The sequence below is a fragment of the Vagococcus vulneris genome, from assembly GCF_003950515.1.
In the GTDB taxonomy this organism is placed as follows: Bacteria; Bacillota; Bacilli; order Lactobacillales; family Vagococcaceae; genus Vagococcus; species Vagococcus vulneris.
The window spans coordinates 57,672-115,342 of sequence record NZ_NGJS01000004.1 but is presented as its reverse complement, the minus strand read 5'-3'; the positions used below and the strand labels follow the sequence as shown (position 1 = coordinate 115,342).

The 57,671-nt window shown below is 34.4% G+C and carries 58 protein-coding genes and 1 tRNA gene (2 of these 59 cut by a window edge); 17 read left to right on the top strand and 42 right to left on the bottom strand.

The genetic code is table 11. The features are described from left to right. The 9 genes from dltD to CBF37_RS04435 form a co-directional block, all read right to left on the bottom strand. Nucleotides 1-767, bottom strand: the 5' portion of a protein-coding gene (dltD, locus tag CBF37_RS04475) for a D-alanyl-lipoteichoic acid biosynthesis protein DltD (protein WP_125983525.1). It extends 499 nt beyond the left edge of the window; the window shows 767 of its 1,266 coding nt (coding positions 1-767); its start codon is at nt 765-767; the stop codon falls past the left edge of the window. Beyond that, nucleotides 764-1,000: a D-alanine--poly(phosphoribitol) ligase subunit DltC gene (dltC, locus tag CBF37_RS04470; protein ID WP_125983524.1), complete on the bottom strand. Its 237-nt coding sequence runs from the start codon at nt 998-1,000 to the stop codon at nt 764-766. The genes dltD and dltC overlap by 4 nt, the downstream gene beginning before the upstream one ends. 31 nt (nt 1,001-1,031) lie before the next feature. Further along, the gene (gene dltB, locus CBF37_RS04465) at nt 1,032-2,255 is read right to left on the bottom strand and encodes a D-alanyl-lipoteichoic acid biosynthesis protein DltB (RefSeq protein ID WP_125983559.1); all 1,224 of its coding nucleotides are present in this window, start codon (nt 2,253-2,255) and stop codon (nt 1,032-1,034) included. Next, nucleotides 2,255-3,769: a D-alanine--poly(phosphoribitol) ligase subunit DltA gene (gene dltA, locus CBF37_RS04460; protein WP_125983523.1), complete on the bottom strand. Its 1,515-nt coding sequence runs from the start codon at nt 3,767-3,769 to the stop codon at nt 2,255-2,257. The genes dltB and dltA overlap by 1 nt, the downstream gene beginning before the upstream one ends. Nucleotides 3,770-3,784: 15 nt before the next feature. Further along, complete coding sequence (locus CBF37_RS04455) at nt 3,785-3,916, bottom strand: teichoic acid D-Ala incorporation-associated protein DltX (RefSeq protein ID WP_125983558.1); 132 nt, start codon at nt 3,914-3,916, stop codon at nt 3,785-3,787. A gap of 377 nt (nt 3,917-4,293) precedes the next feature. Then, nucleotides 4,294-4,827, bottom strand: a complete 534-nt coding sequence (ntdP, locus tag CBF37_RS04450; RefSeq protein ID WP_125983522.1) for a nucleoside tri-diphosphate phosphatase — start codon at nt 4,825-4,827, stop codon at nt 4,294-4,296. A gap of 105 nt (nt 4,828-4,932) precedes the next feature. Further along, entirely contained in the window at nt 4,933-6,153 is a 1,221-nt protein-coding gene (mutY, locus tag CBF37_RS04445; protein WP_125983521.1) for an A/G-specific adenine glycosylase, read from the bottom strand. Further along, complete coding sequence (gene recX / locus CBF37_RS04440) at nt 6,150-6,950, bottom strand: recombination regulator RecX (RefSeq protein ID WP_125983520.1); 801 nt, start codon at nt 6,948-6,950, stop codon at nt 6,150-6,152. The genes mutY and recX overlap by 4 nt, the downstream gene beginning before the upstream one ends. Nucleotides 6,951-6,996: 46 nt before the next feature. Then, nucleotides 6,997-7,761, bottom strand: coding sequence for a hypothetical protein (locus tag CBF37_RS04435; RefSeq protein ID WP_125983519.1), 765 nt, complete (start codon nt 7,759-7,761; stop codon nt 6,997-6,999). 212 nt (nt 7,762-7,973) lie between these two features. On the opposite strand from CBF37_RS04435, the gene CBF37_RS04430 reads away from it, so the two are divergent. From CBF37_RS04430 to CBF37_RS04415, 4 genes are all read left to right on the top strand, one after another. Beyond that, nucleotides 7,974-8,477 carry a sigma-70 family RNA polymerase sigma factor gene (locus tag CBF37_RS04430; RefSeq protein ID WP_125983518.1) on the top strand — a complete coding sequence of 168 codons (504 nt, stop codon included), beginning with the start codon at nt 7,974-7,976 and terminating at the stop codon, nt 8,475-8,477. A gap of 86 nt (nt 8,478-8,563) precedes the next feature. Continuing rightward, entirely contained in the window at nt 8,564-8,773 is a 210-nt protein-coding gene (locus CBF37_RS04425) for a DUF1659 domain-containing protein (RefSeq protein WP_125983517.1), read from the top strand. Nucleotides 8,774-8,796: 23 nt separating this feature from the next. Continuing rightward, entirely contained in the window at nt 8,797-9,009 is a 213-nt protein-coding gene (locus tag CBF37_RS04420; protein ID WP_125983516.1) for a DUF2922 domain-containing protein, read from the top strand. A 165-nt stretch (nt 9,010-9,174) separates the two neighbouring features. Next, nucleotides 9,175-9,519, top strand: a complete 345-nt coding sequence (locus CBF37_RS04415) for a hypothetical protein (RefSeq protein ID WP_125983515.1) — start codon at nt 9,175-9,177, stop codon at nt 9,517-9,519. 478 nt (nt 9,520-9,997) lie between these two features. On the opposite strand, the gene tagD is transcribed toward CBF37_RS04415, so the two are convergent. From tagD to CBF37_RS04310, 21 genes are all read right to left on the bottom strand, one after another. After that, complete coding sequence (tagD, locus tag CBF37_RS04410; protein ID WP_125983514.1) at nt 9,998-10,405, bottom strand: glycerol-3-phosphate cytidylyltransferase; 408 nt, start codon at nt 10,403-10,405, stop codon at nt 9,998-10,000. Nucleotides 10,406-10,419: 14 nt separating this feature from the next. Beyond that, nucleotides 10,420-11,172, bottom strand: a complete 753-nt coding sequence (locus CBF37_RS04405) for an ATP-grasp fold amidoligase family protein (protein WP_125983513.1) — start codon at nt 11,170-11,172, stop codon at nt 10,420-10,422. 114 nt (nt 11,173-11,286) lie between these two features. Continuing rightward, complete coding sequence (locus CBF37_RS04400; protein WP_125983512.1) at nt 11,287-12,459, bottom strand: nucleotide sugar dehydrogenase; 1,173 nt, start codon at nt 12,457-12,459, stop codon at nt 11,287-11,289. A 10-nt stretch (nt 12,460-12,469) separates the two neighbouring features. Then, nucleotides 12,470-13,885: an oligosaccharide flippase family protein gene (locus CBF37_RS04395; RefSeq protein WP_125983511.1), complete on the bottom strand. Its 1,416-nt coding sequence runs from the start codon at nt 13,883-13,885 to the stop codon at nt 12,470-12,472. A 3-nt stretch (nt 13,886-13,888) separates the two neighbouring features. Next, nucleotides 13,889-14,860 carry a glycosyltransferase gene (locus CBF37_RS04390; RefSeq protein WP_125983510.1) on the bottom strand — a complete coding sequence of 324 codons (972 nt, stop codon included), beginning with the start codon at nt 14,858-14,860 and terminating at the stop codon, nt 13,889-13,891. Then, nucleotides 14,832-16,118, bottom strand: coding sequence for a hypothetical protein (locus CBF37_RS04385; protein ID WP_125983509.1), 1,287 nt, complete (start codon nt 16,116-16,118; stop codon nt 14,832-14,834). The genes CBF37_RS04390 and CBF37_RS04385 overlap by 29 nt, the downstream gene beginning before the upstream one ends. After that, on the bottom strand, nt 16,111-17,112 hold the full coding sequence (locus CBF37_RS04380) for a glycosyltransferase (RefSeq protein WP_125983508.1): 1,002 nt from the start codon (nt 17,110-17,112) through the stop codon (nt 16,111-16,113). Before CBF37_RS04380 ends, CBF37_RS04385 begins: the two co-directional genes overlap by 8 nt. A gap of 37 nt (nt 17,113-17,149) precedes the next feature. Next, complete coding sequence (locus CBF37_RS04375; RefSeq protein ID WP_125983507.1) at nt 17,150-18,286, bottom strand: glycosyltransferase family 4 protein; 1,137 nt, start codon at nt 18,284-18,286, stop codon at nt 17,150-17,152. Between the two features lie 38 nt (nt 18,287-18,324). Next, nucleotides 18,325-18,930: a sugar transferase gene (locus CBF37_RS04370; RefSeq protein WP_125983506.1), complete on the bottom strand. Its 606-nt coding sequence runs from the start codon at nt 18,928-18,930 to the stop codon at nt 18,325-18,327. A gap of 29 nt (nt 18,931-18,959) precedes the next feature. Beyond that, nucleotides 18,960-19,727, bottom strand: a complete 768-nt coding sequence (locus CBF37_RS04365) for a tyrosine-protein phosphatase (protein WP_125983505.1) — start codon at nt 19,725-19,727, stop codon at nt 18,960-18,962. 15 nt (nt 19,728-19,742) lie between these two features. Beyond that, a complete protein-coding gene (locus CBF37_RS04360) occupies nt 19,743-20,441 on the bottom strand; it encodes a CpsD/CapB family tyrosine-protein kinase (RefSeq protein ID WP_125983504.1) in 699 nt (232 codons plus the stop codon). 14 nt (nt 20,442-20,455) lie between these two features. Then, complete coding sequence (locus tag CBF37_RS04355) at nt 20,456-21,385, bottom strand: YveK family protein (protein ID WP_125983503.1); 930 nt, start codon at nt 21,383-21,385, stop codon at nt 20,456-20,458. 83 nt (nt 21,386-21,468) lie between these two features. Further along, nucleotides 21,469-22,572 carry a non-hydrolyzing UDP-N-acetylglucosamine 2-epimerase gene (gene wecB, locus CBF37_RS04350; protein ID WP_125983502.1) on the bottom strand — a complete coding sequence of 368 codons (1,104 nt, stop codon included), beginning with the start codon at nt 22,570-22,572 and terminating at the stop codon, nt 21,469-21,471. A 124-nt stretch (nt 22,573-22,696) separates the two neighbouring features. Continuing rightward, entirely contained in the window at nt 22,697-23,647 is a 951-nt protein-coding gene (locus CBF37_RS04345) for an NAD-dependent epimerase/dehydratase family protein (protein WP_125983501.1), read from the bottom strand. Then, nucleotides 23,640-27,221 (bottom strand): CDP-glycerol glycerophosphotransferase family protein, encoded by a 3,582-nt coding sequence (locus CBF37_RS04340; RefSeq protein ID WP_165866632.1) that lies wholly within the window; start codon nt 27,219-27,221, stop codon nt 23,640-23,642. The genes CBF37_RS04345 and CBF37_RS04340 overlap by 8 nt, the downstream gene beginning before the upstream one ends. 3 nt (nt 27,222-27,224) lie before the next feature. Further along, a complete protein-coding gene (locus CBF37_RS04335) occupies nt 27,225-28,403 on the bottom strand; it encodes a CDP-glycerol glycerophosphotransferase family protein (protein ID WP_125983499.1) in 1,179 nt (392 codons plus the stop codon). Between the two features lie 16 nt (nt 28,404-28,419). Continuing rightward, nucleotides 28,420-29,241 carry an ABC transporter permease gene (locus CBF37_RS04330; protein ID WP_125983498.1) on the bottom strand — a complete coding sequence of 274 codons (822 nt, stop codon included), beginning with the start codon at nt 29,239-29,241 and terminating at the stop codon, nt 28,420-28,422. 3 nt (nt 29,242-29,244) lie between these two features. After that, entirely contained in the window at nt 29,245-29,994 is a 750-nt protein-coding gene (locus tag CBF37_RS04325; protein ID WP_125983497.1) for a WecB/TagA/CpsF family glycosyltransferase, read from the bottom strand. Continuing rightward, complete coding sequence (locus tag CBF37_RS04320) at nt 29,994-31,124, bottom strand: CDP-glycerol glycerophosphotransferase family protein (protein ID WP_125983496.1); 1,131 nt, start codon at nt 31,122-31,124, stop codon at nt 29,994-29,996. Before CBF37_RS04320 ends, CBF37_RS04325 begins: the two co-directional genes overlap by 1 nt. A 9-nt stretch (nt 31,125-31,133) precedes the next feature. Further along, complete coding sequence (locus CBF37_RS04315) at nt 31,134-32,228, bottom strand: ABC transporter ATP-binding protein (protein ID WP_125983495.1); 1,095 nt, start codon at nt 32,226-32,228, stop codon at nt 31,134-31,136. A gap of 115 nt (nt 32,229-32,343) precedes the next feature. Beyond that, nucleotides 32,344-33,492: an LCP family protein gene (locus CBF37_RS04310; RefSeq protein ID WP_125983494.1), complete on the bottom strand. Its 1,149-nt coding sequence runs from the start codon at nt 33,490-33,492 to the stop codon at nt 32,344-32,346. Nucleotides 33,493-33,727: 235 nt separating this feature from the next. Between CBF37_RS04310 and CBF37_RS04305 the strand changes: the two genes are divergently transcribed. Further along, a complete protein-coding gene (locus CBF37_RS04305) occupies nt 33,728-34,870 on the top strand; it encodes a glycosyltransferase family 4 protein (RefSeq protein WP_125983493.1) in 1,143 nt (380 codons plus the stop codon). Here the strand turns inward: CBF37_RS04305 and CBF37_RS04300 are convergent. Then, the gene (locus CBF37_RS04300; RefSeq protein ID WP_125983492.1) at nt 34,867-35,844 is read right to left on the bottom strand and encodes a YihY/virulence factor BrkB family protein; all 978 of its coding nucleotides are present in this window, start codon (nt 35,842-35,844) and stop codon (nt 34,867-34,869) included. The genes CBF37_RS04305 and CBF37_RS04300 overlap by 4 nt on opposite strands. Nucleotides 35,845-35,857: 13 nt before the next feature. Then, entirely contained in the window at nt 35,858-36,607 is a 750-nt protein-coding gene (gene map, locus CBF37_RS04295) for a type I methionyl aminopeptidase (protein WP_125983491.1), read from the bottom strand. A 169-nt stretch (nt 36,608-36,776) separates the two neighbouring features. On the opposite strand from map, the gene CBF37_RS04290 reads away from it, so the two are divergent. After that, nucleotides 36,777-37,226, top strand: coding sequence for a flavodoxin (locus CBF37_RS04290; protein ID WP_125983490.1), 450 nt, complete (start codon nt 36,777-36,779; stop codon nt 37,224-37,226). A gap of 44 nt (nt 37,227-37,270) precedes the next feature. Here CBF37_RS04290 and CBF37_RS04285 read toward each other — a convergent pair whose 3' ends face one another. Beyond that, entirely contained in the window at nt 37,271-37,843 is a 573-nt protein-coding gene (locus CBF37_RS04285) for a TetR/AcrR family transcriptional regulator (RefSeq protein ID WP_125983489.1), read from the bottom strand. Nucleotides 37,844-38,079: 236 nt separating this feature from the next. Here CBF37_RS04285 and CBF37_RS04280 point away from each other — a divergent pair, with 236 nt between their 5' ends. Then, nucleotides 38,080-39,318 (top strand): aminopeptidase, encoded by a 1,239-nt coding sequence (locus CBF37_RS04280; RefSeq protein ID WP_125983488.1) that lies wholly within the window; start codon nt 38,080-38,082, stop codon nt 39,316-39,318. Between the two features lie 340 nt (nt 39,319-39,658). Next, nucleotides 39,659-42,205, top strand: a complete 2,547-nt coding sequence (gene mprF, locus CBF37_RS04275; RefSeq protein WP_125983487.1) for a bifunctional lysylphosphatidylglycerol flippase/synthetase MprF — start codon at nt 39,659-39,661, stop codon at nt 42,203-42,205. Between the two features lie 56 nt (nt 42,206-42,261). On the opposite strand, the gene CBF37_RS04270 is transcribed toward mprF, so the two are convergent. From CBF37_RS04270 to CBF37_RS04260, 3 genes are all read right to left on the bottom strand, one after another. Continuing rightward, nucleotides 42,262-42,333: transfer RNA gene (locus CBF37_RS04270), tRNA-Arg, on the bottom strand. A gap of 88 nt (nt 42,334-42,421) precedes the next feature. Further along, the gene (locus CBF37_RS04265; RefSeq protein WP_125983486.1) at nt 42,422-43,711 is read right to left on the bottom strand and encodes a DEAD/DEAH box helicase; all 1,290 of its coding nucleotides are present in this window, start codon (nt 43,709-43,711) and stop codon (nt 42,422-42,424) included. 23 nt (nt 43,712-43,734) lie between these two features. Beyond that, on the bottom strand, nt 43,735-44,748 hold the full coding sequence (locus CBF37_RS04260; RefSeq protein ID WP_125983485.1) for a Gfo/Idh/MocA family protein: 1,014 nt from the start codon (nt 44,746-44,748) through the stop codon (nt 43,735-43,737). Between the two features lie 441 nt (nt 44,749-45,189). Between CBF37_RS04260 and CBF37_RS04255 the strand changes: the two genes are divergently transcribed. Together CBF37_RS04255 and rnjA are read left to right on the top strand one after the other, a co-directional pair. Next, nucleotides 45,190-45,405: a DNA-dependent RNA polymerase subunit epsilon gene (locus tag CBF37_RS04255; protein ID WP_125983484.1), complete on the top strand. Its 216-nt coding sequence runs from the start codon at nt 45,190-45,192 to the stop codon at nt 45,403-45,405. 2 nt (nt 45,406-45,407) lie between these two features. Next, complete coding sequence (rnjA, locus tag CBF37_RS04250) at nt 45,408-47,078, top strand: ribonuclease J1 (protein ID WP_125983483.1); 1,671 nt, start codon at nt 45,408-45,410, stop codon at nt 47,076-47,078. A 44-nt stretch (nt 47,079-47,122) separates the two neighbouring features. Here the strand turns inward: rnjA and CBF37_RS04245 are convergent, their stop codons facing one another. The 4 genes from CBF37_RS04245 to lspA form a co-directional block, all read right to left on the bottom strand. Further along, nucleotides 47,123-47,344 (bottom strand): hypothetical protein, encoded by a 222-nt coding sequence (locus tag CBF37_RS04245; protein WP_125983482.1) that lies wholly within the window; start codon nt 47,342-47,344, stop codon nt 47,123-47,125. A 190-nt stretch (nt 47,345-47,534) separates the two neighbouring features. Further along, the gene (locus CBF37_RS04240) at nt 47,535-47,981 is read right to left on the bottom strand and encodes a Fur family transcriptional regulator (RefSeq protein ID WP_125983557.1); all 447 of its coding nucleotides are present in this window, start codon (nt 47,979-47,981) and stop codon (nt 47,535-47,537) included. Nucleotides 47,982-48,062: 81 nt separating this feature from the next. Next, nucleotides 48,063-48,983 carry a cysteine synthase A gene (cysK, locus tag CBF37_RS04235; protein ID WP_420824162.1) on the bottom strand — a complete coding sequence of 307 codons (921 nt, stop codon included), beginning with the start codon at nt 48,981-48,983 and terminating at the stop codon, nt 48,063-48,065. A gap of 24 nt (nt 48,984-49,007) precedes the next feature. Continuing rightward, on the bottom strand, nt 49,008-49,457 hold the full coding sequence (gene lspA, locus CBF37_RS04230; RefSeq protein ID WP_125983480.1) for a signal peptidase II: 450 nt from the start codon (nt 49,455-49,457) through the stop codon (nt 49,008-49,010). Between the two features lie 197 nt (nt 49,458-49,654). On the opposite strand from lspA, the gene CBF37_RS04225 reads away from it, so the two are divergent. Then, nucleotides 49,655-49,873, top strand: a complete 219-nt coding sequence (locus CBF37_RS04225; RefSeq protein ID WP_125983479.1) for a cold-shock protein — start codon at nt 49,655-49,657, stop codon at nt 49,871-49,873. A 63-nt stretch (nt 49,874-49,936) separates the two neighbouring features. Here CBF37_RS04225 and CBF37_RS04220 read toward each other — a convergent pair whose 3' ends face one another. Then, nucleotides 49,937-50,368, bottom strand: coding sequence for an EbsA family protein (locus CBF37_RS04220; RefSeq protein ID WP_125983478.1), 432 nt, complete (start codon nt 50,366-50,368; stop codon nt 49,937-49,939). An 82-nt stretch (nt 50,369-50,450) separates the two neighbouring features. Here CBF37_RS04220 and CBF37_RS04215 point away from each other — a divergent pair, with 82 nt between their 5' ends. The 6 genes from CBF37_RS04215 to ald all read left to right on the top strand — a co-directional run bounded on the left by CBF37_RS04215 (nt 50,451) and on the right by ald (nt 57,291). After that, entirely contained in the window at nt 50,451-50,849 is a 399-nt protein-coding gene (locus tag CBF37_RS04215) for a ribonuclease HI family protein (protein WP_125983477.1), read from the top strand. 79 nt (nt 50,850-50,928) lie between these two features. Then, nucleotides 50,929-52,371 (top strand): cardiolipin synthase, encoded by a 1,443-nt coding sequence (cls, locus tag CBF37_RS04210; protein ID WP_125983476.1) that lies wholly within the window; start codon nt 50,929-50,931, stop codon nt 52,369-52,371. A 124-nt stretch (nt 52,372-52,495) separates the two neighbouring features. After that, nucleotides 52,496-53,899, top strand: a complete 1,404-nt coding sequence (locus CBF37_RS04205) for a TrkH family potassium uptake protein (protein ID WP_125983475.1) — start codon at nt 52,496-52,498, stop codon at nt 53,897-53,899. Between the two features lie 132 nt (nt 53,900-54,031). Then, complete coding sequence (locus CBF37_RS04200) at nt 54,032-55,375, top strand: Mur ligase family protein (protein WP_125983474.1); 1,344 nt, start codon at nt 54,032-54,034, stop codon at nt 55,373-55,375. Next, on the top strand, nt 55,376-56,041 hold the full coding sequence (locus CBF37_RS04195; protein WP_125983473.1) for a type 1 glutamine amidotransferase: 666 nt from the start codon (nt 55,376-55,378) through the stop codon (nt 56,039-56,041). 134 nt (nt 56,042-56,175) lie between these two features. After that, the gene (gene ald, locus CBF37_RS04190; protein ID WP_125983472.1) at nt 56,176-57,291 is read left to right on the top strand and encodes an alanine dehydrogenase; all 1,116 of its coding nucleotides are present in this window, start codon (nt 56,176-56,178) and stop codon (nt 57,289-57,291) included. A 38-nt stretch (nt 57,292-57,329) separates the two neighbouring features. Here ald and manA read toward each other — a convergent pair whose 3' ends face one another. After that, on the bottom strand, nt 57,330-57,671 hold the end of the coding sequence (gene manA / locus CBF37_RS04185) for a mannose-6-phosphate isomerase, class I (RefSeq protein ID WP_125983471.1). It continues 624 nt past the right edge of the window; only the last 342 of its 966 coding nucleotides appear in the window; its start codon lies beyond the right edge, outside the window; the stop codon is at nt 57,330-57,332.

The window sequence follows — 57,671 nt, the reverse complement described above, 5'->3', positions numbered from 1 at the left end:
TCGTTAGCCAATTTATCCAACTTGTCATAATCGTATGTCATCGGCAACTTTTTCGCTTGATTACGAATTTTTTCATTGCGATCTTTCAAGACAAATTTACTAAATAACTTGTCTTCATTTTTAAGCATTCTAAAACGATAAGCTGCAGACTTTCTTTCCGCACGGGTTAATTCTTTTCCCTCTTCAATATGTTTTAAAATATTTTTTAATTCAGTATCTGATTTGACACTACTAAACTTCAACAAACGTTTAGCTAAGTATTTATCATTTTCATCAGGTTTATCCATCTCGTCTAACCACTGCATTGATTGCAATGGTGAATAAAACAATGAGAACATCCCTTGTCCAACACCATTTTTAACAAACCATTGTGGAGAAATGATAAACACAATCTTTTGATTTTTCATTTCTTTACTCATTGAATTCAGCATAAAGAAATGAGTCAATGATTGCGTCCCTGGTGCACCTAATAAAAAAGGTGTATACGGACGATCGTACTTCTCAGCCAAAACCGATGGATGAAACGCATCGATTCGGCTTAATTCTGATGATCCAAAGAACGGTAAATAGTCTCCTGTCGCCATCGCAGCATTTTTTACATTATCACCTTTTAAAATATTTGTTGACATAGATGATGATGCTTTCAGCATTGATTTTGAAGACGGCTTATCAAAAGAGCGAAGCGGGGAAATAAAGAGTATTCCAACTAAAATGAAAGCCGCTATCAGTGGACCAATAGCCGTCCATAATTTTTTCCAAAAAATCATGATTGTAAAGCAATAACTTTATCAATAATTTGTTGTGGTGTTCCCCATTCTTCACGTTCATATTCAGAAACTGGTACAGTTACTCCTAATTGTCCATCAATTTCTACAAGCATTTGAACAGTTCCCATTGAATCTAAGATACCTTCGTCGTATAAGTCTAAATCTAACTGGTTACTTAAATCCTCACCTGTTAAGTCTTCTAAAATTGATAAAATCGTTTCTTTTGTATCCATAAAATTGCCATCTCCTATTTTAAATTAAATTTTAAGCTCCAAAAAAGTGTTTAATCAAAACATCCAAGAATCCTGAAAAAATCAGGAAACTAAAACATACTGCATTAAAGGTGATAAACACAGAAAAAGCATGCGTGAACTTATTGCTTGGTAATTTATTTTTACGTTTCTTCTTATAACGAATCCACGCATCATTAATTATAATTAAACATGCATGATATAAACCATACACAATATAATACCATGTTAAACCATGCCATAATCCCATCAGGAAGAATAAGGCCAAATAGCCGACGTTTGATGCAACAATCCGACTCTTAAATACTTTTTTCTTCATCAGCGTAAACATTAAGCGCATATAAACATAATCCCTAAACCAAAATGATAATGTCATGTGCCATCTATTCCAGAATTCTTTAATATTAGGACTGATAAACGGCTTATTAAAGTTAACCGGTGTTTCATAGCCTAAAATATAACTCGTTCCGACTGCGAATAAACTGTAACCAGCAAAATCAAAGAACAGATACAAGCTGTAGACATACATATAGCCGATTGTTCCCATCACAACACCAGTGTCACTTAAAGCAAAACTCTGAACATGTGGCAATAACTGACTACCTAATGCATATCCAATAATAAATTTATATAAGAAACCTAAAAAGATTGAAAAAATCCCTTTATTTAGTAGCTCAGTATATTTCTCAGCATCAGGCGGTGTCTGTAAATCTTTAAGAAAGCGGCGATATCGGTCAATCGGACCGGATGAAATCGTTGGAAAAAAGAGTAAAAACTGAATATAGTAACTCATCTTATACTCTTTGATTAACCCATCACGCATTTCCATGATAACTTGTACTGACTTGAACGTCAGGTAAGAATACCCTAAGAAGCCAAACAACGTACGCCCGATAGTAAACGGCTCTAGTTTGATAATAATCATCGGCAACAAGCTTAATAAAACAGCAATAACAAACCAACTTGTCTTATTATCTTTTTTCCGATACTCAAAGTAAATTTTAGTCAATACGCATTGCCAAATAACATAAACAATCAAGGCAATTCCTTGACGGCTGTTTGGTCCAGCAAAACTCATCCATAAAAATACAAGCGTAATCAAGTTTTGATACCACAGGATTCGTTTACCTCTTAAAGAAAAGATAACAGACGGCAGTGCCAAAATTGCAATTAAAACAAAATAATATGGTTTTTCATATGGTGTTAGATGAGGAAACCAATTTGCTAGTTCACCCATCATTTACCATTCACCTCTTGCATCAATAATTTACGATCGACTTTACCGTTTGCTGTCAATGGCAAAGCTTCGACAACCACATATTTATGTGGAATCATATAGTCCATAACTAAATCGCCTAGCTGTATTTTGATTTCTTTTACCATCTCTTTTTGTTCCATCGAACTAAAAGGCGGTTTGACAGTTACATACGCAATCAGTTGCTGCACTTTATTTAATCGATTGTATTTCGGTACAACGCAAGCATTCTCAATACCACTAAGTGACATCAAATGATGATCAATATCACCTAACTCAATTCTAAAGCCATTTAATTTTACTTGGAAGTCAATTCGACCACGATAAAACAAATAACCGTCATCAATGATACCAACATCACCCGTCCGGTAAGCTTGCTCATCATTGTATTTAAAGAATGCTTCTGTTGTCTTTTCAAGATTATTAAAGTACCCGATAGAAACACTTGGGCCAACAATAATAATCTCACCTGGCTCGCCTTCTGCTACTGCTTCACCAGACTCATCTAAAATCACTAATTTTGTATCAGCTTTAACACGACCCAATGGCAATCGATCATATTTATCTAAAATTTCTTTTGATAACAATACTTCAGTAATCGCAACAGTCGCTTCTGTCGGACCATATGTATTATAAACATATGCTTTTGGAAAACGTTCCATTAACTTAATAGCCGTTTGACGTGGTAATTCTTCACCACAGAATAAAAAGTTTTCTATTGTTGTTAGATGTTCTCCATCAAAATCTGGACTTAACAAGCAGATTTCAACCATCGACGGTGTCGATACCCAGACATTGACAGACATTTCAGGTAATGCTTTAAATAATTTTGGGAAATTTTCGATAACATTTTTTTCTAAAGGCACTAATGTACCTGCTAATAATAATGACGGATATAAATCCATGACAGACAGGTCAAACGAAAATGGTGCTTGGCACAAGAAACGTTGTCCTTCAGTCAGATTAAAATCTGTTTCCATCCAATCTGTATAACTTTTCAAGTTGTTATATGTAATCTGAACCCCTTTTGGCCTTCCGGTAGTTCCAGATGTATATATCGTATAGTAAACATCATCACCTACAACTGGATTTAACTCATGAGCAACTGGATCTAGTCGGCAGATTTTCTTCAACTGTTCACACTCAATGACATTTTCTTTTGATTCCAGTTTCCAATCTGCAACAGAAATAACAGCCGCAGCACCAGATTCATTGACGATTAATTCTAAGCGATCAAGTGGTGTGTGTGCATCTACTGGTATGTAGCCATGTCCCGCTTTGGTACAGGCTAAAAAACTAACAACCATTTGACTTGTTTGTCCACCGTAAACAATAATACCTTGCTTAGTTGGATAATTTTCCATTAAAAAGCTTGCCAATCGATTAGATGACTCTTCAAGCTCTTTATAACTTAACTGATCGTTTTCACCATCGAAACATAATCTCTCAGGATACGTAACTGACCATTTTTTTATTCGTTCGATAATATGATTCATCGATTTCACCTCACCCTAAAATTGATTGTAGATAAACGTTCCGCCTCCAACGTGGCTGTAGTGATACAAGTAAATCAGACCAACCAATATTGCCGCATAAAGTAATGTTTTACCGGCGAAAACCAGCCAATATTTTTTTCGAGTCATCGGCTTCTCTTCTTTTTTTTTCTTCATGCTATCCTCCCCTTTTGTTCATCTCGCTTTTCTATGCAATAGCCTAACATGCCTATCTCTTCATAGCACCACGCATCAGTAGGATTTTTTTCTAGGACTTAAGACTTATTTCCAGTCACCCTTCCCATTAATTAAAGCATAAAACGCATGTTTTTTCTACTTAGAAGACAGAATAAAAGCATCTGTTTATATTTTTTCCGAGCATACCTCACTGAATAACACTAAGAGTATACTAGAATCTTAACATTTTTCAATCATTTTCACTAAAAATCCTGCTCTTTTTCCAAAAAAAAAGAGCAGGCAAACCTACAAGCCCACTCACTCTTTGTTGGATACACAATAGCATCTTACTACCGTCTTGATAACTGCTGATATCGTTCATGCCAGATTTCTACATATTCATCTGAAAAAGGACCCTTTTTATTATTAATCCAGTCGACCAGAATCTTGACATTCTCTTTAAGAATTAAATCAATTTCACTGGAATACTGCATTTTTTTTCGATGATCTTCGTACTCATCTACATCAAGCAACCGTTTCTCACCATCAGGAAACACTTTAATATCTAAATCATAATCGATATACTTTAATGCTTCTTCATCTAATACATAAGGCGATGCCAAATTACAATAATAAGAAACTCCTCTCTCGCGTATCATAGCAATTATATTGAACCAATACTTTGTATGGAAATACAAAATAGCCGGTTCTCGCGTCACCCATCGTCTGCCGTCAGATTCTGTCACCAGGGTATGATCGTTCATACCGATTAAAGAACACTCACTAGTCTTAAGTACCATGGTATCACGCCAAGTTCGATGTAAACTGCCATCATGCTTGTAACTCTGGATAGTAATAAACTCTCCTTCTTTTGGTACACGCATACTGACCCTACTTTCCTTGACTATCTCAGCCAAATTTTCCATTAGGGTGTTTCATTACACCGATATCAGAGTTATTATATCACAAAATAATTTCGATAGGCACTATTAATATCCTTTTTTTACAAGAATATCCAACATTTTTTCTTGGGGCTTTGGAAATGGGTAGCGTTGAAACTCGCTTTCAGCTATCCATGTCCCCGATAAATCAAATAATCGGCTGTTTTCTTCTATACTCTGACCGTAAGCGACTAAGATATGCCACTTGCGGTGGCTAAATAAATGAGTTACCTCACCAGCCGGCTGTGTCTGCCAAATAACATCGGCTTGTTTCGGCAGATTATCAATGAGCCTTTTATTAACCTCAAGCAAGTAATCATCCGCTGTTTCTTCAGCAACTCGGTCAAATAAACTAATCTTAGTTATTTCAGCCTCCTCTATTTGGCAGGTTTTTAAATAGACTTGCCACGCTTTCTTCATCGCTGCGTATTCGTCAGCTGATACTTCAACAAGTGGAAATGTCCAAAGATTGGCTAATAAACCATCACTAGGCCTTTGGACCATATAATAGTCGCCCAACTGATTTTTTACAACCAGTCCAATATAATACACTGGCACGGCCTTAACTTTTTTAGTCTTAACCGGAAAAGCTGTCTGCCGCTGCTCAGTATACGCCTGACAATAGTCCTTTAGCGGACATTCGTCACATTTGGGCGCTGTCGGATTGCAGATATTTGACCCTAAATCCATCAAGGCTTGGTTAAAATCACCAGGTCGTACCTGTGACATCGTCTCTCTAACTACTTGGTCAAAGACTTTACGGCTTTTTGCTTGCGCAATATCATCGGCAATACAAAAGAGACGACTATACACACGCATGACATTCCCATCTATTGCGGGCTCTGCCAAATTAAAGGCAATACTCGCTATAGCACCGCCAGTATAAGGCCCAATCCCTTTCAGCGACATAATATCCGTAATTGTATCCGGCATCTGACCGCCAAAATCCTCAACCATCATTTGCGCCGCCTTTTGCATATTTCTGACGCGTGAATAATACCCTAGGCCTTCCCAAGCTTTTAGTAATTTCTCTTCAGGGGCTTCAGCCAACTCTTGAATTGTCGGAAACCACTCCATAAATCGGTAAAAATAAGGAATAACGGTGGCGACTTGTGTTTGCTGTAGCATAATCTCAGATACCCAGACACGATAGGGGTTAGTGTCCTCCCGCCAAGGTAGTAAGCGTTTTTCTTGATCGTACCAGGTCAGCAGACTATCTTGAAAATCTTCAACTTTTGACTGGTTCCACATTGTTTTTTGCTCGCTCATTCGCTTTCTTCCAACTCTTTCTCGCGCAGATAATGCTGGATATCATCATAACTGAATCCCTTTTGCATCAGTGATGCGATAACTTTCTGCTTGCGTTTGTAGCCCTCGACTTTGCGGTGCTTGTGCCACAATTTATCCCCCGCTGTTTTTAAAAGTGCACTTTCAGCAACCGTATCTTTCTCTGCCGATAGCTCTGACATAACTAACTGAATAACATCCGCTTCAAATCCTTTTGTAAATAACTGCTGCCTAGTCTTATCCTTTTGTTCTTGATGACTCTTGCGGACATACTTGCGCATAGCTTTCTCAGCAACATGCATCGCAATTGCTGTCTGATCATCGAAAGAATACTGCGCCAAAGCTTGCACAATAAAATTTTTTTGAATCCCTCGCCTCTTCAACTGTTGTCTGACAACAATCGGTCCTTTATCCGAGGTCCGAATCATGGTCCTCACGTAGCTTTCCGCATAGAGCAAATCGTTAATCAACGTCAAGTCCTTTAACCTCTGGATAATATTAGGAATAGCACCCTCATCAATTTCTTTGCGTACCAAATAATCGCGCACTTCTTTTTCTGAACGCAATTGAGTGTTTAAATAGTATAAGGCCTTTTGATAGCCGACGGTCATAGCCGCTTCTTGTCGGACTGCTTCAATAGCCACGTGATTAAGCTCTTCACCCTTAAGCAAGCGGTGACGAACAATCGCATCCTCCGACACATCAAAGCTTAAACCAGATTCTGTACGAACACGATAATTTTGACCTTTTAGTTTTTTAACTAATGCAATAATTTCCATAGTGTGACACCTCTTTTTCAGCTGTTACCACTATAGCATATCTGATTTAAAGAAACATAATATCATGCCACTTATCAAATAAACTACGATCAGCTAGATACTGTCTGCCATGAATGGCACTCTTAAAAAAATCGAAGTCACGGTAATTAACCCCTTCCAGAAGCTTATTGACTTTTTGTGTGTTTTCTCTGACATAACGACCATGCCAGTTTTCAAGAATAATTTTTTTCACATGTGATTGTTCCAATATTGCCATCTCACTTGCAAAAAAGTAAACATAACAACTCGCAGCACACCATATCTTGTTTTTGACACTACGGTAATTAAATGGAGTGGAGATTTCTAACCCATTAGTAAAGGTTAAGTAGGGAAGCTGACAATTTTTTCTGGGGGTTAAGTTATCAATATGACAGACATTGACAAATGTCGTATCATTACGTTTGCAGCTGTCATATAACATGAAAAGCGTTTCAAAGGCCATGACCGGAAATTTACGGAATTTCTTACGCTGACTTAAATTGACAATGGCAGCCATCATCTCGTGAGAGTAGATACAGCGTTTGCTGAATTCCTTTAATAACTCCCGACTCGTGCGACAAGTCAAAATAGGCAGCCCGCTATAATTAATAATCAGTGTCTTGCAGTCGGTTGCTTTATTACCTGACACATCAATTGCTAGTAACGTATCAGATGATAATGATACACCATGTTTTATAATAGCGCTTTCAATTAAACGTGACAAATCGTTATACTCGACAATCTCCCCGATGCATAATTCCGTATACAAATCTATTTTATAACTATCATCCATAAAAATTCGTCCCCTTTTTCTTTTGTTTGCAATGTTTGTTACAAAAGTATCATAACACGTTATTTTTATTATTAAAAGAAAAAATCCATCTAATTAAAGGCGATTATCGACATGTTTGTGCGTTTTTTGTCAAATGTGATTAAAAACATATAAGCTATACTTCTTTCGACCGGCCGGTCACTCACAAATAAAACAAAAAAGGACAGGCAACGATGACAGAAGAAGAATTAATCAATAATTATCATGTACTAATCCTTGGTGCTTTAAAAAGATGCCACATTCGGCCGCATCATCCCGAATTTGAGGATCACCTGCAAACTAGTCGCATCGTTTTAATTGAATCCTACCGAGAGTTTATCGCAGAAAACAAATCACTCAGTGCTTTTCATAACTATGTCTATCAGCGCATTTACTGGGAGATAATCGACACAATCCGTAAAGAAGCAAGACGGCAAGCAGTTCTTGAGACCAACGATGACTTGCCCGAAACCACACGAATAGTTGCTGACTTTGACGAAGAAACAATTGCCGTCAGTGAATTAATTGACACTTTAGCTCCCCATCTGACCGAACACGAAAAAATATATTTACGTGAATCTTACGTAAATGACCTCTCAATTAAAGAGCTCGCAAAAAAATATCAAGTCAGCAGAACCGCGGTATATAAGTGGCGCTACGGGGTAGCAAAAAAATATTTAAAATATTTTGCAAAATAGGGTTTACAAAACGGGCGCGGATTTCGTTAATAATAGTGTAGGGCGCGCAACTTACAAAACAAAAAAACAAAAAGGACGTGAAGTAGATGCAACCAACTTTTGAAGAAAAGAAAGTTCAACTAGTCTATGACAACTTAGCCGGAGAAAAGATCCAGAAACAAGCTATCAGCCAATTAACTGAGGAGGCTAGTCATGAAGACATTGTATCATTTGCTAAAATCATTGGCGGCTTGGCTACCGCGGAAGAACCTCTTAACCATATACTTATCGTTGAAAGTACTCGTCATACATTATAATAAAAGAAAGCAGGTAGAAACCCATGAAAAAACTGACAATGACCTTTAAAACAAGCAGTGGCAAACAAGCCTCTATAAAACCAACTATCGCTAAAGAAGACTTAACCGCAGAGACAGTAAAAAAAGCAATGGATGACATCTCCGCCTTAAATATCTTTGCCAAAGATAATGTCGCACTCTATCAAGAACCAAAATCAGCTCACTATACCGAAACCATCATCACAGATATTTTTTAAAACAAAACTTCATTAAGAATTATTCTTTTTCCTAACGATAAAAACACCCGATCAGCAGCGGCTGATTGGGTGTTTGGCTTTTAACCAATACAATCAAAAAAAATGAAATAATCAATTGTGTAGTATATAATAGGATAAGTATTAAAAAGAGAAAAGGTTGAGACCATGACAACAAACAAAAACTTTATCAGTATCAAAACAAGCAAATCAAATAACCAGCACACACTGATTATCTATAAAATATACGCCCTACATCACAATGCCGACATGTTTGATTTAGTGTCCGATCATATCCAACTTGCCGCCTGTGCCGTTTTTAATGAGGATAACGAACTCTTAATGAGCTGTGGACCTGAGAACATCAGCACCTTTAACCATGAACTAGCGATGCTTTTAAAACAGTTTTTCGGTCCCCATAACAAAACATTGACAGACGGACAACCAGAATTTGTCGCACTCCATGAAAAGACAACATTACCTGATGTATTAGCCCCCTTATTAGACAAATAACAAAAAACACCACTGCATAGTTGCAGTGGTGTTTTTATGTGTCAAATGAATAACAAGTACTAACTCCCCTTCATATTAATACTTGAGACGATTTTTTTATCTATTAAAATCAATAGATAACTAACCATTGACAATTAGGCATCCCCCGAATACTCTAAACATACTAACTCACAAGAATATTATGTTTAATTATAAAACAAATAACGAGTTAATACAACAAAAGTATCTTACCTCTTTTTTTTAAAAAATTCAACAGGTAAAACAGTTTATTTAGTTACATAATTCATAAAATAACAAAAAATAAAAACAAGTTTGTCTTTTATACATTTTTATCGGACATTTATTTATAAAAAAGAAATGTAAAACATTTTAATTAGTGATTAACAAATGTACATAACAAAATGAAATTAATTAAATAACAAAAAATAAATTTTATAAAAAGAAAAAAAAGCAAACGGACAACCGCTTGCTTTTAAAATTATTTTTTATGGTCTTTCTCATGTAGGTCTTTTTTGATCTGACTAGTTGAAATCTCTGGTGTGCGCTCAAGATAGATTACTTCAGCACCCGTGTCTTTGACAAAATCAAATTTACCCTTCCAGTCATCCCCCATTACAAACACATCTACCTTAAACTCATCGACGTCTGTCACCTTTTGATCCCAGCGTTCTTCAGGAATAACCAAATCGACATAGCGGATAGCTTCTAAAAGCATCTTTCGTTTTTCATAATCAAAATAGCATTTCTTCTGTTTTTGATCCCAATTGAATTCATCTGTCGACAACGCAACAATCAGGTAATCACCTTGCTCTTTAGCACGACGTAATAGATTGATATGACCGTAATGCAGTAAATCAAACGTCCCATATGTAATAACTTTTCTCATGTTTTCACCTCTAGTTAATCATCTAAGGGTAATCTCAAGTATTTACCCCATTCTAATTGTTGTTCTTTTGACATTGAAGTATTTAATCCATTACCAGGTGTAAATGTAAATTCACCAATATAAATTTTTCCACTTTTTGTTTCAATTAGATCACATCTAAAGAATGGTATTTCTTTCAAATAATCAATATCACATAATTTATTTAGTAACTCTTTTATTTCAAATGATTCTAATTGTTTAATTTCCATATTAATTTTCTCATCAATAGATTTTGAAGTAATTAAGCCCTCTTCGTAATAGTCGTTAAAAGCAAAATTTATAATTGCCATGCTTTTTACTTTTCCATTAAATATAAAGAATTGATATTCTCTACAAATGTCTTCTAAATACTCTTCAATCATAATTCTTGGTTCCATTTTACTATAATGTTTCTCACCAGAAACAGACCCATAATCGGTTTTCATCCATTTATTTAGCCGAGACATTAAATTAGATTCCACTATTTGAGATTTATCTTTAACAATTATATTCATACCTGAAGCATTTGATTTCTTCACCACAAATTGATTAGGTAACTCTAAAAACTGGATATCATTAATATCATAAAAAGTTCCAATTAAAGGAACTAAAAACTTTTCTAATTCTTTACTTTCAATAAATTCCCTTAGACCTATTTTGTCTCCTAAATAAATTGCCGGTTTATAATCTTTATAATAGTATAGATTTAACCAATTAATTTTCTCAGAAAACCACTCTGGATTTTTCAAATCTAATTTTTTTCCATTTTAGAGTTATAAATTACTTTTGTTTTAAAAACTGGGAAATAGTTATTAATAAATGTCTTAATTCTTGATTTAATCATTTTATTTACATACCCCGTTCTAATCTCTTAAGAATATATCTCTTGTATAAATTTTATTTTTTACATCACTTAATTCGTCTTCGTATCGATTTACAACAATAACATCTGATATGTTTTTAAATTCATTAATATCCTCTATTACTTTCGAATTAAAAAAATTATCAGAATTTAGAGCAGGTTCATAAACGACTACTTCGATTCCCTTAGACTTTAAACGTTTCATTATTCCTTGTATTGATGAATATCTAAAATTATCAGAGTTTGATTTCATAGTCAATCTAAAAATGCCTACAATCTTTGGATTCCTCATCAATATTTGCCCTGCAATAAAATCTTTTCTTGTAGAATTCGAATCGACAATTGCTTTAATAATATTGTTAGGCACATCATTATAATTAGCTAATAACTGTTTAGTATCTTTAGGCAGACAATACCCACCATAACCAAAAGAAGGATTATTATAATGTGCCCCGATACGCGGATCCAAACCTACACCTTCAATAATTTGTCTGCTATCTAGTCCTCTAGTTTCCGCATAAGTGTCTAGTTCATTAAAGTATGAAACTCTCATAGCTAAATATGTATTCGAAAATAATTTTATTGCCTCCGCCTCTGTTGAATTCGTTAATAATACCGGAATATCACTATAATTAACTTCTGAATTTCTTGCTAACAACTCAGAAAATACTTCTGCTCTTTTTGATTTTTCGCCGACTATAATTCTTGACGGGAAAAGATTATCATATAAAGCTTTGCCTTCTCTTAAAAATTCAGGAGAAAAAATAATTCTATCAGTAGTATATTTTTTTCGCATTTGTTCAGTAAAACCTACTGGTACAGTTGATTTTATAATAAATACTATTTTAGGATTTATTTTTAAACCTTTACTAATAACTTCTTCAACTGAAGACGTATCAAAGAAATTCCTTTTTTCATCATAATCTGTTGGAGTTGCTACGATACAAAATTCTCCATGATTTATTGTTTCATTGAATTTTTTCGAATATTTTATTTTTAATTTTTTTTTCTTTAAAAACTCAATTATATATTCATCATCTATAGGAGAAAAACCTTGCCTTAAAAGATCTACTTTATCTTCCATTATATCATACGCCATTACATCCTCATTCTTTGCTAATAATAATGAATTAGCTAAACCAACATACCCTAAACCTATTACAGAAATTTTCACTATATCCTCACTACCTTACATTTTTTAGAATCATATAAATTTTATTAGATTTAAAAATACTTGTTAAAATCAAATATATGACTAATCCAACAACACCTTGTATTAAAGTAGTCCATACGTTTGAAGAAAGATTAATCGATATAACAAAAGCTCCAATAAACATCACGATTGAACAAAAAACATATATTAAAATATCTTTTAAATTCAACTTGAAATTTGAATATTTTAGTAGATCTCTTAATCTTATTATAGTTACAACACATTCCGATAAAATTGTAGCCACTATGGCTCCCCAAATACCTATCTTTGGTATCAAAATTAAATTCGTAATTAAACCTATACAAGCTGAAGCTAAAACGGAATAATTAAAATTTTTAATCATATTTTTCGGCATCAAATATTGACGAACAATTGAAATTCCAAGTGGCATAATAATAACTAACGGAGAAAGAACAGGTACCGTATACCTTAAATAGTTAAAATCTTCTCCGAAAAACCATAATATCATTTTAGGATTTACAAGAATAATTCCAAACATTATTGGAATAGAAAAAAATAATTGTAAATCAACCATTTTTTCCATAACTTTTATCATTTGTTTTTCATTATTATCACTATATAGGCTTGTCATATGAGGCATTAATACCGTATCAACTGTTCCGATAAGCGTTGTAAATATAAGAACCAATTGTAAGGAATTCGTATAAATTCCGACTGCCGTAACTGTAGATAGGATTCCCAAAAGGGTCTTGTTTAATGTCGTATAAATAGTTATTGATGCTTTTCCGATAAAAAATGACATTGCCGGTTTAAAATGACTAAAAATATTTGTTAAACTCGGTTTAACAAACGATATTTTATTGTGTAAAAAAATCCAAAGTGCTAAATTAGATAACAAAATACTTAATCCTTGAATTAAGAAGTAAATATTCAAATCGCTAGAGTTATTAATAAATATCAAAATTAATATAAAAGAAACTATTTTTATAAAAATATTAATAATTGTAATATGTTTAAAATCTTGAATACCATAATAAAACCAAGAGATATCAAATAACGTTGCTATTAATGGAAGGGAGGATATAATAAACAGTTGTTTATTTTGAGTAAATGATATAAAGATAAAATATAAAATAATCATACAAACTGCAATAATTACATTGAATATCTCGAGGCTCCAAAAAACATTAGATAATTCTGACTTATCATTTTTTGTTGAAGCTACTTCCCTAATTCCATAATTAGCTAGACCCAAACCTGCACAAAGAACAAAGTAAGATACTATAGAAGTAATATAATTGTAAGTTCCTATTCCGTGTGCGCCTAGAGCATGAGAAACAACTGGAATTGTTATTATAGGTAGAATAATCAATGTTAATTGATATAATGCTTGATATGAGAAATTAATTAAGACTCTTTTATTCATTAACTACTCACTCCTATATCTTATACTAAGATATAATTTGTAAATAAGATACCTTATAATGTTAAACTCTCTTATTACAATTCGAAAGTCCTTAAAATGACTTCTTAATACATTTTTCGCACCCATCATAAATCTTTTATTCTTTATATGTTCAATACCGTTATTTAAGAGATTACTAGCATTTGTATACTTCGCTTGTTTGTTTTTATCAAAGAAGTCATGTCTATCTAAATATTCCATATAATTTTTAAATGAATAACTATCAGTTTTATTATTTAATCTTTCTTTATGCAATTTTCGCACATATCTCTCGGTATATAACAATCTAAGTGATTGACTACCAGTGATACTATTGGATCTAATTCGATATTTTACTAAATACTCATTTAACGAAGCTATCTCATAATTTTCATCAACCATTCTTAACCATAAATCATAATCCTGACAACTAAGTAACTTTCGATAACCATTTAAGCTCTTTACTACTTTTGTTCTGTAAACAACACTTGAATGGATTATGGTTGATCCGACAGGTAATAATTTTTTTATTACTTTTGGATTAGTTGGTATTGTACTCTTTTTACCAATCTCTAGTCCCTCATCATCAATTAAAATGCAATTTGCTGATAACATTGAAATATGTTGATGCTTTTCTAAATACGAAATCTGTTTCTCCAATCTATCGCTAACTGAAATATCATCTGCATCCAGTCGTGCAATATATTTGTATTTAGCAATTTCAATTCCACGATTTAAACTCAAAGCTACCCCAAGATTTTCATCATTAAATATAAGTTTAACTCTCTTATCTAGTTCTGAAAATTCCAACATTACCTGCTTACCTAATTTAAAATCTGGATTGTCTAATATTAGTATTAATTCCAATTCTTTAATACTTTGGTTTAATATAGAACTTATTGAATCCCTTAAAGAATCTTCGTCTTCATTATATATTGGGATGATTACACTTATCATTTGTTTCCTCCGAATCGACTACATCATCAATTAATTTTTTACATAAAATAATACCAATAATTATCAAACCACCTCTAGATGCTTCACCCTTAAAATTTGAAATAACAAATGTGGTTATCAACATTGTGCTAATTAAAATTTTTTTTATTGATGCTAGGCTTGAATTTTTATATCTGAAAATAAAAAGAAAATACGTTCCGTATAAAATACTGCAATACATCAAACCACCCATAAATAAGTCATTGATAAACCCTATATCAGAATTACTTATACCATTTATCTCTCTGTATACACGGTATCCACTTCCAAATAACAAGTGAATTCCTTTAGGAAGAGTTATCATGTCAGATAAGATGCTAAAATTCCCCGTCTTCTCTCCGTATATTATATAAGTACGAAAATCCATAATTGATCCCATAAACCATAAATAAGTTTCATTATTGTATATTTTAACTATCCAAACTGTAAAAGACAATAAAACGACCATTATAGCTAGTATTAAAATGGACTTCAATTGATTTTGAATTTTTAAAGATGAATAAAAAACAAGTACTATTATCATCAATAAGATACCTAAAAACAAACCTGTACGCCCATTTAGTAGTGTAGTAATTAATAAAAATGGTATATAAATAAGAAATTTATACGATTTCTCAAATAAACAAAGATATAAAGCTATCCCCATCATTAAACCATGGAAAATTGGAGTAAAGAAAGTATAATCGTTACTAATACCATATATACGCATTGAAGAAATAAAAATATTCTCAGGTCTACCCATATAATATAATTGCAGTGCTATTGATTTTAAACTAGGTATAAACAACATCAAAATATTGGTGCAACATTGAAATAAAATTATATTAAAAATAAATGTAAACTTATCTTTCATTTTAAACTGAAAAAGGCTTAATCTAGAAAGAAAATAAAGTATTGGTAATAACTGAAAAATAATAAATAAATTTTGAAGAATACGTGGATTGTATCCATTTATAAGTGCAACAAATGAAAAATATAATGCTGATAACAAAATACCAAAAATCAAAAAACTAGAATTCCTATCCCATTCAAAATATGTTTTTCTATTTAAAGATAGACGAAATAAAATTCTAAAAGCTATGACAAAATCAATAAAAATTACTACTAATTGACTTCGAATTGGTAATCCAAAAAGTTGAAATAGCTCAGGCATATAAAGTAAATAAAACATAACAAAAAAATAGATAAAAAGTCGAAAATAAGATATTTTTTTAGTCATTGTACACCTCAAACAATGTTCTATAAATTTTTTCTGTATCCTTAAAAGACACACCTAAATCATATGAATTCTTTGATAAAGAACCATACAAGTTATCATTATTAATAATATTTTTGATTTTTTTTGCAAAGGACTCTTCAGGAAACTCTATATTTATATGATTACTTGCATTAAAATATGTAGAAACACCACCAATATTTGAACCACTAATTACTGGTACCCCCATTTGCATTGCTTCTATAATTACTAGTCCGAAACCTTCACGTTCAGAAGTGTTCACTAAGAAATTAGATTTACTCATTAATACATACGGATTTTTCTGAAATCCGAATAGTTTAATATCAAGATGATATTTTTTTATATATGATTCGATAGTATTCTTTTCGGTCCCATCTCCAACTATTGCTGCACTGAAATTTCCATAGTTATTCATTTGTTGAACAAAATCGACAAATCCCATAGGATTTTTTTCTTTTTCCAATCTTCCAACAAAAATAAAATCAAATCTTTTCATTTTTCTATCAGTAGAGTAAAATTCATCCGGTACGTCAACAAAGTTATTTAAAAGAACTACTTTGTTGGTGTAATTTAGTTGCTTTACTAAATTGTTTGATGTAACAACAATATGTGAAAAAAAAATAGTATTTATCCCATATAAAAAATTATTTAAATTCATTTTATTAATCCACTTTGGCTCTTGATGTATATGAGAAATAACTTTAACACCGAGTAGATTTGCCATAATACTTGCTTTAAAATCATGTGCGTGAATAACATCTATTTTATTTCTTTTTACAATATTTTTTAATTCAAAATAATTAAATTTGTCTACTAAATGATATTCTAATCCTCTTGACTTAAGGTGCTCAGAGATCTTTCCTTCCTTAGAAACATAGATACTCTTTACAAATGGATTAGAAATAGTCATTAAATCCATCGCCACTTTTTCAGCTCCACCAAAACAATTACTATATAAAAGATGCATTACCTTCATAAATTTCTCCTGTCTAATAACAAATAGATCAATTTTCCTAACTTCGGGGCTTAAAATAAATTCCTCTCATATCACACATGATATGGTTTAAATTATAATTAGTTGCTAAAGATTGACTCTCACATTGAAATTTTCTGTATTTTTCTTTATCACTGCGTAAAAAAAGAATATAGTTTAAAAATTCTTTTTGCTCACTTAACCTATAAGTAAATCCATTTTCATTATTTATTACCAAGTCTCTATTTCCTCGAACATCAGAAACAACAAGTGGTTTTCCAACAGTCATTCCCTCAATTAAATTGACTGGTAATCCTTCTTGTTTCGAACTTGAAACAACTATATCAGATATATTTATTAAATTATTAATATCTTTTCTATAGCCTAACAGCTTTACATTACTTTCTAACCTTTCACGCTTAATAAACTTTTTATAAAGTTCATAATTATCACCCATACCAACAAGTAATAAAACAATACTGGAATCAATAACCTTCAATTTTTTCATCGCCTCTAGTAAAAACATTTGATTTTTACGATTTGATAATTCAGCAATGTAAATTAAATAGAATTTGTCTCTATCCAAATTGTTTAATTTAAATATTTCTTGCTTTTTCTCGTCACTTAGTTCATAAAACTTACTTCCAGCTACCCCAACACCTGGAACTAGTTTAACATCATGACAATAAAATTTTTTTTTTGCAATATCATAGTCCTCTTGATTAATAGTTATTAATGTATCTGTATACTTTGATAAATATTTTTCGATTGGGTAGAATATTAACCAATTTTTTAATGGGGCCCCTTTAAAAAAATGAAAACCGTGCGCTGTATAAATAATTTTTGACGATAAGCTCTTCAAATTCTTAGCGACTAGTCTTGTTAATGCCCCACCAACAGGCGTATGACAATGAATAATTTCATAATTTCCTTCTTGAATAATTCCTTTAAGTAATTGATAACTAGAAATATTATTTTTTCCAAGCGGACTTCTCTCAAATGGGATGTCAAAAAATTTATCGCAAAAAGGAATCACACATTCTTCTGCATTATCATAATTATTTTTTGCAGCTACATGAACTTCCCAACCATTTTTTTTAAATTCCTCTAAAAACGGTATATGAAAAACGTCAATATGGCCTTTCACAACCGTTGCTACAAATAAAACTTTTTTCAAACTTAACTTCTCCCCTACATAAACTTATACGATAATTTTTATCTGGCACCATTTCCAGTAATAACCACTCGAATTGTATCAAAAAAAACCTTTAGATCCATTTTGAAACATAGATTTTCTATATAGATTTTATCTAGTTTCAATTTTTCTTTAGGCGTTATCTCGTATCCTCCGTTTACTTGAGCATACCCGGTTATTCCAGGTTTAACTTTTAAACGATCATTAAAATCAGGAATATACTCTAAGAACTCATCTATAAAAACTTGTCTTTCTGGTCTAGGTCCAATCAAGCTCATATCTCCAGTAATTAAATTAAAAAATTGAGGTAACTCATCAATTCTAGTCTTCCTAATGAAACTGCCAACTTTTGTTACACGATTATCTTCTTTATCTGCCCATTTAGGCCCATCTTTTTCAGCATCCATTCTCATTGAACGCAACTTAGCTAATGTAAACTCTCGGCCGTTTTTGCCAACCCTTTTTTGCAGATACAGTGGACTGCCTTTACTTTCTAATCGGATAATCACACAAAAAATTAAGATTATCGGCAAAGAGAGAATAAATCCTATAATTCCAATAAAAAAATCACATATTCTTTTCGCTATGAGATATCCGCTTTTTTCCATAATCGCTTCACTTTCCATACTTTTTCACTCCAACCAACAATTTTCTTCTAAAACAACCCTAAAAATTTCTTGTGATACTCTTTTTCCGGCAAAGTCTGTGTATAATCACCGTTGATGATATCTTTTGCAGTTTGTTCGAAGAACATTACTTTCTCTTCACCAAACTGTTTTAACAATTTTGCTTCGGCTTCTTTGGTATAAAAGCCACGGCGACCGGTATTATGAGCATCAGATGCTAAGACATGCGCCATATTACAGTTGATTAGTATTTCAGCTGTTTTCTCGATATTTTTACCAAAGGTGCCGACGTAACTGGCATTGGTCACTTGCGAGATACAGCCCATCTCGATAAACGGCAGCAAGGCATTAGGATTCTTGATAATCGCAGAGTTCCGCTCTGGATGAACAATAATCGGTGTCATACCTTGAGTACACATCTCAAACAAAATAGGTTCGGCATATGTCGGGATAATTGCGGCCGGAAATTCGATCAAGATATAACGATCACTTAAATCAGCAAAGAGAATCGTATCGTTTTTGATACGTTCCATTATATCACCAGAAAGGCGAACTTCCTGACCTTCCATAAGGATAAGCGGGATGCCATCCTCATCAAGTGCTTCTTGCAGTGTCTTCACATAATCAATGACATCGTACTTATCATTATCAAAAACGCCATTGTTATGATGGGGTGTACAAAGAATATGAGTGATTCCTTCAGCCACGGCAGCACGCGCCATAGTCTTCGAATCTTCAATCGTTTTCGCTCCATCATCTATTCCCGGTAATATGTGGCAATGAATATCAATTGACATCTTGTACATTCCTTTCTAACTATATGAGTAAGCGTAGTAACCTTGAGTATCCTCGACTCCAGTATACACTGCACCTAAGATGTTGGCCTGTACCTGATCTAATAAGGAAACTGCTTTTTGTGCCATAACTTTATTAGTAACTCCCTCACGGACTGACAAAATAACGCCGTCAACTTGTGATGCAATTAATTGTGCATCAGTTACCTGAACAACAGGCGGCATATCAAATATCACAAAATCATAAAATTCACTGACTAATTTAATCACTTTACGCATTCTGACAGAAGCCAATAACTCCGATGGATTTGGTGATTTAGGTCCGCTGGTTATGACGGATAGATTCTCAACACCTGATGCCTGCGTGACATCATTTAGTGACATACTACGAACAGTCAAAAGATTAGATAAACCAACGCCATTATCCAAACCAAATGTCATATGACACGTTGGACGGCGCATATCAGCATCAATCAATAGTGTGTTCATGCCGACTTGGGCAAAAGTAATCGCTAGATTAGAGGCTGTTGTTGATTTCCCCTCCGAAGCTCCTGGTGATGTCACAACCAGTGTTTTAATCGGCTGGTCGACTTGGGCAAACTTGATATTGGTTCTTAAGGTTTTATATTGTTCTGACGTCGGCGATTTAGGATCAGCAATTGTAAATAGCGCTGATCCTTTTGGACGAGTCAAATTATTCTTTTCTTTTTTCCCCATTTTTTCCTCCCTAACTACACACGGTGACGTTGACTGCGTCGATCGTTTTGATTATATTCCTCGTCTTGCAGCTCATCAATTGACCGTGTGATTCTATCTAAATTGATTTTTTCTAAATTGATTGTATCTTGATCTGAAGGAAAGTCTAGATCCAAGCCGTCAACTTCATCATCCATATCCACAGCATAGTACTCTGACTCAAAAGTGACAGTTCCCTCATTCATAATACGACTTTGCAATTTTGTGTACTGACCCATTTTTTTCTTATCAAATAACGGGATATTTGCTAATACTGGAATCCCCATTACATCCGTCACAAAATCTTGTGATTTAACGTTTCGGTTAAACATCTCGGTAATAAGTGCCACTCCGACACCAACAATTAAACCTAACACAACACCGATAGCCAAGTTGATAACGGCATTTGGTGATACTGGTTTATTATTGACTTCCGCTTTAGAAATAACAGACACTTTATCCGCATTGGTGTATTTTTTAGCTTCTTTTTGAAAGACGCTAGCAACCACGTTTGCGATATTTGCTGCTTCCACCGGATCAGGTGAGGTCACTTTAATTGAAAACATTTGTGAATTTTGTGTTTGCTCAACTGAAATCATCTCTTTTAATTGATTGGATGTTCCAGTATAATTTGATTCTTTTTCTAAGATTTTACGAGCTGATTCTGTCACCACATCGCCCTTAATAAAATCTTTATACGTATTAATCATTAATAGATTGGCGTTAATCGCGTCTTGATTAACATTGTTTTGTTCGTTGGTTTTGTTGGTTGCGATTAACTGTGTGGTTGAGCTGTATTTAGGTGTAATTACAAAATATGTGATGGCCGCAGATAGTCCTAACCCGACAAAGACCCCGATTAATATGATTAATAACTTTCTTCTTAACAGCGAGACGATCTCCTGTAAGCTGATTGTTTCTTCCATAATTTCCTCCAAACCTTATTTGACAGAATTGCAATATAATTAATATAACACTTTTCAGTATTTTACACATGCTATTTCAATAATTAAATTATATTATATAATATCTCTACGATTTTTTGACTGGCATGTCCGTCACCATACGGATTCGGTTGATTTGTTACCTTATTATATACTTCTGAGTTATTTAATATATGAGTAATTTCTTTATAGACTTTTTCTTCTTCTGTGCCTACCACTTTCAGAATACCTGTCTCGATACCTTCCGGTCGTTCGGTACTATCTCGCAGAACCAATACTGGTTTTTTTAGTGACGGAGCCTCTTCTTGTACACCACCGGAATCACTCAAAATGAGATCGACTTGCGACATACAGTTATGAAACCCAACAACATCAAGCGGCTCAATCAAATGAATCTGCGGATGACTACCTAGCACTTCTTTTGCCAGAGACTTTACTTTAGGGTTGGGATGAACAGGATAAATCACTTCAATCGTTTCATCAGCCTCCACCACACGCTTCACTGCGTTAAAGACCTGTTCCATCGGTTCACCGATATTTTCACGGCGATGCATGGTTAGTAGAATTTTTCGACTATCAGCTTTTAAGTCTGACACTACTTGGTGGGTAAAGCCCATTTTGGTTGTCTGCTGTAACGCATCAACGACTGTGTTGCCAGTTACGTAGATTTTTTCATCCGGAATATTCTGTTTCAATAAATTTTGTCGGCTCAGTTCTGTTGGTGCGAAGTACACATCTGACAAGACATCCGTCATTTGACGATTCATTTCCTCTGGAAAAGGTGCCATCTTATCCCACGTTCTTAACCCAGCTTCGACATGACCGATTTTAATCTGATGATAAAAGGCAGCTAATCCGGCAACAAATGATGTCGTGGTATCACCATGAACTAAGACGATATCAGGCTGCTCTTTCAATAAAATGTCATCAATCTGCATCAGTACTCGGCTGGTCATTTGCGATAATGATTGATTTTTCTGCATGATATTTAAATCATAATCAGGCGTAATATCAAAGATATCCAAGACTTGATCCAGCATTTCCCGATGTTGTGCTGTGACAACCACAACTGACTCTATCGCTTCTTTATGCATCTCTAATTCCTTAATTAATGGTGCCATTTTGATAGCTTCTGGTCGTGTCCCAAAAACACTCATTACCTTCTTCATTTAATCGCTCCTTTTTGACGTATTCTTTTTTCGCCCCTTTTATATAGCAAAAAAACAAACGGAAGGCCAGTATCAAACTAATAATTAGTTTGGACTGACCCTCTGTATCTAGACGACATCGATGCTAAAATTCAATAAAATCTAAATATTTTTTCAGACCTGTCTTCACCGTATAGTTTCCTTGAAACCCAAGTGCCGATAATTTATCATTATTTGCATATGATTCTTTTATGTCACCTTGACGTTCTGCTTCATTAACGATTGTAATATTTGTCTGTGTTAACTCAGACAATAGTGCTAATAAATCATTTAATGATGTTTGGTTAGAGTTACCGACATTAAAGACTTCGCCACGTGCAGATTCTTTTTCAGCTACTAGTAATAGTGCCTGAATCACATCTTCGATAAAGACGAAATCTCTTGTTTGTTCCCCATCACCAAACAGTGTAAAGACTGCCTCTTCACCAGCCTTAGCTTTTGCAAAACGATCCAACAGAATAGAAATCACACCTGAATAAGGTGACTCTGGATTTTGATTTGGTCCAAAAATATTAAAGAAACGTACGGCTGTAGCCGGAACATTATATAGATTGTTATAGGCCAACACATATTTTTCTGCAGCAAATTTATCAATAGCATATGGTGTCAGCGGGCGAATCACCGATTCTTCAGCTTTTGGCAGTGTTGGTTCATCACCATAAACAGCTGCTGAAGATGAAAAAATCAATCGCTTCAATTTAGGTTGATACTGTCTGATTAGTTCTAATAATAGTAGCACACTGTCAAAGTTGACGTGATGTGTTTCGACTGGTCGTTCGACAGAATCAGCTACGCTAGCTATTGCAGCTAAATGAAAAATATAATCAAAATCATGATTCACCATTAAACTGGTCATTAACGTTTCATCTGTCACACTACTCTTAATAAAATCTATTTTATCCGAATCATTTAGGTTACTGATTTTTCCCATAGATAAATCATCAACTACGATAACTTCATGTCCTTGCTCAACGAGATAGTTGGTCAGGTTAGAGCCAATAAAACCAGCACCACCTGTTACTAAATATTTACTCATGCTTATCTTCCTCCTCTGAATCGGTATCAATGTATCGATAGAAATGCTCTATTGCTTTTTGATTATAGCCATATGGATCAAAGGCTTCAAACTCGTATTGTTTATCCGCAACTGCAATCATTGCCTCTTTCACACCAATAGCATCGTTTGTTTTCGTCAGACAGCCGTAGCGTCCGTCCTCTAAAACATGGCGACAAGCAGGGATATCTGTCGAAATAATTGACATACCTAATGTCATTGCCTCTAATAATACCATCGGTTGACCTTCATATAAAGATGTTAACACAAAAATATCACATCGCCGCATAAACTCAAAAGGATTTGACATCTGTCCGACAAAAATAACACGATTATTTAATTGGTATTTGTCTACAGCCGCTTCCAATTTTTCTTGTTCCGGACCGGATCCAATCAAATAAAGATAACCGCTTTGTTTTTCTTGGTAATACGCAGCGAAAGCTTCAACTAGCTGAACTTGATTTTTTTCTGGTGATAAACGACCCATTGTCACAAAATTAGTTTCAGCATTATTTGGATAAGGGATATAGTCTTTATTGTTGTTAAACATGCCATAAGCCAAACTATTTTCTGTATCTTCTTGATTTAGCCAAACCAATTTATCTTGCCACTCAACTTGAATAAACGTCTGATCGTCAGTCGTAACTAACTCACGAACTACTTTAACTAGTGGCAAGGCTTTTACTAATTGATAGTTGTTTGTTAGAATATCTTTTTCTGAGGCATAAACATTCACTTCTGGCAACAAAATATCTACATAATAGAAGGTTTTTTCATTTGAGTAAATTCTTGTCTCTTCTAAATTTGACAACATCAATTGTTCTTGTTCGACCCAAACAAAATTACCCACTTCCATTTCAATCAGGTACCAGTTACCAAAACTATTTGTGTTTAATGAATGAACATAAACTAGCTCACGCACACCGATAGAAATTTTTTCTGCCGTCGGATTAGGGACTTTTGAACAAAGAATATCTGTCGCCAACGTATTTTGATAATAACCTTTAAAATCAATTCGTTTTGTCGGCTGTTCTTTTAATTGTTTAAATATTTCTCGATGCTGCAAATGGTCGAGTCCTGTTAATAGCTTGCGACCGATCTTTTTACCAAAACTAACATGACCATCGGCTGTCTGATTAAAACGATAAGATAAGCGAATGCTTGATAGCGGAACATAACCATACTTTTTCCTGCCAACAATAACCGGTACGTAGCAATTAGTTTGTGTTGATATAATTTCTGGCACGGTCACGTACAGATTTCTCATGTAACGGGCATTACCCAATGGGACTGTTTCATCTAAACTAATTGGCCCATCAAATAACTGACTGCGATTTGTTGTCGCTAATTTACCAAAATAAGCAACTTTTTCTGTATCTGTGATATGATCGGGTAAGATATTGATGACATCCTGTCTAACCCAGCCTAAATAGCAACCATTTTGACTTATTTTGTAGTACGTCTGCTCACCCATCTCAAATTCACCAAGCACTGCAACATTTGGACCTATTAGATCTATGGTTCGCTTTTTGGCATAGTAAAAATCTGGACGGGCATTGTATCCTCTAAGTGGCACGCTGCTATCGATGGTAATGATTCCCTCACGAGGCAACAATACTGTTTTATTAATAACTTTATCAGTCGTCGGCTTTAACTTGCCCAAAATACGATCGGGATTGATAGTATTTGGTGTGTAAACAAACTTTTCAGCTGCCGCATATTTTGCTAAGTTGTCAGCATTTGTTTGACGTGTAATATCTGAAACGGACATCAAGTAATCAAAACGATGATACAGACTAAACAAGCCACGTAGATTAACTTTATGTATTTTTCGCCCATTGACAACGCGGTTCATGTCAGACAGCATATCACTGTGCATATAACAAATTCGCATTTTTGATTGGCTTGCCAAAATCAATTTAGACCAGTATAAACTGTATCCGCTAAAATCAATAGCTACATCAAAATGTTGATTGCCTAAAAGACGCAAGCACTCGCGCTCGTATATCTCATCAGGGTACGATGCATCATTCTTATATCCTCTGGCTTGTATCCGCAAGTCTTGATACCCTTCTTTAGTCGTAAAATTCGGATTGCCGAATCTGAAAATCAAATGCGTGGATTTTGGCAGTAGGCCAATATTGGTCTGCTGCTCCATTGTACCTGATTGATCCAAGAAACAAGTCACATCATATTTACGCGTATCAATATTTTGAATCAAGTTAATCGCACTGCTCGTAATGCCATTGTTTCTCATGCCTCCAGGATAAATCAATAATTTAATTTTCCCTGAATGACCATTGATAACAGTCATCTGTTGAGCTTCGGGCATCTTACCATACAGGATATATTCGACGTAGCGTTTGGTTGTTTGTCCATCATCATATGGGACAAACATTTTTTTAAATCGCTCATAGTTGGAACGACTCGCTGCTGTTACTTCATCCAAATCAGCGATATTTTTTTTCAATTCATCAATCGTAAAAGCGACAGGTCCAGGTAATTCATCGTATTCGAAGTATTTGCCGCGGTCACTTGTATACAAGTCATCATCCCAGCAATAAAATAGAATCGGTCGATCAGTTACTAAAAAATCAAAAAAGATACTTGAGTAGTCGGTAATTAATAAATCAACGATACCCAATAACTTGTTGGTATCAATGCAGTCAGGAATCAGATATGGCACAATCTTTTTAAAAGCAGCTGCCTGTTCGTAAAGAAATGGGTGGACTTTCACCAATACATTATATGTATCGCCAAACTCTTGTCTGATTGATGCTAATTCTTGATAGATCTGCTCCAAGTCATTACGGGCACTGTTGACACTTGCGCCTTTCCATGTTGGCGTGTATAGCATTATCTTTTTGCTTAAATCAATATCTCTTTTAAATTCAAACAACGTTTTCAATAAATCATCATGATTGGTTCGAAACGTCTGATCGATACGTGGATATCCTGCTTCTAGGACATGCCCTTCATAGCCACCCCGTAATCGATAACTGTCTAAATACATGTTTGTAGTGTGTGCGTTTGGACTTAATAAAAAAGTCGACATAAAAAAATTACGAACTACATTTTTAGCATCTGCCGGATTTCCTGGGATATCGTAACCCATTGTCTTTAATGGTGTACCATGCCAAGTGTTGATATACGTTTGTTCTTCTTTGATGATGACATATTGTTGAAATGTCGCATTATTAATTAAGTACTGTGCTTGACACAGCCATTTCAAATAGTCATCTGACTCACGTTCGACAAAAATGATATTGGTTTCTGAGCGATACTTTTTTAGCACTATATCAAGTTCTGGTGAAGAAACAATACTCCAGACATATGTATTTTTACGCTCTGTATCTGTTGCTAACAGGTATTCAAAAATGGCTAGCGGTGAATCTGTCATTGATTGACCATCACGGCTCTCAAATAAAAATGTATTTGGCTGGATTTCAGTTTCTTTAAAGTATTTTGTATACGTATCGATAATTTTACCACTTGGTGATACTATCGGTTTTAGCGCTGGAAGCACTAAACGCTTGATATTTTTATTAATTCCCAACACTTATCCCTCTTTCATTTTTTCATCCACAATGACTCTTTCTACTATTAATTGTGCATTATGGCCGGTCTCGCGACTTGTAAATAATTGTTTAAATTCTTCATAATTAACTGTTTTAACGCTATCTGGAAAATGGACAAACTTCAATAGCATTCGCAATAAAACAGACGGGTGAGTCACCATTGGCCCAGGCATCCATTTTTCAAAATCTAAATAAAAGCCGCGTAACTCATTTTGATACATATCTTTATCTGGCACATAATAAATAATCGGCTTATCGGTTAAACTATAATCGAACATACATGATGAATAATCAGTAATCAGCAAATCACTAATTAAGAGCAGTTCATTCATATCGATGCCCGTTGAGACATCCATTACATTATCGTACTCGCTGAAATTAATTGTTTCACTAACTAGGTAATGTGTTCTTACTAAGACAAATATCTTATCCTGAAAACTATCAAAACGATCATAAGGGAAACTTGTTTTAAAGTCATACATTTTCCCAGATGCCTGGTCATTTTCACGCCAAGTCGGAGCGTATAGAACGATTGGTACATTAAAAGGAATCTTAAGACGACGTTTAATATCACGAATTCGTGTTTCATTATCCTGATTAGGATACAACAAATCATTACGAGGATAGCCGTATTCTAGCATCTCTCCTTGATAGTTAAAGGCGTGTTTGAAGATTTTTTGACTGTATTCATTTGGAGCAATCAAGTAATCCCAACGTGCAGATTCTTTTGAAAATTCTGCGGCATATGATTCTTGGGTATAGCCAGGGATTTTAACATCTTCAATATCACAACCTAATTTCTTAAGTGGTGTTCCATGCCATGTTTGCAGATACGTTGTATGTTTTGATTTTGACAGCCATAAAGGTGTACGTGTATTAATGACCCAGGTTTTAGCACGGGGCATAATAAAAAACCACTTTAGTGAGAAACGCTTAACATAAGGCACATGAAGAGTTTTAAACATCTCTTCATAACCTTTTGTCACACCCCAAACCAAACGATAGTCGGGGTAGTTTTCTTTCATAAACTGGTATATCGCACGCGGATTGTCACTGAATTGTTTCCCGTGAAAGCTCTCAAAATAAACAAGATTTTTTTGGGGAAACAAACCAATAAATTTAAATAGATAATAGATAATCTGCTCAACAATGGATGTCATCTTCAATCTCCTAATTCTATATAAAGTCTACAAAACGTGCTCTAAATTTCATATGAATATGTGAACCAATAGTCAGTAAGAAAATAACCACCAACCAGAAAAACACCGTTTGTGTTCCCTTTTCCCAGAACCATTCTCTTGATAAAAAGGAATCTCTAAAGCCATCGATAATGTAAAAAATTGGATTTAATTCAAGTAAATGGATAAACCATGCATGCTTTCCTTTAAACATCGGATTGCTTGAGAATTCCCAAATCGGACCCGAAATATAAAATAATAAACGTAAAATAGACTGCAACATAATATGATAATCTCTGACTAAAACGGTAATCGTTGAATTTAATATCCCGAAAGCAAATAAAAATGCTACCATACAGAAGAAATAATAAATATATTGTAGCCAATAGACTGTTGGATAGATACCAAAACCAAACATCGTTACAAATAAAACAATCATCATGGCACGGTAGCTGACAAAATTACTCACCATATTAACTGTTGGTAAGATACTAACTGGAAACTTCATCTTAGAGACCATACCAACTTGTTTATAGATACTATTTGAACCACCTAAAATCGATGTATTAATGAAAAACCATGCAATAATACCGATTAACATCCAGACGATGTAAGGCACACCGTCAATTTTTCTACCGCCGTTTACCCCTAAACCAAACACTAAATAATAAATACCTATTTGGATAGCCGGATTTAAGAATTGCCAGACTAGTCCGAGATAATGACTTTGGTAAGTAGCTTTTTCCTCATATTTTGAGATACGTCGTGTGATCCCAAAATTTTGAATCTGTTCGATTAGAACCGTCTTTACATCATTCACCTGTTAACTCTCCTTATTGTTCTTCTGTGTGGTATGCCATTTATATGCTTTACCGATAAACACAGGGATTTGACCCATACGATTTATACGTTTGATATCACTGAATGAGCGGTACACCCACTCCAAATTTGTTTTAATAAAAATAGCAGGCGCTCGTTTGACAGTACCGCTAATTACATCTAAACTGCCACCAACTGTTTGGTAAATCATACACGGCAACTCAGGTATATGTTTAGCCAGCCATAACTCTTGCTTAGGCGAACCCAAAGCAACAAATAACATGTCTGCCTGACTCATTTGAATCTTGTGGACAACGTCTGCTTCTGGCAAAGAAGTATAGCCATCTAAATAGCCAGCCAGAACCAGGTTAGGAAATCGTGACTGAATATTCGTACTAGCTTTCTTAACAACTTCTGGTTTAGCACCATATAAAAAAATACGCTTATGATGCTGGTTTGCGTATTTCAATGCTTCAAACATCACATCAATCCCGGCAATTCTTTCTTGAATATTACCACCAGTCCATTGTGACATTTTCACTACGCCGATACCGTCAGCAAAACGATGCGACGATGTCTCAATAAAATCTTTTACAATCTGATTATCTTCCGACATCAAAATGATCTGTGGATTGACGCTTGTTAATGTCATTTTTTGATTTAAATTAAAGGCACGAGAAAAATCAGCAACGATATCAGCCATCGATATAATATCAACAGTCGTATTTAAGATTTTTTCTGTAGGATATCTCATTATGTTCTGTCACTCATTTCGTGTTTTATCTTCTGAATCAGCCGCTGTGATGCTTGACCATCATTGTATGTGTTCCACTTTTGATTGAATCCAGCTAGAGAGCCACTTTCTTTTGTTAAGACTTGTGCGATGACCTCATCTGTTGTCTGACACACTGGTAATGGAAAATCTTGCTCAATGTTTTTTTGTATCCCTGTCGTTTGACAATACATTGCAACATCATACCAATAAAAAATCAGGCGTCCATCTGGATGAACTAGACTATAATCAAACGCTGTGGATGAATAATCCGTTATCAGCACATCAGCAATATTGACTAAGTCATCTGCTGATGTCTCGGGTGGTGCATATGTTACAAAAGAAGATTGGTACAATTCTTCTATTTGCCACTGACTATGCGGATGCTCTTTGACAATCAAGTGGTATTCTTCAGCCAACTGTTCAGCCATTTTTTTTATATCAAGTGGATATGTGGCTTCTTTTTGGTCACGGTACGTCGGCAGATAAACAATCGCTTTTTTACTCTTCTCTTCTTTAACAACAGCTTGTCTGTCAATAAGATAATCTGTTCTGGGGAAACCAGTTAACCAGATATTTGACGAGCTAACACCGTAACTTCGTTCAAAGACAGCTGCCATTTTTTCTGACCCGACGACAATATAATCAAACGAATCATACACCCGTTTAAATCTTGCTTTGTCTGACTCTGATCGTTTCTGTGCTGTTTTATCTTCTAAACCAAATTGCTTAATCGCACCACCAGCATGCCAAACTTGAATCACTTTGAGACCATTGCTTTTATCGATATTACCTAAAAGGGCAAAGTAATTGTCACATATACAGATGCTGACTTGTTTCAATTTTTTGAGACATGTGGTTAGTCCTGACAACCGATTTAAATTTATCGTGCGGACATTGGTTAATGCGGCAGCATCACTACGACATGCATTTGTATAAAAAACAGTGATTGGATAATGGACAGCTAAATCAGCGATAAATCCATGATCATTTCCTGGAAAGCTCATTAAGTAAACAATTTCCGGTTTTTCAGCTGCTTGCACATGACCTGATACAAATGACACATATTTATCATAGACACGCTTGATAAAACTAACTAATTGTCTCTTCATAGCACACCTTTACTTATCATGGTCCGTATTGTTTAATTCAATCAATTGAATCTGACTTGTTCGCGAGAAAAATCGACCAGGATTGTCTATCACTGATCTGAATGATTTCCCACTCAGATAGATACTACCGAAACCAATCATACCAATAACCATTAATACCATCATCCATTTGGTTAAAACAGACATTTTACCTGTTGATGGTCCTCTCAAGACCTTTTTATCATGACCACGCTCAACCGCAACTTCTGCTAATTTCACTTCATTGAAATCACGTTGCTGACTTTTATAGTCTGCTTGATATTTTTTCTTATCTGCAGCACTTTGTGCTCTAAACCATTTGATGAATTCATTGTAATGTGCTACAACTTCTGCTGTCTCACCGTACTCACGTAAATCACCATAGTGTATCCATGCAACTTTATCACAGAGCTTTTCGATTTGGCCAATCGCATGAGATACAAAAATAATTGTCTTACCTTGTTCTTTAAAACTCATAATCCGGTCGACACATTTTTGATAAAACGTATCATCACCAACCGATAGAGCCTCATCAATAATCAAGACATCTGGGTCATTGTGAACAGCTATCGAAAATCCCAATCTAGCTTTCATACCACTGGAATAATTTTTAACCGGCTGATCGATGAAGTCACCTAAATCAGCAAATGATTTAATATCATCTAACATGTTGTCAATTTCTTCATTCGTAAAGCCACTCATTAAACATTTTAAACGGATATTTTCCAATCCTGTTAATTGCCCCTTTAAACCAGCTCCTATTGCAATGATTGATGTCTCACCATTAATTATCATTTGTCCTGTAGTCTGGGGAATAATACCGGCGAGAATATTTGATAATGTAGATTTTCCTGACCCGTTAATCCCGATCAAGCCAACCGCTTCACCCGAATACACCGTCAAATCAATACCTTTTAGTCCCCAAAAATGTGGAATATCTTTTTGAGAAAATTTAAATAATGCTTTGATTTTATCTGATTTTTTCTTATATAGATCGTACTCTTTTGTTACCATAGATAACTGTACTTTTATATTTTCGTCTTGTTTCACTTCGATCCATCCTATTCTATCATACTGAAACCTCATAGAAATTTTACACTAATTTACGACACATTTCAAAAATACTCATCAATTTTATAAGAAATTAAGTATTTTTCATAAAAAAAGCTATCTTTTCTTAATGAAAAAATAGCTTTTTAGCTTAATTATCAATTGCTAGTCCATCTTGAGGATAAGTATTTGGATCTACAATACCATCTGATTGAAATTTATATCCAGCAACATCTCGATCGTCTGGTTTATCTAATCCAAGTGACAATCTAAGTTTATGTGAAATATAATCGATGCTGTCTTTATGTAACCCGACCATACTCATCGTTTCCCCATAGGGCGCATAATCATAACTCATCCATGAAAATGTATATGAATGGAATTTATAATTTTTGGTTAAACCTGATTGTGCCACTGATAAAATCTTGTCTGATGGCATATCTGTTTGTATATGACCGTCCAGTGCATTCAAAATGCTCTTATACTTAGCAATAGAGCCTACAGCCATCGCCTTGTTAGCTACTGCTTCAAGGACTTGCTGCTGTCTCTTGCCGCGTTCCACATCATTATCGATATAGCGAGTACGCGAAAAAGCTAATGCCTGTTCACCGTTAAGCTTATGTTTTCCTTCTTTCAATTGAACAACTTTTTTTCCTTTAGCATTTTGTTCCGTCAATGTAAACGGAACTTCTATCTCAACACCGCCAAGTGCATTGACAATCTCTTCAAATGCTTCAAAGTCAACAGTTGTGTAATAATTAATCGGTACATTTATTAAATTTTCCACTGTATCAATAGTCGTATCAATACCTCCATAAGAGTATGCAGCATTGATTTTGTCTTTCCCTTTGAACTCTTTTGAATTTATTTGTGTGTACGTATCGCGCGGGATACTGACAGTATTAATAATTTCTTTTGTTGGATCCAGTGTTAATAACAGCATTGAGTCTGTTCTAGCACTTCCTAAATTTCTTTCATCATTATCGTCAAGTCCCAATACTAAAATCGAAATCGGATCTTTTTGGACATCAATGTTATCATTTATTGATTTACTCGCTGTTCTAGGATGATAAGAATCATTTAAGAATTTGTTGGCATCACTAAACATCTTAATTCCGTATCCCACTAAACCTAAAATTGCCACTAAAAAAAGAATACTCAATACTTGACCAACTCGGACCAATACCCGTTTGGATTTGCTTTGACGTTTCTGTCGTCGCTGATTTAGTACTCTGCTGTTCTCTGTTGCAACTGATACGTCATCTTTTTTTATTTGATTTTTTTTATTTTTTCTAGTCAATGAGAAAACTCCTATACCTTCAATCTTGAACTTATATTAATCGTACATTTTAAATCAAAAAAGCTTAGTACTTTCAATTATACGTTTTACTATACCATATAGTTTTGCTGAAATATATATTTAAATCAACTTTATCAAAACTTAAAAAAATTATTAAAACTTTATTTTGGAGTAATTGTTTCTCTTTCTTTTATCGGTTATAATGTAGTTTGAATTGCGAAAGTAGGTACACATTATGAATTTTTTGATGACCTTACTGCTTCGTTTATTAGCTACCGCAGGAGTTGCCGCATTAATTACTCCCTTGATCAGGCGGTTATCTTTTAAAATAGGTGCAGTAGATGTCCCAAATAAAAGACGAATTAATAAAAAAATTATGCCTAGTGCCGGTGGTCTTGCTATATATATTGCATTTTCATTGTCACTTGTTATATTATTTCAGGATGTTATTCCCTTATACTACAGTTTAAATTTAATTGCTTCATCCGGAATCATCGTAATTACTGGACTGTTTGATGATATTTTTGAATTGACACCACGTCAAAAACTATTTGGTATTATTTTAGCGGCAATATATGTATGTTTTGTTTTTGATATCACCATTCAAACAATCACAATCCCTTATCTAGGGGTTATCCATCTTGGTATATTCAGTTATCCGATAACCATCCTCTGGATTCTTGCATTAACAAATGCAATTAATCTAATTGACGGTCTAGATGGACTAGCTTCAGGAATTTCAATTATTGCGCTGACAACAATCGGATTAATCGGTTATATTAGTAGTTCTACCGGAGCTGTCAAACTACAAGTACCGATTACAATTTTTATTCTATTGGTCAGTACAATCGGGTTTTTCCCTTATAATTTTTTCCCTGCTAAAATTTATTTAGGCGATACGGGTGCATTGTTTTTAGGTTTTATGATTTCATTAGTGTCAATCCAAGGGTTAAAAAACGCAACTTTTATTTCTTTAATTTCACCACTAATTATTTTAGGCGTACCCATTACGGATACAATTTTTGCTATGCTACGACGAAAAATCAATCGGAAACCAATTTCTTCTGCAGACAAAATGCATCTGCACCACCGCCTACTGTCGATGGGCTTTACTCATCGGGGGGCTGTGCTAATGATTTATTGTTTAGCTATTATTTTTTCACTTATTGCGTTACTTTATATGTACACAAATACTTGGGCAACGATTTTGCTTATTATCAGCTGCTTCTTTGGTATCGAAATTCTCATTGAACTGCTAGGATTATTAGGCACTGATCGTCAGCCGATGCTAACATTATTTAAATTCATTGGAAATCGTGCCTATCGTCAAGAGATTCTTGAAAAACGCAAACAAAATAAAAGAGACAAGCATGACTAATCATGTTTGTCTTTTTTTTCTTTATTTTCTTTATTCTCAAATCGACTGAGTACGCCGTTAACACGTGGATGTTTCACGTCATCTTTATTCAGTCGATCTTCAATATAGTAATCAACTACTGTTCGTTTTTCTTTAATCTTACCGTATTTTAGTTTCTCAACTGTCACATTAAGTACACCACCGGTAATAATCAGCTTGGAGGCAATATTTAGCCATAAAATAAAGATGATAAAACCACCAATAAAACCATAACTGTTGATTCTCTTTACAAAAAATTTTAAATATATTCCAAAGAACTGAGTTACAGCCATCCAAGAAATGGTTGTAAAAATGGCTCCTGGAATAATAGCTTTAATGTGAACCTTAACTGCCGGCACAAAATAAAACAGCATCAATAAAATAACAAACAATACTGTAGAAGTAACTGGCCAGCGTAGCCGAATGAATGTTGTCAGAATTGATTCTGGCAATCCAAGTCGCGGTAAAAGATATTCTAAGATTACCTGACCAAATCCCATAATAATTAGTAATAACGTAATGACAAATAGTAACAGAAATACCATCAAAAACGAAAACAACCGATGGAGTAGCTGCATTTTAGATTTCGACAAACCATAAGCTTTGTTTAGACTAATTTGTATGCCGTTTATTCCTTTACTTACTGCCCAAATCGTACCAATAGCAGAAATTGAAAGCAAGCCACCGTTACTAGTAGTCAGTAAATTATCAATGGTTTCTTCCATAAAGTGATAAATTGCTGAAGGAAGCAATTCCTGAATATACAACAAGACATGTTCTTGACTAATATTTAAGAATGGTAAAATATTTCCCACTGCAATCAGCAGAGGAAAAAAAGCGAGCAGTAAATAATACGTGATAACTATAGAATAAATCCTTATTTCTGCATCGTTAAATGTTAACGATAAAATTTTTACTGCATGTTTAAAAGAATTTTTCTCCTCTTCACCCAACATATTACTACCTCAACTATTTCTGCATCGTTAAAATTTGCGGTCCTTCTTTGGTGATTGCAATGGTGTGTTCGTATTGACAACTTAATCCACCATCTTTTGTCCGTGCAGTCCAACCATTATTATCCATTTTCATTTGCCAAGTACCAGTATTGACCATTGGCTCAATGGTAATTACCATTCCTTCTTTTAGACGCAACCCTTTACCTGCTTCCCCGTAATGAGGCACAGACGGTGCTTCATGAATTGTTGGTCCGATACCATGGCCGATAAAGTCGCGAACTACACTCAATTCTTCCCCCTCAACATAAGTTTGAATAGCATGGCCAATATCTCCGATGCGATTACCCACTTGTGCTTGGTCGATGCCTAGATAAAGAGCCTTTTTTGTTACCTCCATTAATTTATCAATTTCAGGAGTTGATTTTCCTACAACATATGCCCAGCATGAATCGCTCATTGCACCCTTTAAATCAATACACATGTCAACTTTGATTAAATCGCCATCTTTTAATTTAGTCTTGCGGGGAAAACCGTGACATATTTCATCATTAATACTACAACATGTCGCGTATTCATAGCCTTCAAAGCCGATTTGTGCCGGTACTCCGCCATTTTCTTCAATCATGTGGCGCACAAACACTTCTATATCCCAACTTGTAATACCTGGTTTAATAAAGTCTCGTAATGCTTCATGGACACTTGCCAATAAAGCTCCAGATTCGCGCATCATTTCGATTTCACGCGGTGATTTTAATGTAATCATTATTATTTCTCCTCTCAAACTATACACATAGCACACTTATTTTATCATAAACCGTTTATGTCTCCAACATCTTATTAAAAAGTCGCCGTTTTTTCAATTTAATTATAATTGTTTTTCTGGTCCTTTCTGTTATAATCTTGTATAGATTTAAAAAAGGAGGCTTGTGTAAATGACACTTGCTAAAATTGTCTATGCCAGTCTGACAGGAAATACAGAGGAAATTGCTGATGTTGTTTGTGAAGCCCTGGAGAACTTAAGCATTGATGTTGAAATGGAAGAATGTACACAGGTAGATGCCGCTGATTTTGAGGATGCCGATATTTGTGTCGTGGCTTGTTATACATATGATGATGGAAATCTTCCTGATGAAATCATTGACTTTCATGAGGACTTATTGGAACTTAACCTAGACGGTAAAATATATGGTGTCGTTGGTTCAGGCGATACATTTTATGACTACTTCTGCAAATGTGTTGATGACTTTGACGCATCATTTGAAAAAACTGGTGCGACTAAAGGTGCCGAATCAGTCAAGGTCGAACTGGCTGCTGAAGAAGAAGATATTATTGCCTTAGAGTCTTTTGCTGAATCATTAGTTGAAACCTATAACAATCTATAAAAAAAATGGTTATCACTCCTCGGTGTTAACCATTTTTTATTTAGTTAAAATGTTAATTTAATTTTTTCATCAGTAGATTGTTTATAAGTTACACAATCTGTAATAATTTTACTGATTTCATCTTGAGTTGGATGGATGCGTTCAGATGAAATCAAGGAAGCTAATCCTGTCACTGTAATCCAGATTGCGATAAATAAAGATTCTTTCTGCTCATCTGAAAAATCACGATATTTATCTGATGAATTTAATTTTTCTAAATACAAGCGATGCGTATATTTATTAAGACCCTTGCCACCTTCATGATCTTCAACAAATAAAGAACGATAAAGTACTTTTTCTTTTTTTGCAAAGTCTACATAGTTTAAGCATAAATCAATTAAAGGATCCCCCGTGATCACTTTTGAAAATACGTTATCATTTAAATCTTTCTCGATCTCTTTTAAAAACACATCTCTTAGATCCTCCATGTTTTTAAATTCAAGATAAATCGGTTGTGTAGAAGTTTTCATTTTATTTGCAATATTTCGCGCTGTAAATCCTGAAAACCCTTCAGTCGAAATCACTTGATATGTTGCATCTAAGATATGCTCACGTGTAATCGTCTTTCTTCTTGCCATTTTTAGTTTCCCCCTTTAAAATCAGACAGAAAATAATTTCGTGAAAATTATTACCCCACCTTGGAGATATTGTATCATTATTTATCTATTAAAAAAAGAGATTCCGTCATTATTTTTGTTTTTTTTACAAAAAGTTAATGTTATAAAAAATATGTTCTATATATTTAAAAATTGATAGATTCCTAGTAATATGCTAAAATTATTTATCATTAAATAGATAGAAATGAGGTTTTTTTATGTCCATTGAAAATTTTGATTCTCTTTTGAAAAACTATGCACAAGTGATTACAAAAGTAGGTATTAATGTACAAAAATCACACACCGTTGTGGTTCAAGCACAAGTTGAACAAGCACCTTTAGTACGTTTGATTGTTGAAGAAGCTTATCGATTAGGTGCCCGCCAAGTCATTACACAATGGGGAGATGACTTTGTTTCTCGACAAACTTTTTTGCATGCTGATGAAGAAGTTTTGACAACAGTACCAGAACACAGAATTAGTGAAATGCACGATTGGTTAGACAAAGAAGCTAGCCGAATTAGTTTAGTTTCAAGTAACCCGGATGCTTTTTTAGGTATAGATGGACATCGGATTGCTGAATTCCAAAAAGCCAACGGTAAAGCACTTATGCCGTTGCGCCAAGCAACACAAGCCAATAAAGTCAGTTGGTTAGTAGTGGCCGCTGCCGGACAAGATTGGGCTGCAAAAGTTTTTCCTGAGTTGTCTACGAAGGAAGAACAATTGGATGCTCTATGGACTGCTATTTTCAAAGCAACACGCATGTATGAAGACAATCCGATTGATGCTTGGTACGCACACGAAAAACTATTGCAATCAAAAGCTGAAGAATTAAACGCAGAACAATTTGATTTGCTTCATTATACTGCACCAGGAACTGATTTATTGATTGGATTACCAGAAGGACATCTATGGGAAGGTGCTGGTAGTAAAAATGCCCGTGGCGAAACCTTCATTGCTAATATGCCGACAGAAGAAGTCTTTACTGCACCTGATCGTACACGTATCGATGGTACTGTTTCAAGTACAAAACCATTAAGTTACTCTGGAACAACAATTGAAGGTATGCATTTTACTTTTAAAGATGGAAAAGTGATTGATGTTAAAGCTGATAAAGGCGAAGATGTTCTTAAAAAACTTTTAGATACTGATGATGGGGCTAAAAGTCTAGGAGAAGTTGCATTAGTACCTGATAGCTCACCTATTTCTCAATCAGGTATCGTTTTTTACAACACCTTATTTGATGAAAATGCTTCTAATCATTTAGCACTTGGTTCTGCTTATGCGTTTAATCTTAAAGGTGGCACAGATATGACTGATGAAGAACTTGAAGCTGCTGGATTAAACCGAAGCCAAACTCACGTAGATTTCATGATTGGTTCAAATAAAATGAATATTGACGGTATCAAAAAAGATGGTACAATCATTCCTATTTTCCGAAATGGTGAGTGGGCTTAAACACTCCTCAAACCGAGTCTATTTTTTCAATAGATTCGGTTTTTTATATATATTTCATTTATAAAACTAATTATTTAAATAAAACTGTCATCACTTTATGTATAAGCTCATTGCATTAGCCTAAATTTTCAAATAATACGACAAGCAACGTTTTAAAATATTTAGGGACATCTACTATTTTAAACTCAACAGAAACCATCTTATTAAATAAAAAAATCTGAACAATCGTATTATTCATCCTAAAAAACATTTTATTAATTAGCTTTTTTTATTCAAGTTTTTTCTTCTAGCTATTTATTATATAATAGTCTTGTATGTATTTCTTGGTAAGGAGGATACAATGAAAAAATTAATACAGTTAGGCAAAAAATATCAAACTTCTCTTAAAGTTATCTTTATTGCATCAGTTATTTTAATTGTTGGGCACGAATTAAATGCAATTGCAAAAACAGTTACGCTAGATCAGCTAGGTAACACCTTCAGCACATTATCTATCGGTGCCATTATTGGTATGGCCTTAATCGGATTTATCGCAGTATTGCCGATGATTGGCTACGATATTATACTGACTAAACTACTTAATACGACAGTCAAACCGCGTTATCTTTTTGAAAGCAGTCTATTAATCAATACAATGAATAATATAGTTGGTTTTGGCGGCTTAATCAGTATGGGACTGCGCTCACAGATATACGGACAAGGCAAGCACAATCGCGACATTGTCCAAGCATTATCCAAAGTTCTGCTTTTATTAATGTCTGGTTTATCTATATACAGTTTTGCTGCTTTTATTTTTGCTTTTACTAGCAACAATGCACATTACGTCCAAAAATATTGGGTCTGGTTATTAGTCGGTGGTCTCTATTTTCCCATAGTTGTTGTAATATCTGTTCTTCGAAAGGATGCTTATATCGGAAATATGACTGCTAAAGTCAGAACAGGTTTAATTTTGACGTCATTTTTAGAATGGACAGGTGTTATCTTCAGCTTCATGGCAATCGGTAAATTAATGGGGATAGATTTTTCTATTATGCAAGTTTTACCACTTTTTATTGCTGCACAAGTTATCGGAATTATTTCGATGATTCCCGGAGAATTAGGCTCATTTGACGTTCTTATGATTTTAGGATTAGCTGCTAGCGGTATTCCGAGAGATCAAGTTGTCGCTTGGATACTTCTTTATCGCTTATTCTATTATATTATTCCTTTCGCTATCGGTCTAATTGGTTTTGGTAAAACATTTGGTCAACAATTTGATGATCGTTTCGAGCATATTCCCTCAAAAATCATTTCGCAAGTGTCATTAAAACTAATTGTCTTTTTGATGTATTTCACTGGCTTTATGTTGGGACTTTCAGCAACAATTCCTCGAGCTTTCATTGATTACGAATGGCTCGTGAAAGTCGATCCACTTTATTTGCCGGTCATTTCTAAGTTCCCACTATTATTTATGGCATTTGCCTTCTTTGCTGTTGGTCGAGGACTATCAAGTAAAATAGAACGAGCTTTTTTACCAACCCTTGTAGTACTTGCCATTTCAATGATGTACAGTGCTTGGAAGTACCTTTATTGGCCATTTATTATTTTTATCGCCTTTTTATTTTTACTCGCTTATTTGGCCAAACCGGAGTTATATCGCAAACAACTTGTTTATTCTTGGGAAATGATGACCAAAGATGGAATCTTTGTATTCAGTCTAACTATCTTATACTTGATTGTTGGTTTTGTAACATTCAAACATCATATATTCCATCATACAATCAAAACGCCCGGTTTCTTCGTATTCCCTTCAGAAAAGCTTTGGTTCGCTGGTCTAATCGTGATCATCATTATTTTTATTTTTTTGATGCTACTTTTCCGTTATTTTGAGAATAAAAGAATTTTAATCGGGAGCAACTTTGAAGAAAATCGTGTGCTATATGTACTCACGAATTATGGTGGCAATACTGATAGCGAACTCGTCTTTTTGAAAGATAAACGCATTTATTTCTATCAAAACAAAAATAAAGAAGATACAGCTTATTTACAATTCTCAATTTATCGAGATAAATGTATCGTTATGGCTGACCCTAGTGGCAAAAAAACGGACTTTAATAATTTATTATTTCAATTTATCCAAGAATGTGATTTATTTGGATATTCTCCTATCTTTTATGAAGTATCTGAAAAAATCGTTTTGCAGCTCCATGAGATTGGTTTTGATTTCATTAAAATGGGGGAAGACGCTTATGTTCGTCTGCCTGAATTTACTACTTCAGGTAAAAAGAAAAAAAGTCTGCGCTCAATGTTAAATCAAGTATCAAAAGCAGGCTGTACCTCTAAAATGATTTATCCGCCATTTTCAGCCGAAACAATGGCTCAATTAAAATCAGTATCTGACAGCTGGCTTGATGGTCGAACTGAAAAAGGCTTCTCACTTGGTTTTTACTTAGAATCTTATATACAGCGTAATCCGATATTTATTGTTAAAAATGAAGATGATGCTATTATCGCGTTTGCTAATATTATGCCGACATATACAGATGATACAGTCTCAATCGACTTAATGCGCTATAGTGATAATGCGCCTTCAGGTATCATGGACTATCTGTTTATCTCACTCTTTGAACAATTAAAATCAGAAGACTATCAAGTTTTCAATTTGGGCATGGCCCCTTTCTCAAATGTTGGCATCACTAAATACAGTTTTGTAGAAGAACGGATTGCTTTCTTAATTTATAAATACGGCAATCGTTTCTACTCATTTAAAGGCCTACGTGCTTATAAAGATAAGTATGCATCATTTTGGAAACCGCGTTACACAGCCTACTCAAAACATAATTACTTAGCCTTTGTCATGTTATCGCTATTGTTAAATGATAATCGTTCAGTTAAAAATAATGACTAACAAAAAAAACACTCTTGCTTACACTTTTAAGCAAGAGTGTTTTTTTATTTATCCTACGTCCTCTGTAGGAATCGAACCTACAACTCAACCTTAGGAGGGTCGTGTTATATCCATTTAACTAAGAGGACTTAAAAAAGACAGTCTTATTTTCTCATTTATTGCAACACTTGTAAAGAGGAAAAAAGAGACATCATTTAGATATCTCTTTTTATGCAACTAATTATTTTTTTCCCAATGAACGCCTTTATTTTTATTGCGTTTCGTGCGATTTTTTTTCTTTTTAGGTTTCGCTGCTATTTGGTCTGTTTTTACAACAGCTTTTTTTATCGGTTTTTCTTTTTTCGGTTTTTTTGAATCCTTTGCTTCAGCAATTTTTGGCTCTGCTTCATCTGGCATCTCTGTTAAGATTTCACCATGTGCCGCGTATACTTCAACCAAATCGCGGCCTATTTCCCGCATAATCTGACGAAGATTGCGTAGCTCTCGCTCATTCACTAGACTGATAACCATACCGTCTTTACCCATACGACCAACCCGGCCGGCACGATGAACGTAATTTTCAGCTACCATCGGCACATCATATTGCACAACATAATGTAGATAACTAAAGTCTAACCCCCTAGCACCAATGTCTGTCGTCAACAATAATGGCAAACGATTTTTTTCAAAATCAGTAATTGCGGCCTTACGCTCACTTTGATGTTGATCGGATGCTAATGTCCCATGAGTAACTTCCAGAAAGTCCATGCGCTCGGACACAGCGCCTAATTCAGTCAACTGATTAAAGAAAACAAGTGCCTTAAAATCTGATGTGTGCACTAAGCGTCGTAAAACGTCACTCCGCTTACGACTAGGAGTTAAAATATAGGCATGCGTGATTTTACCCTTTGTATCATCTTCATTAGTGACATCAATGATTAATGGCTCTTTATCAAAAATTTGATTTATTTCTGGTACAACGACCTGACCTGTTGCCGAAATACCGACAATTTGTGTGTCGCGTTGAACACTTTTTAACACACCTTTTGCCGAATTATACTCTGAAGCAGCAACCAAGTCATCAATTTCATCTAAAACCAATGAGTGAATTAAGTGTGCTTTTATCTTTTTTGTTTTAATTAGTTCTAGTACACGACCGGGTGTCCCTATAACAATTTCAGGTCTTTTTTTTAAACCTTCTATTTGGCGTTTTATGTTAGCTCCACCAATAATACTCTGAACTCTCAATCCCAAAGGTTTTGCCCAAGTACGTGCAACTTCTGCTACTTGTGACGCCAGTTCTTGAGATGGTAGTAATACAAGCAATTGGTTTCCATCACCCTGTACTACCTTAGTTAGCAAAGGTAATAAATAAGCTATTGTTTTACCAGAACCTGTTGGTGAAATCCCCAGCACTGACTCTCCCTCATTTAATGGATCTAATAATTTTTCTTGAATTAATGTCGGTTCTCCATAAGACTCTTGCTGCCACAACTCTTGCCAGACTTTTGGTAGTTGGTTTATCATCTATCTCTTCCTTACTTCATGGTTTATTTATCTGCTTCAAACACTATACCATTTTGTTTGCGGATTGTCGTCATTATTTCATGAACAGTCAAAGCAACATCTAACCAGTGTTTATAGTCTGCCTTAGATGAGATACTATCTGGATGATTTATTACACGGCTAAATGCTTTTGCTTCATCAATCATTGGATTAGTATCCGTATTTTCAGCGAGTTCCTTGCTTTCAATCCCGGTAGATGTCCTTACTTCTCTGGTTATTTGATTAATCGAGTTGACTGCATCTAATCGAATGGTACCATCTGTCAAATATATTTCGGACGGTAGATAACTATCCGCATGTTTTCCTGTCATCATCGTGATATCAAAAGTCGGATATCTAAAAATCATCGTCCCCATAACATCAACACCTGAGGTTAGTTTTTGATCGAAATATTTTACTTCATCCGGTGCACCAAACCATTCAACAGCAGCATAAATTAAATAAACTCCTAAATCCATCAATGCACCACCAGAAAATTTTGCTGAAAAAATATTTGGATTTTCACCATTTAAATAAGCATCATAACGGGATGAATACTTCATAAAGTTTAAATTTGCGCCTAACAATTTACTATGGTTTTTTGTTAATTCTTTGACTTTATGAAAATTTCGTTCGTGCATATGCCGTGCACCTTCAAAAATAAATACATGGTGTTTTTCAGCTAAGTGAATCAGCTCTTTTAATTCATGGTGTGTAGCTGCAATTGGTTTTTCTACTATCACGTGTTTTCCAGCCTTAATCGCTGCTTTTGCTTGAGAAAAATGCAAACTATTAGGAGAAGCAATATACACAACATCTATCTCTGAGCAACTTAAAAATCTGTCTAAGTCGGTTCCAAAAATGATATCCTCAGAGTTAGGATACCTTTCGGCAAAATCAAACGCTTTTCGCTCATGTCGTGAGTAGACTCCTTTTAATCGATACTCCCCGCTTTCAATCGCTGCATCGACAAATTGATGCGTAATCCAATTAGTTCCGATTATTCCTAAATTTAACATACTCTCACTCTTTTCTTTTTATTTTATCAGATAACTAAGTACTTCTAGCCTAATCATTTCTTTCGTTAATAATTATAACAGAAATAACTTGATGTTTCTCTTTTTAACTTTCTTAACTCAAGGTAGATTTAATCACCCTAATGATTTAAGTAAAATATTTGTTCATTTATTTTTTTGATAAATGATCGACACTGAAAATAATTATTGCTAAATTAATCAACTTAGACGATTCACTAAAGAATGTTTCTATACTTTAGGTTTTAACTATGATAAAATGTACTAAGTATTGGAAGCAGTGTTGTTTCCTCATAGACGGTGAATGAGTAAAGAGCTTTTTGATAGTAGAATAACCAGAACTAAATAAGATGGATTATGCCTACAACATAGGCTTCTTTAGTCAATCATTTCGACTAATTTTATGACAAAAGGAGATATATACATATGATTTTTAAAGTTTACTACCAAGAGGATAAGGCATTTAGTCCTCAAAGAGAAAAAACACAATCCCTTTATATCGAAGGTGAATCTGACGTTGCTATTCGTAGACTCATTACAGAAAAAACCCCTTACAATATTGAATTAATCCAACCACTTGAAGGAAATCATTTGGAATACGAAAAAGAAAATGCTGATTTTACATTAGTGGAGTTTAATTAATAATGAAAGTCCATATAAAAAATAACGAGACTGGAGTTTTTGGTCTCGGCGGACTTGGTGAAATTGGAAAGAACATGTATGGGGTCCAATTTCAAGATGAGATAATTATTATTGATGCTGGTATCAAGTTTCCCGAAGATGATTTATTAGGTATCGACTATGTTATCCCTGATTATAGTTATATTTTAAAAAACCTAAACAAAGTTAAAGCATTAGTTATCACGCATGGACATGAAGATCATATTGGTGGTGTTCCGTTTTTATTAAAACAAGCTAATATTCCGATTTATGCGGGTCCTCTTTCTTTAGCCTTAATCCGAAATAAGTTAGATGAACACGGATTACTTAGGGATGCCGAGTTACATGAAGTGAACGAACATTCTGTTATTAAATTCAGAAAAACACAGGTCAGTTTTTATCGCACAACGCATAGTATCCCTGAAGCAACAGGTGTCGTTGTCAAAACACCCTCAGGTAATGTTGTCTACTCTGGCGACTTTAAATTTGATTTTACACCTGTTGGAGAACCAGCGGACTTACATCGTATGGCTCGTCTTGGTGAAGAAGGTGTGCTTTGTTTATTATCAGATAGTACAAATGCAGAAATTCCGACCTTTACAAAATCAGAAAAAGTTATCGGTGAGTCAATATTAAGGATTATTGAAAAAGTTGATGGTCGTGTCATATTTGCAACATTCGCTTCAAATATTTTTCGTCTACAACAAACCTGTGAGGCTGCTGTACAAACCGGACGAAAAATTGCAGTTTTTGGGAGAAGCATGGAAAATGCAATTGTGAATGGTCGTAATTTGGGCTATATCACAGCACCTGAAGAAACATTTATTGACGGTCGTGATATTAACCAGTATGCAGCGAACGAAATCATGATTTTATGTACCGGTTCTCAAGGAGAGCCAATGGCAGCTCTAAGTCGTATCGCTAATGGAACACATAGGCAAATTTCTATCCAACCCGATGATACTGTGATTTTTTCAAGTTCCCCTATTCCTGGTAACACAACGAGTGTAAATCGTTTGATTAATTTACTTTCTGAAGCCGGTGCCACGGTGATTCATGGCAAAGTAAACAACATCCACACATCAGGACACGGTGGGCAACAAGAACAAAAATTATTATTACGCCTATTAAAGCCCAAATACTTCGTACCTGTACATGGCGAATACCGTATGCTAAATGTTCATTCACAATCTGCGCAAGCCACTGGTATTCCAAAAGAAAATTGTTTTATTATCGGAAATGGTGATGTTCTTGCATTGACAAGTGAATCCGCACGTCATGCAGGTCACTTTAATGCAGAAGATGTTTATGTTGATGGTAGTGGAATCGGTGATATTGGTAATATTGTGTTACGGGATCGTCGTATTTTATCTGAAGACGGAATTGTTCTGGCTGTTGCTACAGTAAATTATGACACAGAAAAAATTGTTGCTGGTCCTGATATCTTATCACGTGGTTTTATTTACATGCGTGAGTCAGGTGAACTAATCCAAGAAACGCAACACCTACTATTTAATGCTATCAGAAAAGCATTAAAGCGTCCTAATTGTGATGAAGCAATGCTTAATGAAGTCATTATAAATGCTGTTCAGCCCTTCCTAATAGAGAAAACTGAACGCCATCCAATGATTATTCCGATGGTTTTAAGTATTTAACTAAAAAACCTTACTCAAAATATTGAGTAAGGTTTTTTTACTAGCTATTTTTTTGACTTTTTCCAGAAATAGTATCCTAAAAATGGGATGTAGCTTGCAAGTTGAAAGACGATAAACCAACCAAATAACGCCACACCATTGTCGCCACCACGTTTTGTGTAACGATAAGCTGTACCATAAGATAATATTGCTTGAATACCTGTAATAATAGACCAAATTACAACGAGTATACTCAACCCTACATATCCAGAATCTGAAATATCCATTCTTACCCCTCCTATAATAATGTTATCTTAACAGATATATAAGGTTTTTTAAAGAATAAACACTTATATCATAATAAGCTAATTTCCTGTGAATTAATAACCTTAAACGACTAAAATATAGATAAGATATGTGGAATCTCTAATCATTTCAAAAAAATAAAAAACAGCGACATTGTTTATCGCTGTTTTTTTATTTTTTCTGCTCTAATTCTTTAGCTTGACACTCTGGACAAGTACCATACAATTCTAAACGATGTTCATCAATTTTAAATCCAGTTAATTGTTCCGTTGCGGATTCAACGTCTTCAAGTCCTGGATAAAACACATCGACGACTTTACCACATGACCGACATACCGCATGATAATGCTTTGTTGACGTAAAGTCAAAACGGCTTGACGCATCACCAAAAGCCATTTCGGTAACAAAACCAATATCAGTAAACAACCTCAAATTATTATAAACTGTTGCAACACTCATATTTGGAAAACGATGTTCTAACTCCTTGTAAATTTCATCAGCTGTCGGATGGGATTTACTTTCGACTAAATACTCAAGTATTGCATATCGCTGTGGAGTAATCCGAATATCCGATTGTTTCATTTGTTCAACGACTTCTGCAACGGTCGGATTTGACATACTCATCACCCTCATCTCATATTAATGAGTTCATTTTACTATTTAATTCACTAAATAGCAAGATTATAAACTAGTATAATCTTATTCATAGATTCCTACAGATAAATAGCGTTCCCCGTTATCAGGAATAACCGTAACGACAGTAGCTCCAGCACCTAATTCTGTTGCCACTTTTTGGGCTGCAAATAAAGCTGCACCACCCGAAATACCAGACATAATACCATCAGTTTGTGCAATACTTCGAGCCATATTGATTGCTTCTTCACTTGTTACAGATACGACACTATCAATCAACGATTGATCTAATACATCTGGAATAAATCCTGCACCAATACCTTGAATTTTATGTGGAGCATGAGCACCACCTCGTAAAATTTTTGATTCATCTGGTTCAACTGCATAAATTTTTGCATCAGGGTACTTTTTCTTAATAGCTCGTGTCACGCCAGTCAGTGTGCCACCAGTCCCGACACCAGCAACAAATGCATCAATCTTTTCATCAGGGAATGCCGCTAAAATCTCTGGTCCCGTTGTTTCTTCATGAATTTTTGGATTTGCTACATTTGAAAACTGAAGTGGCATAAAATAGCCATCTTGTTCTGCAATTTCGCTAGCTTTAGCGATTGCTGATTTCATGCCTTCAGCTCCCGGTGTTAAGATCAGCTCTGCTCCATAACCCTTCATTAATAATTGACGTTCTTTACTCATTGTGTCAGGCATCACAATAATAACAGGATAACCTTTGGCAGCACCAACCATAGCTAAACCAATTCCAGTATTTCCGCTTGTTGGCTCAACGATTGTATCACCCTCCTTTAAGTACCCATCTTTTTCTGCTTGCTCAATCATTGCTAAAGCAATCCGATCTTTAACACTACCTCCTGGATTAAAGTACTCAAGTTTTGCAAAAACTTCTCCAACTGACTTATCTGAATTTTTTACTTTGACTAATGGTGTATTTCCAATCAAATGTATAATGCTATCTAATTTTTTCATACTAATTAACAACCCTTCTGATTATTATTTTTAATTTTTTTTACCTTCAATAAATAAAATATAAACAAACATACAAATTACACCAATATTTAATGCAACATCTGCAACATTAAAAATAGGAAAATGTATAAACTCTGTTTGAAACATATCCACCACATACCCTAAACGAATTCGATCAATAAAGTTACCAAGTGCACCACCAATAATTAAGCTTAACCCAATTGTCAGCCACTTACTTTCGTGTCGATTCTTATATAAAATTGTGGGAAAAACAACTAAAGCTACAATTGTGATTAACACTAACACCCACATATGACCGTCAAAAATACTCCAAGCTCCACCGCGGTTCTGAATATAAGTCAATGAAAGAATAGGATTATGTCCAAACGTTTCGTACATTGGGATATTAGCCACTGTCCACCACTTTACCAATTGATCCACTATAATTGCCGTGATAATAACTAAACCATAAATCAGCATAACTGCCCCCTATTAGTATCTTTTATGATAGGGAAATCTTTTTGATAGATATCCATAGTATATAATATATCATAATATAGACAAAATATATGCTCTGAATTAATTCCATTAATTAACTTAATTATAAGTTTGACGTTCCTTTTTTTTAGACTTATAATGAAAGTGTGTTAAATCTCTTGAATATGGAGGAGTTGCAAATGAAAACAGGTACTGTTAAATGGTTTGATGTAAAAAAAGGGTACGGCTTTATCCTATTTGACGATGATGATGAGGTATTTGTTCATTTTACTGCCATTGATCAAGACGGGTTTAAAACATTGTTTGAAGGTCAAACTGTAGAATTCACAATTAAAGAAGGTGCACGCGGGCTTCAAGCATCTAACGTAAAAGTTATTGCTGATGTACCCAAGCCTTAATAGCAAAAACCTCTCAACGTTGACACATATGTCAGTTAAGAGGTTTTTTTATTTTTGTAATTTTTATTTATTTGTATCCACACCAAGTAACTTACCTGTAAAATCAGGTTGTGTTTCGATACATTGAATAAATTTTTTCTTAGACGGTGGCAGCATGACATAGATATATTTCACCTGGTCAATTTCTATTGTAATACCCATTTTTCCAATAAAAATTATTTGTACTTCCGATAGATCAATTAGATATGAATTTTTTTTTAAGATTGCCATGATTTTTAATTGTGAGTCCGTTAAAATCATCTTACGCCTCGTTCCTAAAAAAGTTGCTGCTAAAAATACAACAAACGTTGCAATACTAAAAAAATTGATCGCGCCTTGATGTTCTAACAAGCCGATAATACTTAAAAACAAAAAAACACCTGTTAAAGACCAGTAGATAACAGTATCTGCTAATTCCGGCTGGTATCTGAACATATGTATTTTACTCTTGTTCATATTGACCTCCGTAACCTTCTTTCTACAATGACCTAATACTAACACATCTATGGTAAATTAAAAATAATTATTTGGAGGATATATGCTAAAAATTTATATTGATGCTGCCACTCATCCGAAAAAAAAAATCAGTGCTGGTGGAATGGTTATTATCTCTAATGGTACCCAAACACAGATTAAAGTTGATATCGATGCACCAAACAATCATTTAGCTGAATTCAAAATGTTGGAATATGCTTTAAATTATTGTGTTACCCAAAAAATGAACAACCAAACATTGTATTTATACTCTGATAGTAAAATCGTTGTACAATCAGTAGAAAAGCATCATGTACAGCATGCTGATTTTAAATCGGTCTTCAAACAAATTCAAGAGTTGTTACTACAATTTGATCTTTATTTCATTCAATGGATCCCTGAAAAGGAAAATTTAGGTGCTGATCAGCTAGCAAAACAAGCTCTCCGAAAACGATTAGGGTAATTTTTTTGTTTTTTTATTATGTAATATAAGATATTTTTTGATATAATTAACCGATGACATTTTTAATGGGGGGTACCAATTGGCTATTTTAATTTTTACTATTTACTTACTCAACTTTATTTTTGCTTTTTATTTAGTCTTTTTCCGTTCTAAAGAAACATCAGTTACTTGGGCTTGGTTACTTTGTTTTATTATGGTGCCTGTTGTCGGTTTCTTATTGTACATTTTCTTCGGGTACGGATTAAAAGGTGAAGTCTTCCACGAAGTGAATAAACAAATGAAATTAGAGTTTGAGCAACTTGACCTACCACGTACTAGTCCCGCTGACTTATATAGTACTCAAGCATCTAATCCTGAAAATCAGGAATTAGCTGAATTTCTGCAAAATATTAGCGGCACACCTTTAACCCATCACAATTCTTATACTTTATACAGTGACGGTAAACAAAAGTTTGATGCACTGAAAAACGATTTAAGACGTGCACAAGATACGATTAATATCGAATATTATGCGTTTGTCACTGATACTCTTGGTATGTCGATTTTAAATATTTTAATCGAAAAAGCTCGTGAAGGAGTTCGTGTCCACCTGCTTTATGATGCACTAGGATCAAAGGGTGTCGATCCTAAAAAATTTGAACCCTTGATCGAGGCAGGAGGAAAAGTCGAGATTTTTATTACTTCCCAAAGATCATTGAAACACTTTAGAGCAAATTATCACGATCACCATAAATTAGTCATTATTGATGGACAAATTGGCTATATTGGTGGTTTCAATGTCGCTGACCAATACGCAGGAACAACAAAGAAATTTGGCTACTGGCGTGATACACATGTTCGCCTAGTTGGTCCAATCTGCTCACTACTGCAATATGAGTTTCTTTTATCCTGGAATGTCTCTGTGACAAAACAGCGACGCATTACACTAACTAAAAATCTCTTTTTCACTTATCAAGCACTTGATCTTGTTGAAGGTAATGACATGCAATTAATTGCCAGTGGTCCAGATGAGAACAAACAACAGATTAAACTAACTTTTATTAAACTAATTAATTCAGCAAAAAAAAGAGTATGGATTCAGACACCTTACTTGATTCCAGATGATTCAGTTATTGATGCATTAAAAATTGCTAAACGATCTGGTATTGATGTTCGGATTATGGTACCTGACAAACCCGACCATCCTTTTATCTTCAGGGTCACACAATTTTACGCTGAAGCACTCATTAAAGAAGGGATTGATATTTATAGCTATAAAAATGGTTTCCTCCATTCCAAAGTCTTAATTATGGATCATGATGTCTGTGTTGTCGGTTCTGCCAACCAAGATATTCGAAGTTACAAACTTAATTTTGAAGCTAGTGCTGTTGCTTTTTCAACAAAATTAAATCAAGAATTAACTACCGCTTATGAAAATGATTTAAAAAAATCTGAGCAGTGGAAAATGGAAACATTTAATAATATGTCGCTATGGATTAAATTTAAACAAAAAGTGTCACGTTTAGTCTCTCCAATTATGTAATATATTGATACCGTATCACTCAAACAGGTGTTTAAGGCACCTGTTTTTTTGTAGTATCATGACGATATTCAATTTGATATAATATATATAACCTAGATTAAATTATAAATAGGATGGGGTTAGTATGCCAAAATTTAATTTATCACTTTTTAAACTAAGACGATCAGGTAATCGATTTATAAACACACATTTTTCAACAATTCAAATTATTTTTTCTTATTATGCGATTATGACAATCATTGCTTTTTTACTTTTAAGCCTTCCCTTTTTTAAAAAAAATGGTGCCAATGTGTCTATTTTTGATACTTTATTTATGGCAGTAAGTACCGTAAGTGTCACCGGCTTAAGCACATTTAATATCCATGAGGTCTATAACAATCGTGGAATTATTTTGTTGGAAATGATGTTCCAAGTTGGTGGACTTGGCATTATGATGTTCTCAACATTTTTTTTTATTATGTCACGCCGGAAAATATCCTTGAGACAGCGACAATTAATAATGACCGATATGAACCAACCTCGTTTGAGTGGCAGTGTGCGTTTAATTAAAAGTACGGTGCGTACACTTTTTTTAATTCAAATAATCTTTGGAATTATTTTTGCTACACGTTTTTATTTCAGTGGTATACATGCAACCGTCAAAGATGCTATTTTTAATGGATTTTATCAATCTATTTCTGCAGTGACCAATTCTGGATTTGATGTAACTGGGGTCTCTGCAACACCTTATGCAAATGATTATTTGTTTATTTTTTTGCTTATTTGCCTCATCATGATTGGTGGTATCGGTTTTCCAGTCATTATGGAAGTCAAAGAGTGGGTCATTTCAAAACGCCACAAACGTAAATACCCATTTCGCTTTTCACTATTTAGTAAATTAGCCATCATGATGTACATGATTCTTTTTATTTCTGGTGGTATTTTAATCTTCCTTATAGAACGTCATCACCTTTTTAATGATATGCCGTTAATTCAAAAAATTACTGATTCACTCTTTTATTCAGCAACAACTAGAAATGCAGGGTTACAATTAAATGATCTGTATCAATTTCAAACACCAACACTGCTCCTTTTCTCTATGCTGATGTTCATAGGCTGCAGTCCCAGTTCAGTTGGTGGTGGTGTGCGAACAACTACTATAGCTATTCTAGGTCTTTACATGATTTCATTCATTAAAGGGAAAGAAAATGTTACGATCTTCAGCCGCCGGATAGAAAAATATGATATTCAAAAGGCAGTAATTGTCTTCAATTTATCGCTTGCTATGTGCTTTTTTGCTACAATGATTTTGGCAATAACAGAGGAACATTCGCTGATTTCCATCATTGTTGAAGTTGCTTCAGCTTTTGGAACGACTGGTCTATCTTTAGGTATCACAGGAGATTTAACATTTATCGGAAAGATTATAATTGCTACCCTGATGTTTATCGGTCGTATTGGTATGCTTTATACCCTAATGATTTTTGTTCCCAAAGAAAGACAAGATAAAGGTTACTTATTCCCTACTGAACAAATAATTATCGGTTAAATTATCAAGTCTGTCATCAACTTTTTAAAGCTGTCGTTTTTTAAATTTATTTTTAATTACAAATATTTTCATGACCATTTTTTTAAGAATATGTTATGATAAGTGAGTTATTAACGCTTAGGGGGAATTGAATTGAGTATTCGCAGTGGTCTGGCATCCCTTGCCGGAAAATCATCGTTATGGTTTTTAAAAACTTTCTACAAAGGCGGCAGCAGTTTACCTGGTAAAATAGCTCTTGCAATTGATCCAAATATCTTGGACTCTTTGGCAAAAGACTATAAAGTTATTGTAGTAACAGGAACAAACGGCAAAACATTAACTACTGCTTTGACTGTCAATATTTTAAAACAAGAATTTGGTGAAGTTTTAACAAATACTACTGGTGCAAATATGCTACAAGGTATTGTGTCGACTTTTCTTTCTGGTAAAAAAAATAAACACGGTAAAAACTACGCTGTTTTAGAAATTGATGAAGCTAGTTTAAGTAAAGTTACAGCTTTTATAACACCCGAATTATTTTTATTTACAAATATTTTTCGTGACCAAATGGACCGATACGGTGAAATTTATACAACATATAAACTGATTGTTGATGGTGCTGCAAAAGCTCCAAAGGCCACAATCTTAATGAATGGCGATCTGCCGATATTTAATTCTGTAGAAACTGTTAATCCACGGAAATACTATGGCTTTGATCATGAACCTGATCAAGAACAAATGGCTCACTACAATACAGATGGTGTTCTCTGCCCACATTGTCAACATATTCTACATTATAAAATGATAACTTACAGTAATTTAGGTAAATACTATTGCCCTAACTGTGATTTTACACGTCCTGAATTAGACGTTTCTTTAACAAAATTACATGAGATTACAAATACTTCAGCCTCCTTTGAGATTGAAGGCAATAATTACGGGATAGAAGTTGGCGGACTATACAATATTTATAATGCTCTAGCTGCAACTGCAGTTGCCACACACTATAACGTATCGACTGAAGCTATACGCAAAGGTCTTTCCTATGATGAAAAAGTTTTTGGACGTCAAGAAGTTATTTCAATAAATGGTAAAAAATGTACATTGGTATTGGTTAAAAACCCAGTTGGTCTAAATCAAGTGATTGAAACCATGAAACTCGCACCATATGATTTTTCACTTGTCGCTTTATTAAATGCTAATTATGCTGATGGAATTGATGTCAGCTGGATCTGGGACAGCCAAATAGAAGAGTTAGCCGAATTAGATATACCTGAAGTCATTTCTGGTGGCGAACGTGTCAAAGATATGACATTACGTCTCAAGGTTGCTGGTATTCCGGAGGATCACATCCAGGAAGCAGCTTCACTACAGGATGTCGTCAAAAAAATTAATGATTTCAAAACAGACCATGTTTATATTCTAGCAACTTACACCGCCGTTTTAGGATTACGGAAAGAACTTATTCAACAGGGCATTATTAAGGAGGCCAACTAGATGACTGAACTTAATTTAACCGTTTGCCATTTATATGGCAATTTATTGAATACTTACGGAGACAATGGTAATTTATTGGTTCTAAATTATTTAGCTAAAAAACGCGGAATTAATCTGACAATTGATATTGTCAGTATTTATGAACCTTTTGACCGTGACAAATATGATTTTGTCTTCTTCGGCGGCGGCCAAGATTATGAACAATTAATTGTTTCAAATGATATCCAGAAAAAAAAGGATGACCTAACAGCATTTATTAATCAAGATGGTGTTATGTTAGCAATTTGCGGTGGGTTTCAGTTACTAGGCGACTACTATATCGGCGCAAACGGCGAGAAAATCCATGGTATTCATGCACTTCCTCACTACACGTTAAGCCAAGACAATAATCGATTTATTGGAGATATTGAAATTTATAGTGAAGAATTTGATGAAACATATTATGGTTTTGAAAATCATAATGGCATGACATTTTTGGGTGACGGTGAAAGACCATTAGGAATTGTAAAAAAAGGCAATGGGAACAACAATCAAGATAATACTGAAGGTGTCCGTTATAAAAATGTTTTCGGTTCCTATTTTCACGGACCACTTTTAGCACGTAATGAGAACTTGGCCAATCGTATTTTAGACTTTATTATTACTTATCACAATAAAAGACACTAGTTGCTTTATAGTGTCTTTTTTCTTTTCGAATTAACTAAATAAACGAGCAGTTTCCACAAAAAAGACACTTTAATTAATAGTCCTATGTTATACTATATTTGTATTTAACTAATTAAAAGAAAAGGCGTGAGGAAATGAAAATCGGAATACCAAAAGAAATTAAAAAAAATGAAGATCGCGTGTCATTAACACCTCCATTTGCTGGTGAACTAGTCAATCGCAAACACACGGTTGTTGTGGAAACAAATGCGGGTACCGGTTCAGGCTACACTGATGACGATTATCGGGCACAAGGTGCTATTATCGTTTCATCAGCAAAAGAAGCTTGGGATGTTGATATGGTTTTAAAAGTTAAAGAACCATTAGCCGAAGAGTATGATTATTTTCATGATGGTCTAATTTTATTCACGTATTTACATTTAGCTCCTCAAACAGAATTAACAGATGCTTTAATTGAAAATAAAGTAAATTCCATTGCGTATGAATCAGTCCAATTACCAGATAGAAGCCTACCTCTTCTAACACCAATGTCCGAAATTGCTGGTCGTATGGCGCCACAATCAGGAGCTTTCTTTTTACAAAAAACAAATGGTGGTTCTGGGATTCTATTAACATCTGTTCCAGGTGTTCCTAAAGGAAACGTAGTAATTATCGGTGGTGGTAATGCCGGAATGAATGCTGCTAAAGTTGCCATCGGTTTAGGTGCAAATGTACGTATACTAGATGTTAACCAGGCACGTTTGGCCCAACTAGAATCCATATTCGGTGATCGTATCGAAACTGTCATGTCAAATGCTTATAATATTGAAGAATCAGTTAAAATGGCTGATTTGGTTATCGGATCAGTTTTAATCCCTGGTCATAAAGCTCCGACTTTAGTAACTGAAAATATGATTAAACAAATGAAACCTGGTTCTGTACTAGTTGATATTGCTATCGATCAAGGCGGTATCTTCGCAACAACTGATAAAGTAACTACATTGGAAGATCCTGTTTATATTAAACATGGGGTTGTACACTATGCTGTCGCTAACATGCCAGGTGCTGTCCCTCGTACTGCAACTTTAGCTTTAACTAATAACACATTGCCGTACATTACACAACTGGCTGACAAAGGTTTTGTCAAAGCAGTAACAGACAATCCAGCACTTAAAAAAGGTATTAATACTTATACTGGTCATTTAACTATAAAAGAAGTTGCTGATGATCAAGACAGAGAGTATACACCGATTGATTCCATTTTAGAATAAAACAAAAACTGATAGGAGGTTTTCTCCTATCAGTTTTTTTATCTATTTTTTAAACCAGGTTCTGAAGCGATGATAGTTAAATCACCTTCAATTCGCCATGATAATACATCATTTGGCAAAATAAAATGCATCCCTTTAGTTAGTTCATAAGGACTTTCATCGTTCTCAATATAAAGGTAGCCGAAACCGTCGATAACACTGACTAATGTATAAGGTGCAGTTTGTTTTAATAATAGAACACCACTCACATCCCATTCAGAGACATTAAAATAATCTGATTCAATATATTTAGTAATACTTGAATTCATAATATTAAGTTGATTGACTGCTAAGTCAGGAACAATGTTAGGTACTGTCGTCACGTCTAATGATTGCTGGAT

Coding starts and splice junctions, on each gene's coding strand:
- CBF37_RS04335 (WP_125983499.1), bottom strand. CDS start 28,403: ATGACATCCATTGTTGAGCAGATTATCTATTATCTATTTAAATTTATT.
- mprF (WP_125983487.1), top strand. CDS start 39,659: ATGAAAAAATTAATACAGTTAGGCAAAAAATATCAAACTTCTCTTAAA.
- CBF37_RS04325 (WP_125983497.1), bottom strand. CDS start 29,994: ATGAGATATCCTACAGAAAAAATCTTAAATACGACTGTTGATATTATA.
- CBF37_RS04215 (WP_125983477.1), top strand. CDS start 50,451: ATGCTAAAAATTTATATTGATGCTGCCACTCATCCGAAAAAAAAAATC.
- dltB (WP_125983559.1), bottom strand. CDS start 2,255: ATGGGTGAACTAGCAAATTGGTTTCCTCATCTAACACCATATGAAAAA.
- CBF37_RS04360 (WP_125983504.1), bottom strand. CDS start 20,441: ATGGGGAAAAAAGAAAAGAATAATTTGACTCGTCCAAAAGGATCAGCG.
- CBF37_RS04240 (WP_125983557.1), bottom strand. CDS start 47,981: ATGTCAAATCCGACCGTTGCAGAAGTCGTTGAACAAATGAAACAATCG.
- wecB (WP_125983502.1), bottom strand. CDS start 22,572: ATGAAGAAGGTAATGAGTGTTTTTGGGACACGACCAGAAGCTATCAAA.
- map (WP_125983491.1), bottom strand. CDS start 36,607: ATGATTACATTAAAATCACCGCGTGAAATCGAAATGATGCGCGAATCT.
- CBF37_RS04290 (WP_125983490.1), top strand. CDS start 36,777: ATGACACTTGCTAAAATTGTCTATGCCAGTCTGACAGGAAATACAGAG.
- CBF37_RS04220 (WP_125983478.1), bottom strand. CDS start 50,368: ATGAACAAGAGTAAAATACATATGTTCAGATACCAGCCGGAATTAGCA.
- recX (WP_125983520.1), bottom strand. CDS start 6,950: ATGGAAATTATTGCATTAGTTAAAAAACTAAAAGGTCAAAATTATCGT.
- CBF37_RS04320 (WP_125983496.1), bottom strand. CDS start 31,124: ATGAAGAGACAATTAGTTAGTTTTATCAAGCGTGTCTATGATAAATAT.
- CBF37_RS04315 (WP_125983495.1), bottom strand. CDS start 32,228: ATGAGGTTTCAGTATGATAGAATAGGATGGATCGAAGTGAAACAAGAC.
- CBF37_RS04225 (WP_125983479.1), top strand. CDS start 49,655: ATGAAAACAGGTACTGTTAAATGGTTTGATGTAAAAAAAGGGTACGGC.
- mutY (WP_125983521.1), bottom strand. CDS start 6,153: ATGAGCGAGCAAAAAACAATGTGGAACCAGTCAAAAGTTGAAGATTTT.
- CBF37_RS04425 (WP_125983517.1), top strand. CDS start 8,564: ATGCAACCAACTTTTGAAGAAAAGAAAGTTCAACTAGTCTATGACAAC.
- lspA (WP_125983480.1), bottom strand. CDS start 49,457: ATGCTGATTTATGGTTTAGTTATTATCACGGCAATTATAGTGGATCAA.
- CBF37_RS04385 (WP_125983509.1), bottom strand. CDS start 16,118: ATGACTAAAAAAATATCTTATTTTCGACTTTTTATCTATTTTTTTGTT.
- CBF37_RS04245 (WP_125983482.1), bottom strand. CDS start 47,344: ATGGATATTTCAGATTCTGGATATGTAGGGTTGAGTATACTCGTTGTA.
- CBF37_RS04305 (WP_125983493.1), top strand. CDS start 33,728: ATGAATTTTTTGATGACCTTACTGCTTCGTTTATTAGCTACCGCAGGA.
- CBF37_RS04300 (WP_125983492.1), bottom strand. CDS start 35,844: ATGTTGGGTGAAGAGGAGAAAAATTCTTTTAAACATGCAGTAAAAATT.
- CBF37_RS04435 (WP_125983519.1), bottom strand. CDS start 7,761: ATGGATGATAGTTATAAAATAGATTTGTATACGGAATTATGCATCGGG.
- CBF37_RS04455 (WP_125983558.1), bottom strand. CDS start 3,916: ATGACTCGAAAAAAATATTGGCTGGTTTTCGCCGGTAAAACATTACTT.
- CBF37_RS04430 (WP_125983518.1), top strand. CDS start 7,974: ATGACAGAAGAAGAATTAATCAATAATTATCATGTACTAATCCTTGGT.
- CBF37_RS04265 (WP_125983486.1), bottom strand. CDS start 43,711: ATGATAAACCAACTACCAAAAGTCTGGCAAGAGTTGTGGCAGCAAGAG.
- CBF37_RS04195 (WP_125983473.1), top strand. CDS start 55,376: ATGACTGAACTTAATTTAACCGTTTGCCATTTATATGGCAATTTATTG.
- CBF37_RS04355 (WP_125983503.1), bottom strand. CDS start 21,385: ATGGAAGAAACAATCAGCTTACAGGAGATCGTCTCGCTGTTAAGAAGA.
- ntdP (WP_125983522.1), bottom strand. CDS start 4,827: ATGCGTGTACCAAAAGAAGGAGAGTTTATTACTATCCAGAGTTACAAG.
- CBF37_RS04255 (WP_125983484.1), top strand. CDS start 45,190: ATGATTTTTAAAGTTTACTACCAAGAGGATAAGGCATTTAGTCCTCAA.
- CBF37_RS04390 (WP_125983510.1), bottom strand. CDS start 14,860: ATGATAAGTGTAATCATCCCAATATATAATGAAGACGAAGATTCTTTA.
- CBF37_RS04280 (WP_125983488.1), top strand. CDS start 38,080: ATGTCCATTGAAAATTTTGATTCTCTTTTGAAAAACTATGCACAAGTG.
- CBF37_RS04285 (WP_125983489.1), bottom strand. CDS start 37,843: ATGGCAAGAAGAAAGACGATTACACGTGAGCATATCTTAGATGCAACA.
- CBF37_RS04345 (WP_125983501.1), bottom strand. CDS start 23,647: ATGAGTAAATATTTAGTAACAGGTGGTGCTGGTTTTATTGGCTCTAAC.
- CBF37_RS04415 (WP_125983515.1), top strand. CDS start 9,175: ATGACAACAAACAAAAACTTTATCAGTATCAAAACAAGCAAATCAAAT.
- CBF37_RS04370 (WP_125983506.1), bottom strand. CDS start 18,930: ATGGAAAGTGAAGCGATTATGGAAAAAAGCGGATATCTCATAGCGAAA.
- CBF37_RS04395 (WP_125983511.1), bottom strand. CDS start 13,885: ATGAATAAAAGAGTCTTAATTAATTTCTCATATCAAGCATTATATCAA.
- rnjA (WP_125983483.1), top strand. CDS start 45,408: ATGAAAGTCCATATAAAAAATAACGAGACTGGAGTTTTTGGTCTCGGC.
- tagD (WP_125983514.1), bottom strand. CDS start 10,405: ATGAGAAAAGTTATTACATATGGGACGTTTGATTTACTGCATTACGGT.
- dltC (WP_125983524.1), bottom strand. CDS start 1,000: ATGGATACAAAAGAAACGATTTTATCAATTTTAGAAGACTTAACAGGT.
- CBF37_RS04260 (WP_125983485.1), bottom strand. CDS start 44,748: ATGTTAAATTTAGGAATAATCGGAACTAATTGGATTACGCATCAATTT.
- dltA (WP_125983523.1), bottom strand. CDS start 3,769: ATGAATCATATTATCGAACGAATAAAAAAATGGTCAGTTACGTATCCT.
- CBF37_RS04365 (WP_125983505.1), bottom strand. CDS start 19,727: ATGTCAATTGATATTCATTGCCACATATTACCGGGAATAGATGATGGA.
- CBF37_RS04420 (WP_125983516.1), top strand. CDS start 8,797: ATGAAAAAACTGACAATGACCTTTAAAACAAGCAGTGGCAAACAAGCC.
- CBF37_RS04380 (WP_125983508.1), bottom strand. CDS start 17,112: ATGAAGGTAATGCATCTTTTATATAGTAATTGTTTTGGTGGAGCTGAA.
- CBF37_RS04205 (WP_125983475.1), top strand. CDS start 52,496: ATGCCAAAATTTAATTTATCACTTTTTAAACTAAGACGATCAGGTAAT.
- ald (WP_125983472.1), top strand. CDS start 56,176: ATGAAAATCGGAATACCAAAAGAAATTAAAAAAAATGAAGATCGCGTG.